Origin of the sequence: Gimesia aquarii (assembly GCF_007748175.1) — a bacterium.
In the GTDB taxonomy this organism is placed as follows: domain Bacteria; phylum Planctomycetota; class Planctomycetia; order Planctomycetales; family Planctomycetaceae; genus Gimesia; species Gimesia aquarii_A.
Genome location: NZ_CP037422.1, coordinates 1288958 through 1346628, shown reverse-complemented (window position 1 = coordinate 1346628; position 57671 = coordinate 1288958). Strand labels below are relative to the sequence as shown.

Sequence of the window (57671 nt, the reverse complement as noted above, 5' to 3'; positions counted from 1 at the left end):
GGCACTCCCCGATTCATCAAAGGCGACGACCCACGGCTTGCCGGCTTTGGCTGACTCGCGAACCCATTTCACTGTTTGAGCATGTGTGGTTTCCAATTCGCTGTTTTGCAGTGACACACCCGTCAGCTTCGACTTTTTTCCAATGAGTGACCGATAGACCTGATCTTGTTGCCCTGGAAAAGTGTGAACGACAATATTGTGATTGTAAGCGTCCAGGTCGGCGATGTAATCAATCATCGCCTGCTGTTGTGCTGTCGTTTGAGTGTTTTCCTCACCAAGGTTCCAATTCAACGCCAGGTTGTGACCAAAACGGGCGATCAACTCGCGACAATAAAGTTTTCGCTGCACGCCGAGATTGCCACCGTCCAGACTTTCGGGTACTCGCTTGTTCCCTTTCGTTTGATGGTCATCGTTTTCGGTTTCCTGCATCTTGAAATGGAGATACATGCCCAGGTTGGTTCCGTGGTCAAATACCATACCCCATTGGTCAAGTTTCGAACAGTCGTAATGCAGCTTGTCGTCGCGATGGATAAAGGGCCAGACATTGTCGCCATCGCCGCCTGCGTTGTACGTCAGAAACGAAAATGCATTGCAACCCTTACCAGACAAGTAATTGATCGCACCAATCAGCCCCTTGCCCTTGTCATTTTTCCAGGTCGGATCGCCATCCTTCCAATCCTTCACATGCGGCCCCCACGTTTTCAACGGGACTCCTTTTGGTTTACCGGCGATTGTATTATCGAAGTCTTTGTAAGCGAGCAATGTTTCGGGTGCATCTGCGCCAACTTTCAAAAAGTACTGTTTCGAGCCGGCGTGTTGCAGGTAGTGCTTGCCAACATACTGCAGCCGTCCATGCGCTCGAAAGTCTTTCCCCTCCTTGTCGCTGGCTGCCACTTCAAATTGCCCGGACACACCGTCATAGGGTGCGAGATTTTTCGTAGCGACCTTCGCGTCCAGCGCTGCGTTCTTGCCAGACGAGAATGAAATCTGATATTTCCACAAACCTGTTTGATCCGGAGCGAAATGGGCTCTCCAAACCGTTCCTGCTTCTGCGGAACTCTCGCCTGCGTTGCCATCTGCAGCGAAATAACCGGGAATTGTGTAGCTGGTTCCGCTGGAGTGCGTCAACAAAACAGTCATTCGATAATCGGTAAATGGATTCGGCGCGTTGTCTTTTTCGTGAGCATAAGGCCCAGCCAAAGATAGTGTGACCTTGTGCCACTGCCTGAGTTCGCCACTGATCGTAGCGTTGCCATCGCCGTTCGGCTGACGCGGCATTTGAAGCGGTTGGGAACTGGTGGATTTTGTGGGACTGGTGCCAGGTTCCTTGTTAATAGTGACACGCTGACTTCGCTTTGCATTCACATACGGAAACGGTTTGGGCAACGTTCCTTGATGGACAACCGAAGAAGGCCCTTTTCCCTGCGGACGTTTCAAGTTTCGGTCGGTTGTCATCAACCACTTATCAAACTCGAAGCCGTCTTCTCGCATCGAAAATTGGATCAGATGCGTACCCGCCTTTTGAATGTCCAGGAATACCTTGTAGGGTTCGCCGCAGTGTTCTGTTTTCGTACGCTGCCTGCTTTCCCACCACCACGATCGTTTTCCCTGACACCACTGCAATCTTTGCCCACTGGCGGGCCACGTTCCGTCGATACCAACGTGCAGGCCGTTATCTTCCGTGCCTGTAGAATAAGCACGCGCCCAGACATAATACCGCCCTGGCGTTTTGAAATGCACTTTGTAATGAAGCACAGCCATTTTACCGGGTTCAGGTGAAAAGTTTTTTTGTTTGATCAATTTGTCGCTATGAGTTCGGCGCGTATCCGGCAAGATTTCCAGATAGGCTCCGCCACTTGCCCCGGCAACGTGCGGCGAATCACCATCTGGAGTGAGGTCGGGTGTCTGCCTGGAGTGTGTCAAATAAAATGCGCGAACGTCGTGTTGCGTCTGCTTGAAATAGTGCTCCGCTTCGACGGAAACAATCCCCTCTTTTTCGCTGAAGACAAGGGAGTCGCGAGCAAGTGGTTCCCTGGAAGAAACAGACGAGGGGGCAAAGAGGCAGACGGTAATTACAGCTACTAGAAACTGAGAAATGAAATGTTGCATGATGTCCTGATTTTTTATTAATTGAATTCAGGGATTTCCATACCCTGTATGGTCATTTTTTTTAAAATGTTCGAGCTACGGGATATGATAAATCAGATTGGTCCGGCAGCCAAATTTAATTAATTCCGTCTTCTTTTATAACCGGTGCAACACTCCCGCCGCAATGTTGTCGGGGAGATAAACGGCGTGAGAACAGAACAAGGATTTTACATTCATAGTTCTGTGCCTCTGTCAGATTCCAGCTCGCTTTGATTGGTCCGAATTGTATTCGGGCTTACCCGTTATTTAAGCTGTTTTCCAGCTTACTTGGCGAGGGGCATGAGCACGTTGGGCTCTGGTTTTGCTTCTGGAGTTTCTTCGGCCAGGACGGTTTCGCAGAAGAATTTCAATAATTGTTTGAAATCTTCGTTGTCAACGCTTTCTGCCAGTTCTTCGGCGCGTGCCCGGGATTTGTCGACAAGTGCTTCCGCTTTTGTGAAGACGTCGCAGTCCTGGTATATTTTGCGTAAGCGACCGATGCGCAGGCCATCGGAGGGATTGCCGAGCAGAATGTCTTTGAGGTCGGTTTTTTGATGGTCGTCTGCGGTTTGCAGAGCCAGCGCCAGTAGTAGTGTGGGTCGCATTGCCAGTGCGTCCTGGCCGGTGATGAGTTTGTTATTGTCATCGCCCTGCCAGTCTTTGAGATCATTCAGAATCTGAAAGCCAACGCCGATATGTCTTGAGAACGAAGAGATTAATTCTTCATACTCTCCCACGGAACCGGTCATCCGAATTCCCGCATACAGGGCGGCCTCGAAGGCGGGGGACGTCTTGAGGGCGTAGATCTGTAAGGCGTCGAGCGGCGCCAGTTCAAAGGACTGGCTGTCCTGCCAGGACATTTCTGCGCCTTGACCTTCACATAGTTTGATGTGAGCGGCTGCCATCTTTTCGACTAAGTCGGAGGCGGCTTCGGCACCGATGTCGGCACGGGCTTCATTTAACAGACGATAGCCGATGCCAATTAAGTAGTCACCAATGTTAATGGCCATGCCGGTGCCATGTTGCCGATGTAATGTTTCCTGGCCGTAGCGGTATTGGTCGTCGTCTTCGATATCATCGTGAATGAGAGAGGCTTTGTGAAAAACTTCGATGGCCATGGCCGCCTTTTGCACGCCGAGCGGGTAACTCTGTTCTGGTTGATCCGTGTCTGTTGTGGATGTCTGGTTTTTGTTCAGAGCATTATAGGCTGCCAGGGTAATGAAGGGGCGGAATCGTTTGCCACCATGTTTCAGCCAGTCGTAGGCGATGGCTTCCGTTTTCCCCAGCGGAGTTTGTGCCGCCTGTTCCGTTTTTGTGCGGCGGGGAGGCAGAATCTCGTCAAAGTTCTCTTCAAAGAGCGCGTTGGAAGCCCGCATCGTCGGCAGATAACTTCTGGTGAGCGGCTCTTCGAGGGGGCGATACTCTTCGAGTACTTCCCAGATCCAGGGTTCGTCCATTTTTGTATTTTTACAGTCGCCGGAATGGAGGGGAATTGCATAGGAGGGCACACCGGCGATCAGAACTTTATCGATCGATTTTTCCAGGACGTTCAGGCAGGCGACTCCTAAAATTCCATCGACATAACCGCCGACGATGATTTTGAGCACTACGGGGGAGCCTTCAGCAACGAGCACCTTGTAGCCCAGCTTTTCAGCTTTGACTTTATAATCGGCAATTGAACAGGCACCACATTTTTCGCAGTCCAAGCCGAACTCGTCGTATTCCGCGGGACAACCTTCGGCATGTTTCAAACAATGTGGCAGCAGCAATAGGCGTCGCTCAAACGGGATCGCCAGAAACTGTCGTTTCCAGAAAAAGTTTCCGATCAAGACCATCATGAAGCCCAGGAACTTTTCAGGCTGTCCCATTTGATCCAGCAGTTCCCGCGACCAGGCTTCCAGTGTCGCTTTGGTAAAGGGGTTGGAACAGTCGAGATGTTCAACGTACTTTTCCGCTTCCGCTTTCATCTCTTCACGCAGGGCGAGTGTTTCCGGAACCGCTTTTAAGTGACTGGTACTCTGACGTTTTCGTTTTCTTTTGACCGGTTTCTTTTCTTCGGAAGCGTCTTGCGTAGGCTTCGCTGAGCCAGGGACGATATTATCTTCAGAATTTTCCTGGTCTAAAGGCGCGATGGACACGGAACACTCCTCTATAGTAAGTAACTCAGCCGAGCGATGATTAAGTTATTGAATAAAAGTTTGCCTGAAAGTGTGCTTGGGGATCAGGTGGGACCTATTGGTTCTCGGTACTCATTATAGGGTAATCCTCTTCCGCAAGCGACAATCTTAAATTGTCATCAGTATATTTTTTTAAAACCATTTCTGCCCGATGCAGGGCGGAAACAGTAAAGATAATTGGATAAAGTTGTTCGAAATACCATAATTTAGCAAAGTAAAAGCCAATCGGCGTGGATTCAGTAAAACCGTTTGTTTCCACCTGTTGCAACAGCCAATTCAGGCCTGAAGTGATGTTCGGATTGTCATGATCGAGGCCCAACGACAGTAAAGTGTCAACTGCTAAGGCGGTTTCTTCGACGCTGGAAGGGGCTCCAGCATCACCGCCCCATCCACCATCGTCATTTTGTACGCTTTTCAAAAATTTGATGGCTTGTTCCGCCTGTGCGGACTCAGACATCTCCTGCGATGCATAAGCGGCTAACACGCGCGCGGTGCCGTAAACCGGATTTTCGTCATTCTTGATGTGCTGATTTCCAAACCAGAGCGGCAGCCAGGAACCATCGGCGCGTTGTACAGATGCCAGATAACGAAACGAATGTTGGATGGCGCGCTCGGCGCGGTTCCGCAATGGAATGTCCGCATCATCTGGCTCTGTTTGCAGCCAGGCTTGCAACGCACGAATGACATGCGCCGAAATGTCGGCCGCACTCTGATCGAAAGGAAGCGTTCCCCAACCACGACAGAAGGTCGGCCAGCCCCCATTACTGTTTTGCAAATCAAGCAGCCATTGGACGCCATTACGTAAGGCGAGTCTGACTTCCGGTGTGTGTTCGTTTTCAGATTCTTCTGGTTTTAGATTCAATAATGCCAGAATGGCCCCGGGAGTATCGTCGGCGTCAGGCACACCCCCCGGTAGATCGGTCCACGCCCAGCCGCCCGGTTCAGCGGAAGTGTAAGGATGCAATTCCTGATATTGCTGTTGTAATAACCATTGACGAATGGGGGTTTTTTCAAATTCGGAGAGAGTTCCCCGAATGGCATTCACGGAAAGAGTGGTCGTCCAGGTCGCCAGATTGGTATCGATGGGCCAACTGCCATCCGGTCTGGCGGAAGCGAGTAAAAATTCCAGTCCCTTCTTAACAACCGGGTGATCGACGAGACCCATTCCCGCCAGACTCATCGTGACAAAACTGGTGAGCGGGGCCGCTTCCAGAAAACCGCCATTCGTGGGTTGAATCGAAATCAGCTTCTTGAGGCTTTTCTGAATCGATAGATTTCGGATGATACGTGTGATCGGATTTTTGGGTTTTTGGAAATGGTGTCTCACCTGACCAATGGCGATGAGCGCCGGCAGCGCATAGCTGACAACGGGCAAACGAACTGTTTTGTAAAAATTGGCAGGCAGACAGGACAATTCAAAGGGCAGGGCAGGGATGGTTTTCCAATCGACGAGTCCTGCGAGTGCACAATGTGTGAGGATGGGCACAGAAAATGTTTTGTCTTTGCCATAGCGGGCAACGACTGCCTCGACACCGCCAATGCGATCGATGTATTGTTTCGCGTTGACGACAACTGTAGCAAACTTCTCTGTATTGCCGGTTGCATGAAATACTGCGTGACAGAGCATACTGGTGGAAATATTGCTGAAGCTTTTAACGGTATCGCCCCAGCCGCCATCTTCATTTTGGTGTGTGGCGATCCAGTGAATACCTTGTTTGATAGAGGAGTCGAGTGAATGATCATCGGCGGGACGGTGACGGCGAATCATTTCAAGTGCCATAACTGCCGTGGCCGTTGAAAGCGCGGAAGTCGAAAGTTCTCCCTCCCAGTGACCGGCGTCAGTGCGAGCAGAAAGTAATTCTGCCCGTGCTCGCTGGTATGCGGCTTGAACTCTCTGATAGGAGATGCTTTCACTCATTCCGATGTCTTGTTTATTCAGAGTTCTGTTTCAAATCATTGAAAGCCTATAAGTCCATGGCATCCAGGCTGTCGATCAGCTCGTCTAACTCATCGCTGGTTTCTTGTGAAACCTTTGAACGATTGGGAATGCCCACTGTCATTCCCACAGCATCCCTTCCCTCGGCGACCAGTTCCACATCACGTTCTCTGGCTGCCATCTCCAATGCATCCGGTGCGCCAAATAATTTGGAGAGATCAATTTTCAAACCGGCGACTTCACCATCGGCACCAGCAATCCCGGGCGTTTTATGTCCGGGGAAGATAATCGCGTTTTCCGGGCAGACGCGGCTACAGGCAGGACAGCCTTTTTTGCAGCTATCCTGTTCTTCCACCAGAATTTGTCCCCCCTGATCAACGCCGTAGACACCGAACAGGCAAAAATCGATGCACTCCATGCAATTCGTACACAGGCTATAGTCAATCACGGGATACCAGCGACGTTTGGTGGGTTCTAACTGGTTTGCTTCGTTTGCACTGCTATTGTCTTTCTGAGCGCTGATCACGTCCAGCGGTTTCAAATACTTTTCCAGCTGTGCCGGTTTGGGGCTTTTCTGAATCATATTCATGAGCTGAAAGGTTTGCACCTGTGCATCCTGAGAGATGCGTTTGATTTCAGAAATGTAGTCATCAGGGTTCGAACTGACCCGCAGATCAATCGAATAAATTTTGCGATCAGGGATTGTGTTTTGACGCTCCGGGTTTTCAAAGGGGGCCGATTTTTCTTCGGCTGCTTCCAGTTCTTCTTCGTCTTCATCAGTCTCTGCTTTTAACAGCACCAGTCCTTCTTGACCGCGTACGTCCAGTCGATCAAGCACCCAGTGAGAGGCGCGAGGATACAGCCATGACAGGACGACCACATCACCGCGGATCGCCTGCAGAAACAGGGTTCCTGTATGGTCGGCAGAAAGATCGTAGAGGTGAGGCACCAGAGAGACTTCTAAATCGGGTTCCATCATGAGTGTTGCTGCCAGCGTTTCTTCCAACTCACGCTTGGCGGGATTTTTCCCCTGAGCCTGAGAGATCACCACTGTCAATTTTTTATCAGCCATTCTGAAAACCTTTTCAACGCGAAACGAAAACGGTAACCCGTTTGTTGTTTTTTAGTTGAGCTGTCCTTTAATCATCCGTTGGGTCTGCTCCCAGCCGTCATCTAATACTTGCATGTACTCGGATGGGGTCAACCACTGTGCCTTCGACTCCATCTCAAATAACCAACCTTTATCGTAGTTATCCGCCTGATTGATGGCGGAGGGATCGTTTAACATTTCCTCATTAAATTCCAGAATCCGGCCCTCTGAGGGGGCATACAGATCGGATAATGCTTTTGAACTTTCAATCTCTCCAATCTTCTGTTTTTCCTGAACACGGGTAAATGGGTCTATAGCCCAGTCCAGAAAATAGACATCCTGTAATAATCGAACCGAATAGGCAGTAAAACCTACCCGCCAATGATCTTGCTCAGGCATGAACCACAGGTGTGATTTACTATAAACACGGTCCTGAGGAATTCGGGCTTCGAAATTCCCCATCATAAAGACAAGATCGTCAGGCATGATTCATTTTGTAGTGAGTCTCGTTCACACTAAACCCAAGTTGAAAAGGGAGTTAAATCCCATAGTACTATCCAGGCAGGAATTTTCGCAATATGCGCTACTTTAATAGTAGAAACAGTTTTTAAGTTGGATGCAAGCAGGATTCCGTCGCGAAAGTAGGGAAGTCAGGATTTTCCCCTTCAACTGCCGGAAGTACTGGAACTTTCAGGCCGATAGACACAATTCCGTGTCTATCTTTGAATACCTCACCATAGACTCTGCAAAGGGAAATACCCACTCGAAATTTTGTGATTCGATTTTTAAAGTGAATGTAAATACATAATAACACTATAGTTGTGTTGATAATGTTCCTACATGTGTTTTACGAATCATTGCCGGTCTAGATTATCAGTGTCGTTCTAAATCCATTTGAATATTGATGATAAGTTATTATTTATGGTTTGTTTTTTGTTTTTTAATTGACAGAGAAAATTGTATCAGTACCATAACAAATATCAAGTTGTATCATGTTGTATGTACCTATCGTTGATTTGTTCAAAATCTCAGGCATGATACCAAAACAAAAAGACCTTTCTAATTGGGATGATCCGACTTTGTTATTCAAAAACGAAACGTTTGATGCTGCCTCGTTTGCTGCGAATGAAAGCACTGATTCCACCCAGGCAAAATACGAGCGCATTCAGGAATATCTCAAAACACAGATCAGAGAAGGGCAACTTCCGCCGGGAACAGCGCTTCCCTCTGAACAACAGTTAGCAAATTTGTTTGAAAGTGCACGCAGTACTGTCAGACAGGCGATGGGAATGTTAGAGCGTGAAGGACTCGTCAGTCGAGTTCAGGGAAAAGGGACTTTCGTGCATGAAAATGCGCGACAAAGACTGGCATCCGGGCTCGACATTTTGGCATTGGTGATTCCCGAAGTGTTATCCGGATTTTATCCTTCCCTGCAACACAGCTTTGAGGAATCAGCCAGACACTCCCAAAACCAGATGATGGTTTGCTGCACGCGCAACAATATTGACAAACAAGGCAACGCCATTCTGCAGTTGATCGATAATCAGGTGGGAGGCGTGGCCATTGTGCCTGCCAGTACGCCTCCGACTCCAGCGTATCAAATTCGTCAGTTACAGAAAGCAGGCATTCCGGTTGTCTTTTGCCATCGTCCCGTTGAGGGGATCATCGCTCCTTTATTGGGGCTCCCTTATAAAGAGATTGGCAGGCTGGCGGGTGAATCGCTGGTGAAGCTGGGGCATCGTCGTTTTGCCTTTTTTGCACCGCACTGTACTCAGACGACAGATATGTATCTGGATGGTTTTCAGAAGTCATTAGCCGAAGAGTGCTGCGAATTACCAGAAGACCATTGCTATTTTGGTGAAGACGGCGTGATCGATATGCAGAAACTCGATGCCGATATTATGGACACATTAAAACGTTTGATGGAAAGTAAAGACCGACCGACTGCCATCTTTACGACCTTTGATTCGATGGCGGAGCGAATCTATTTGCATTTGAACAAAATGGGAATCCGCATGCCCGAAGAGATTTCGTTGATTGGAGTCGGCGACAAAATTCGTCATAGCGTGCTCCAGCAACACATCGCTTCGGTCACAATCGATGAAACACAACTGGGCCATCGCGCGGCTGAGCTACTTAACAAGATGCGTAGTGGAGAAATCCCGATCGAATCTTCTGAATCATATATTATTCCTGCAGAAGTTTATCATGGCACCACACTTGGTGCGCTGAATGAAGTTGAGATGACATAAGCAACTTCCTGCTGATGCAGGAGTTTAAAGCAGATACGTTATTTAATTTATTCATTGTCTATTGCTGCCAGGTTTTAGTACGTCTCACAAAGCGCCATTTTCTGGGCGGGCCTGTGTCGCACTTTCATTTAGCTTGAAAGGGAAGAAAGATGAAAAGTGACATCTCAAAAAATCGTGGATTCACACTCATTGAACTGCTGGTGGTCATTGCCATTATTGCGATCCTGATTGCGTTGTTACTGCCTGCGGTGCAACAGGCGAGAGAGTCCGCGCGACGCAGTCAATGTAAAAACAACCTCAAACAGATGGGGTTGGGCATGCATAATTACCACGATGCGCACAACGTATTCGCCATCAGCCATGGTGATACTGGGAATTCGTTTGGATGGCGGGCGATGATTCTTCCCTATGTCGATCAGGCACCGCTTTATAATCAAATCAACTTCAGCGGTAATATTATCGATCCTGGGAATCTGGATGTTGCGCAAACCCCGATGTCCCTTTATCGTTGTCCCAGCGATCCGACACTACCTCGTGTGAGCGGCGGCTTGCATGTCTGGCCGAACTGGTGTTTCCCGGCTTCTTGTACCACCGCTTCGCGGAATAATATCGCGGTCACAACTTATAAAGGTGTCGATGGCAGAGGCTATGACCAGACTTTAGCGGCATCTCCGATGCCTCATGGTATGTTTGACCGACGCATGGGACTCATTACAAGTGCAGGCGGGAGACTTGTGAGTCCCAACCGCACGATCCGAATGCGCGATGTCGTGGATGGGACTTCGAATGTGCTGTTTGTGGGCGAAAATTCTCCCGGTTTTCATGCCTGGTCTTCCTGGGCCGCCTGGCATTCTCCCATGACGACGGCATTTCCCATCAACCATCCCTGGACCGTCTGGAATAGTGCCCAAGCTCGGATTAGTTCGGGCGCTCATGGCTGGATCCCTGGTTTTGCCTCTTCCAGTTACCACGAAGGGGGGGCGCACTTCATGATGGTCGATGGTAGCGTGCATTTCTTGAGCGAGAACATGGACTTCTTAACGTATCAGCAATTGGGGAATCCTCAAGATGGGTTACCTCTGGGCGGACTTCCCAATTAGTCAGCACGTTGATTCGATTCAGAACTGAACTGACCTGGATGTTGATTTGCGCTTCACTCAATTTGGTATCCGGGATTTTCACAGGAGAGACTCATGAATTGCCTTTACCGTTTCACAAAATTTGGAATGATCCTGCTTGGTCTCACTTTGTGTGTGGGCTGTGGCGGTCAAAAAGATAAAGATTTGCCGGCCACAATTTCCGTCAAGGGAGTGGTGACGTATCAGGGGAAGCCGGTGCCCGATGCGATGATTATGCTCTACCCGGTGCAGGGACGGAAACCGGCCTCTGGTAAAGCAGATGCCTCGGGGAATTTTACCATGACTACGTTCGAGAAGGATGATGGTGTCATCCCGGGAGAGCACAAAGTCACTGTGACCGCTTATGAATCGACATCAGAAGGAGTCTCTATGAAAAGTGCGATTCCTGAGAAATATACGTATCAGAATAGTTCGCCTTTAACGGTGACGGTTTCCGAGTCGGAGAACGAGCTCAAATTAGAACTGGTCGATTAGCTTAGTTGATCTGTTCTGTTGACGATGCATCGTGTGTCAACTCACTTTTCTCTTTGATGATCGTAGGCCGATTGACGAGGGAGACCAGCACAAAGCTGAGCATCATTAATAGATACCAGGCGGTTAACTTCGAGGGCGAGACCATTTGCCACTGAAGTTTCTGTGTGGGATAAATCCAGACATTGGAAAACGTGGCCAGATTTTCTGCAAACCAGATAAACAGCGCTACTAAGAGCCAGCCAACGATGAGCGGCATGTGGCGATGTACGGTGTCCATTTTAAAGTAGATCATGACTTTGCCGAACATCAGCAGGCTGGCCAGAATCAGCAACCAGCGAATATCAACGACATAGTGGTGCGTAAAAAAGTTGGCATAAATTAATATGACCAGTACTATTGTGCTCCAAAGCGGCGGGTAACTGGAATAACGAAAGTCAAAAATGCGCCAGACGCGGGCAATATAACTTCCCACCGCGCTATACATAAATCCGGCGAAGAGTGGCACATTCCCGATGCCAATCACGAATGGTTCCGGGTACTGCCAGGAGCGAATTCCCTCTGAAGTTTTAAACAGTTCCATCACCGTGGCGACGATATGAAAGATGAGAATCACAACGGCTTCCTTTGGTGATTCCAGACGTGTGATTAACAGGAAGATTTGAAACGTAACGGCAGCCAGAAAGAGAAAATCATATCGATACAGGAAATCGATGGGATACCAGAAGCGGGTAATGATCATGAGTGCCAGCAGGAAACCACCAAAGATACAGGCCGAAGCCTGCTTTATTCCAAACAGCCAGAATTCCCACAAAAATGTTTTCAGGAGAGGAACCTCGTGATCGGTTTTCGTCTGAGTGAGTTGTTTTAGCGAGGTGAAATTGTAATGGAACTGACAAGCTTTCGCTATCATAATAAAAATAGGGAGCAGACACATTGCCTGCTCCCTGTTCGGAACTTGGGATGACTCCAAGCCATCCCTCGCACACTTCCGTTACTCTACAACGATGGCAGCGACTTGTGGTGCGAACTGCACATCGATGGGGTTTGAAGCAGCACCGTCTCCGCGAACGACAACCAGGGTTGCTTCTGCTGAGTCCAGCAAAGGCAGTTCGGGCAGCTTGACGCGAACACCCAGGTCGTACCAGCCGTGGATTTCTGCTTCAAAGTTCATTCCATTGAGGGATACCAGAACTTTCCCTGGTTCCGGTCCCAGACCTTCGCCTGCCAGGTTGATCAGCGAGCCACTTAACACAGCTTCCGTGTCTGTTGAAAATAACGCTGGATCAACCGACAAGACATCAACGCGAGCCATAATGGCTCCATTGTTTTCTTCGAACGCTTCAGGAATTTCACGATGGGAGTCGATCAAGACATGCAACTGTTCGAAGGGGACGGCGTTTCCTTCTGCATCCGTTGACATCGTGCTGGCAGCGAACGGCAGACGAATGTCAACAGACTGAATCTGACCGGCGGCGATATTATCGACGCGTGATCCTGCTTCAGGTAAACCTGTTGTTAATTCACGTGAATTCGAAGCGAACAGCATTACGTTGAAGGGGACGTTGATATCGACATTGCTGTTGTTTCTGAACCAGACTCGGAAACGTGGTCCCAGTTCTTCTTCAGAATGTCCTGAGTCGACAAATCGTACTGCCAGCATCTGCAGATCTAATCCAGAGTTGATAATGACAGGATCAACATCAACCCACGTTCCACAAGTGACAACAGGTAGTGGCTGCCAGACAGGACAAGCATACCAGTTCCAGGGAACACAAGGTTCACAGAAAATGGGACGACAGATGATGGGGCGTGGATCGCAAATCGGATGACACCAGTCCCACCAGCACCAGTCTACCCAATCACACCAATGTGGACTCCAGCAGTAGCTGGGGTAGCAACCGGGGCCAGCATACCAGGCACAGAAGTGAGTCGTAGTAAAGGAATTCGCCATCTGACCAAACAGAGTCCGGTTTCTCCAGCCACCATGCTTTAACAGGTTCCGGTTCAAATTCAGTCGACGAGCGACGTCTCCTTTATTGTGGAGTTGAAACTGTTTCTTCAGATTCCACTGCTGCGCCTTCTTGCTATTCATTAACGGCTTCAGTTTCCCGATTTTGAGCTGCTTATCTACACTCATATTGATGGGTTTGATGTTTTTGCCCTTGAACAGGTCCTTACTTAGAGGGACTCCATTTTTACCGAGCCACTTATTGGAATTGGGAAATCTATTGTTCAGTTTGCCTTTTCCTTTGGACGAACCTTTGAGCTTCGAAAGATCGATCTTTCCTGGGACGCGGCTATTATTGCCTGGTCTTTTTCCAGGTTTGCCAATCAGATCGTCTTTGGAAATTCCTTTAACGGGAGGAATACGACTTCCTTTGCCTGGCTTAGGAACGAACGTGCCTTTTCCAGGTTTGAATACATCGTTATTTTTACCAGGGCGGGGTCGTACTACTTTATTGCCGGGCTTGGGGACAAACTTCCCATTGCCCACTTTACGATCTGGTATTTTCAGGTTCGGAATTTTTCGATCCGGAACTTTTCGATTGGGAATTTTGATACTGGGAATCTTCGGTTTGATATCTTTTGTGGTCCCTTTCGAGCCAGGTCGTCTTCCCGTATTCGGAATCTTGAAATTGGGTCGTGTTGTTGGGGGGGCAACTTTAATGCTGGGGACTTTGAAAGTTTTCTGAGGTCGACTGGGTCTCGTCTTGGAAATCTTGGGAGTCGTTTGCTGTGGGACGCGGTTGAAGTTGGGTCGCGTTGTACGAGAGGGACGTTTTGAAGTGGTAGAAGATTGGGATTTTGGTCGGCTGCTACTACTTCGGATAGAACTCGAACGTTGTGGTCGACTTGTCTGAACTCGATTCAATTGGCTCGACGAGCGTTGTGAACTGCTGCGAGCGCTACGACTGGAGCTACTACGACTCGATGATTTTTTGGATGACTGTGCCAGTAACGGTGAACCACAGAGGCTTCCCACCAGTACCAGTGAAAGTAAGACGCGAAACGGCCGCTTGAACAGATAGGCTCTTCTCTGGATCATCATGACTCTTCCCCTTTTGGCTAAATCGTAACTGCCCGCGTTGTGAAGTGAACGATTTAAGAGAAGAGCGCAAATTATGCCAATTATGCCGATTTAGACTTCAGGTGAAAATTTAGAGTCAATAAGTCTTTTTATTAAATGGGTTTATGGAATCTAATGGATCTTGAGCGCAGAGCAGAATCTCATTGTAAGATCAACATCTTTGCAGCGAGCGCCGTCAAATTGATTTCGATACAAAATCAAAATTGCTACACAGAGGCAGAGAGATCAGGACGATTTTGCCGATGCCAGAGAGGGATCATTCTGTTGTTTTTGCCAGGCGTTCAATCTCTGCTGTAATTTCGAAAGGGTTTTTGTGTGCGTTGCGTCTTGAGAGAGGTCATGTAATTCCAGCGGATCCTGTTTCAGGTCAAATAATTGTACGCGTTTTAGATGAGGATAGACGATTAACTTCCAACGGTCCGTGCGAATCATGCGCTGGTAATTGCGGAAGTAGCCGTAAACTTCATTATAGATGGCTGCTTTCTCACCTGTGATGACCGGTTTCAAGCTCTTGCCTTCAACACTGGACGGAATGGCGACGCCTGCTAAATCACAGCTCGTGGGATACAGGTCGCGCAGATAACATTGGGCCGCTTTACGTTGATCAGCGGGAATGCCCGGCCCGACCATAATCAATGGTACGCCGATTGTGTGTTCATACATACTTTGTTTTCCACGCAAACCGTGACTGCCCATTGCCAGACCATGGTCGCTGGAGAAAATGAGAATCGTATTGTCCCACTGACCTGTTTTTTTCAATGCATCCACAACACGGCCTACCTGTGCATCCAAATGCGAAATAACAGAATAATACAGCGAGAGGTCATTTTTCACGATCTTCTTCGTACGAGGAAAGGGAAGTAAGACTTCATCACGCCCGTATTGATTGCCATGCTCGAACGGATGTTCGCTGCGAAAATTCGCGGGGACCGGCATTTTGTCCGCATCATAATAGTTTTCGTATCCGATGGGCATCAAGAGCGGGTCGTGCGGGGCGGTGAAGCAAACGTGGAGGAAAAAGGGTTTCGTATGCTTGCGTTCGATAAATTCGATGGCCGCATCCGCGAAATGTTCGCTGATGTTGGAGGTCAGTCCCACACCTTTTTCCGGAAAAAAGTTTCGTTTGTCATCCTGAAAAATCCAGCCTCGATAACCGGTGACTAAGACCCCGTTGCCATCAAAGGAAGGGACCGCCCAGCGTCCACCGCCACCGGTAAACAGCCCTAATGTTTCATCATAGCCACGAATGACTGGTTTACCGTCGTTATGCCACTTCCCTACATACCAGGAGTTATAACCGGCGTTATGCATGGTTTGCGACCAGGTGGGTAACTCTGGCTTAATCGGTTTACCGAAATCCAGCGAGCCGTTGTGAAATCCGCTGACACCCGACAGGATTTCCGCCCGGCTGGGTGTACAGATCGGGTTGGCGCACACGGCCCGTGTAAAACTGGTGCCCTGTTTGACCAGTTGATCGAGGTGGGGCGTTTTGATTACGGAGTTTCCTAATGCGGCAATGGTATCGGGCCGCTGGTCATCACTCAGGAGGAACACAATATTGGGACGGGTTGTTTTCGATTTCGGTTTCTGATCTGCCGAGACGTGTTGTTGAAGGAAAAACAGGCTGGAAAACAGTAAAAAAGCAGGAATGCTCGCTCTCATGATGGCTCCCGGACAGAATGAGGGTCTCTTCTGAATTCGTCTTTTCCTAAATCCGTAATAGTGATACCTTTTGCACGTCAATCAGGCTCAAATTACACGATTCATTAACTTTATTAATCTATTCTGGACAATGTCGCCATGCAGGGCAAGCGTTTTATCAGTTGGATGCTGGGAATTGTCATTCTTGCGGGAACGGGCTGGTCGTTCTGGAGCAAGAAACAGCAGGAAAAAGCAAATCAAACCCAGAGCAAGCCTGCTGAGTCGACCGTGGCAGCAAAGCCGGTGGCCCCACAGGTGAAAGCACAGCATGCGTCATTGAGTGAAGAAAAAGTCGAAGTCCTGGAACTCAATCTGACCGTCAACCAGCGGTTTCCGATGATCAAAACTGTTGAGCAGACGCTTTCACAGGCTTCCAGTTCAGGAATTACTCACAGCAAATCCAAACTGGAATTGATTCTGGCACTCACAGTGGAAGAGATTAGGGACGATGGCCGCAAGCGGTTTAAAGTGCTTTACACTGGCGTGAAATATTCGCATGACATTGCCGGAGAGCGTGTGCACTATGATTCGAACCGTCCCAGTGGTCCTGTGCCTCCAGACGTGCAAGCTTACCAGAGGTTGGTAAAAAATGGATTCTCTTTCTGGATTGGTCCCGATAACAAGATTGTCGAACTCGTGGGCTTTGATGATTTCCTCAAACGTTGTCTACAGAATACGCCTCCCGAACAGCGGGAAACGGTACTCGCCAAGATCTCTGAGTCTTCGGGCGATGATGGCATTGCGAATTTCATTGACGACAGTATTGGATTGCTGCCTTATAACATTGATGAACATCACAAAGGGGGCGCGATTCGCGTGGGTGAAACCTGGACTAAAATTCGACGGCTCACACAACCTATTCCGATGGTTCTGAAGACCGAATACACGCTCCGCGAGTTCGACGAGAAGACGGCCATCATCAATGTGGCCGGCGATATTGCCGCCTCAAAAATCAGTAGCCCACTGAATCAAAACGGCAAAAACGTCCAGCTTTATATTCGGGGTGGAAAATCGTTTGGGTCCTGTCTGATTGATCGCAAAACAGGACTGCCGCTCAAATCACAAATCGAGCGCTTTCTGGAAACCACCGTCAAACTGGCCAACGGCCGCGAATTCGAACAACAGAAACAGATCGTGACCACGATTCGCGCGTTTCCACATCAGGAATCACGACCACTGGGACCGGCTGCGAATTGAGTTTTTTTGAACCACGAAGTTCACAAAATCTTGTGAGCGAAAATGCGCTAGTAGCACAGATTACAAATGATGTCTCAGCAAGGCGCATTGTTGCCACGACACATCATGTGACGATTGATGCTGGCAAACACAATTTCGATCTGATTCAGCCAGGAACTGTGCTTGGGCAGAGAAACGAAGCGGATCCGATGCGCAGGATCAGACAGAAACTGACGGCGGCTGGTCATTGTTTTCAAGATGTCGCGCCTTTTGACTTTCCCTAAGCTTCCCGGACCAATTCCTAAACGTTGTACTACTATTTGTACCAGCGGAGCTCCACAGTGTGTGTTTAAGTGATCCACAACAAATACTCAACACGTTTGTGGATTGGTGGCAATCGTTTGTTCGATGTGTCGAGCATCTCTATAGGAAACAAGATTACTCGGGTGACTCCGTTGAGATCATGGCCTGCTTGGTTGCTTTTTTCTTAGGCGGATCATTAACAGCCTCTTGAAGCGCTTCAAGCAAGGTTGATTGCGTATACAGGTCACGAATGATAATGGGCTGGTTAGGCCGATTTGCGGGAAAGATAACCGTCAGTGGAATACTGACACTGTCAAATTTGTCCAGCCATTCTTTGATCGTTGGTGAGTAGTCTGTGTAATCGGCATACATGGGAACAATGTTATGTTTTTTGATCAGCTCTAGAGTTTCCTCGGTATTTAAGGCGTACTTTTCATTTGTTTTGCAAGTCAGACACCAATCAGCGGAAAAGTCGATCAGCACCGTTTTGTTTTCTTCTCGCAATTGATTCAGTTCTGTCGCATTGAAGGGAACCCATGGCAGTTGGTTCGTTGATTTCTGGCTCATATCGTAACCAAAGAAACAAATACCAGCCGTTAACAGTAGCGCTGCAACGCGGACGGTCATTTTCTGCTGAGTCGAAGAATTATGAGAGTAAAGGCTGCCGATCATCCACAGACCGGTGGTAATTCCCAACAACATGATGAGAACCGGAACTGTCAATGATTCATCTAAAAATGAGATAATAAAGATGACTGCTCCCATGAGTACGATCCCGGAGAATTCCTTGAAACGCACCATCCACATCCCGGGTTTGGGAAGATAGTTGATCGCTTTGGGAAAAATACTAAAGATCAGATAAGGAGAGGCCATTCCCAGGCCCATCACGAGCCAGACCAGATAGGTAATGTTGGGAGTTTGCTTCACAGACCAGGCAAGAACGGGACCCAGGAAGGGACCACTACAGGGGGTTGCCAGCAGTGTTGCCAGGATTCCAGTCAGAAAGGCCCCTGTCAATCCTTCTCGCTGTTGACCGCCGGCAGCAGAACCAACCATACCTGGTACGGGAATTTCAAATACGCCCAACATACTCAAACCCATGGCGTAAACGATACAGGCCATCACAATGTTGAATTTGGGACTTTGAAACAAACCACCCCAGCCCAATCCGGCAAAAACAGCCAGCGAAGCCAGAGCAAGAAAGACAGTGACAACACCCAGAGAATAGAAAATATTCAACAAAAAGATCCGCATGCGACTTTCACCTGCCTGTTGCACAAAGCTCATGACCTTGATGGCAACCACGGGGAGCACACACGGCATGACATTTAGAATCAGTCCGCCTAAAAATGCAAAAAAGAGGTTTAAGGCCAGGGAACGGTTACTGGCATCGCTTGAAGAAACAATCAGGGCATCATCATCGTCATCCGATCCCTTTAGCTCTTCGATCGAAGACATGACCACCGGTTTTGCATTGGTCAGATTTCCTAATTGGAATTCGACAGGCAGTGGTCGTCGACAACTCCCTTTGTTACAGATCTGATAAGTCAGTTTGCCTTCGACGCCATATTCTTTATCCCCGGGGATGCGTTCAAACTCGCGCGTCCAGACAACTTTGTCGTAGTGTGTTCTCTGGGTGTAAGCGTCATGTGTTTCCACTTTCGGTTCCGGTGAAACAGCAAACTGTTTGGAAACCGGTTTCAAACCTTCCAGCTTGAAAATTTCAATATGAGTGGGTAAACCTGCATTCTTCTTGTCTTGATCTAAAGCAAATGTATGAAACTCCTGATCCAAAGTCATCGTAATGGTAAGTTGTACCAACTTTTCAGGACTGGTTTTCGAGGGGGCTAAGGCAAACGTCAATTCCACCGGATCGGGTACTGAACGGCGTTCGGGGACGACCGTTTGTGTGAGCGGCGCACTTTCTTTCTTGCCAGACAAAGTGGCTGTAAAAGAGTACTGCGAAGGTACACAGTTTTTTGAATCACAAACCTGATAGATCATTTGTCCTTTGATCTGGACTTTTGTGGGATCTTTCACATCTTGATTGACTTTGAAGCGGCGACTCCAAATCACATGTTTTGAATATTTTTCGATTTCCTTACCAAACAGCGGTTCAAAGACTTTCTTCGGCGGATGATCCGCATTGAAATGTTTATCGACGGAGGTCAAACCTTTGGACTCTTCAATCACGAATTTGGTTGCACCGCCGAAGGTGGGACTTGTTGAGTATGTATAAGATCCCTCAGGGATCATCATCGCCACTGAAAGCGTGACGGTATCCCCGGCTTTGGCGTCTTGAGGCGTGAGGCTGACACTCACCTCTGCTTTAGGGGCAGGATTTCCCGCAGAGGCGTTTTTCTGTCCGAATAGATCGGGAAGCGATGGTTTTTGTGCCATTAAGCCGATTGAGGAGCAGACCAGGGCAGCAAAGACTGTTATAATAGCGGTAAGATGGCGGGGAGATTTCAAAGCGAAACCCTTCCAGAAAACTCTGTAATGGAGTGAACCTGTCGGATGACTACGTATTGTATTATATCGGTGTCAGGATGAGGATCTTCTGTGCGATAAGTCACAAATCCTGGTTGATTCATATGGATTTCCAATGAATGAGTCAACACTGACAACAATTTACTGACCCTGTGCAATATTACTATTTTCGCATGATTTTGAAATCTAACCAAGTTGAAAATGCAAATCGTGAAGACCAAATAAGATGAGTTTTCACCAAATTTGATGGAAGTCATGAGTACACCGGATCTTATAATTCTATCCCATCAAAGAATATTGATCAATTGTAAATACGGACTCGCGATGCGACACTTTTTTACTTTCTGTTTGCTACTTGGCGGTTTTGTTTTAGAAGTTCGCGCCCAAAGTCCTTTGATCGCTCCCAAACCAACTGAATCTGTCAAAGAGATTGAGTTTCGGGACCCGATTCCCTTCGGCTTGAAACCAGTGGAATACGGCAAGGGAACGTTATCTGATCCTGTTACCGCAATGAATCAAAGGTTGGAGAACCAGACGCTCAAACTTGAGTACGATGCAGAATGGGGTTATTTACGTGAAGTGTTAAAAGCCCTGAAGATTCCGGAAGCGTCGCAATTGATGGTCTACTCCAAAACAGCTCTCAATCCACGCTTGATCAAACCCACTAATCCACGGGTGATCTATTTCAACGATGATGTTTATGTAGGCTGGGTTCCCGGAGCGAGAGCGATGGAGATCGCGTCAGTTGATCCATTGAGAGGTTCCATCTTTTTTGAAATGGATCAACAACCAGCGGTGCAACCTCGCTTTGTGCGTTCAGAGCGTTGTCTCTCCTGTCATGGAGGTAGCTCAAGTTTGCGTGTCCCTGGTTTGCTGGTTCGTTCTTTTCTGACCGATCAGCATGGTCGTCCGATTTCCGGTTATTCCCAAATCTCACATGACAAACCTCTCGAAAAACGTTGGGGGGGCTGGTATGTCACAGGTACCCACGGCGAGATGGTGCATCTCGGAAATATATTTGGTAAGGCGGCCATTGAAGAATCGAAGGCCGATCCTGCCTATCGCGCGAATTTGAAAAAAATCGATCAATTTGTCGATACCGTTAAATATATGAATCCGCACTCTGATCTCGTCGCGCATTTAATTTTTGATCATCAGGTCCATGGTCATAATTTAATCACCCGTGTAAGTATGGAACAGCAGTTAGGTTTACGGTCGGATGTCGAAGACCGTCTGGTGCGTTACCTGCTGTTTATGGATGAAGCCGAAATTACAAGTCCCCTCAAAGGAACTACCGATTATCAGAGTTGGTTTGAAACGCATGGGAAACGTGATTCTCAAGGGAGATCACTCAAAGAGTTTGACTTGAAAACCAAACTATTCCGCCATCGTTTGAGCTATCTGATTTACACCGACAGTTTCAGCAAGATGCCAGAACCTGCACGTTTACGAATTTTGCGAAAAGTCTATTCGTTTCTGAACGCGACGGACGTGGATTTGGAGCAGATATGGGAAGTCACACCCGATAGGTTTCCTATGGAAGAGCGTGAGGCAATTATTCAAATCGTCGCAGAAACTTTGGATCGGCGGCCTGATTTCTGGAAATGAGACAGAAATGAGGGCAGAAACCTCAGAGTTTTGTACAAAAGATTTCTTAGCCGGTGTGAAAAGAGGGCATTGCCTTAAATAGTCGTCAAGCACTATGATACCATTACTGCGAAGTGAACACTACTGAAGTAGTTTCATAGCCTGACATTGACTCATATTTGGTACAGTGATCGGGATTTTTCACATAGTTCAACACCAAGTATGAGGTACGATGCTTCGTTTCAATATTAAACGCTCTGAAAATCGAGGTTGGTTGCCGTTACTCTGTTTGCTGTTCATGGCAGGAATCACTGTTGTTCCCTGTTCGGCAGCTGAAGAGTTTTCCGGGCTGAAAGTTCCTGAAGGCTTTCGCGCGACGCTCTATGCCGACGACGATCTGGCCCACGACATCTATTCCATGACGATTGATTCTCTGGGGCGGGTTGTGGTTTCTGGGCCCGGCTATGTGCGCATTCTGATCGACGCGGATGAGGATGGCGTGGCCGAGTCTTTTCAGCAATATGCGGATGGCCCCAAGACCGGCGCACAAGGCATGTACTTCATCGGCAGAGATTTACTCTGTACGGGAGATGCCGGCCTGATTCGTTATCGAGATCAAAACGCAGATGACCGGGCAGATGGTAAGCCGGATGTGTTTTTGCAAACGAAAACCGGGGGCGAACATAACACGCATTCGATCCAACGAGGCCCGGATGGGTGGTGGTATTTACTATTGGGAAATACAGCAGGCATCAATGCGAGTTACATCACTCGCAAAACGTCTCCCGTTAAAAAACCTTACGCGGGAACTCTGATGCGGTTGAGCCCCGATCTCACAGCAGGCGAAGTCGTCGCTGATGGATTTCGCAATGCTTACGATTTTTCTTTCTCGCCCAATGGCGATGTTTTCACGTATGACAGTGATGGCGAGCGTGATGTTTCCCTTCCCTGGTATCGACCCACACGCGTGTTTCATGTTTTGCCTGGTTCCAATGCGGGTTGGCGCAGCCGTAGTTGGAAACGTCCTGATACCTTTCTGGACATGCCACCTGCGATTGCCGCCTTTCACCGCGGATCTCCTACAGGAGTCACCTGCTATCAACATTCAAAATTTCCAGACGCCTACCAGGGAGCGCTGTTCGTCGCCGACTGGACCTTTGGTCGAGTCCATGCGATTCCGTTACAGGATTTCCAGGGTACTTATGCGAGTGAACCGGTTGAGTTTATCACAGGGGTCGGGCAGTTTGGGTTTGCGCCGACTGATATTGCAATTGGATCGGATGGCGCGCTTTACGTGAGTGTCGGGGGACGCGGAACACGTGGCAGTGTTTTTCGTATTGAATATACAGGGCCCGTTGTCGCGCACAAACCAGATCTGAAGTCACAGTCATCTGCAGGAAATGAAAACGTACAATCAGACACAGCGACACAAATGCTCGATGCCTGTTTGTCGGCCCCTCAGCCATTAAGCAGTTGGTCACGCGCAAAGTGGCATCCGTTAGTGAAATCGTTGCAGCCTGAAGATTTTTATCGAGCTGCCTTAGATGAGAGTCGCCCGGTCATTCAACGCATCCGTGCGATTGAAATTGTGACGGAGCGGCTTGGTGGGTTTCCCAATCGGATCATTGAACAATTAATTCTGGTCAAATCAGAACGCGTGCGGGCACGACTCGCATGGTCATTGGGCTATCATAGTGATCCTGAGCAGAATGTTGAGTTTTTGAATGCTCTGTTAAAAGATGATGCTCCGCTCGTGGCGCGCTTCGCCTTAGAAGCCTTCCAGCGGTTAGGCGATCAGATTGATCAATCAAAATGTCTCTCAGGTTTACAAAAAAAATTGGGAGCCCCTCAACGTTATGTCAGGCAAGCAGCGGCCCGCGCTGCAGCAACTTTGAATGATGAGGCATTCAAAACGCTTTCGAGTGGTATTGCTGCATCCGAAGGAGCGGCACAAATTTCACTTGCTTATGCCAGTATGATGAAGCAGGGGGGCGTGGTGCCTCTCGCCGTTCGAACGGGAATCCGTGTTTTTGAGGGAGACTATCAAACCGATCTCAGGCTCGAAGCGCTCAGGTTAATTCAATTAGGGCTCGGTGATTTAGGCCCCCCGACGAAGATGGCCGCAGTCTTTGATGGATACGCGAATGGAGCTGATCTCTCCGAGTATGAACGTCATCTTGACCCGATTCGTATCCGTCTGATGCAGGCTTTTCCGAGTAGTCATGAAGTGCTGGATCACGAGTTAGCCCGTGTTCTGGCGATGCTCGCACCTTACAATCCCAAATTACTGGACCAGATACTTGCTAAGATTACCGAGGATTCAAGCCCCGTTTCTGATGTGCACTATTTGATCGTTGCCGCACGGATTCCCAGTGATCGCAGTAGGGCACAGTCCCAAAAAATTGCAAACGCGTTAGTGCAGATTGATGCAAAATTACTGCGCCTCAAACTCCCACAGGATACAAACTGGGACGACCGTTTTTTTGAACTCTATGCGCAACTTGTCAAAATCGATGCCGACCTGCCGCGACAAATCGTCGCGCAGCCCGGATTTGGATTGCCCGGTCATGTTCTGTTTCTGAGTGAGTTACCACCGCAGTTTTTGGAAAAAGCCATTGAAGCCTTTGAACGAAAAATTAAAGCAGATCCTGATTTTCACTGGAACAATGATGTGGTCTTTGTCTTTGGCGAGTCAAAAAAGCCGGAGCATCGGGAAATGATTCGCAAGCTATACGCGGAATTTGCACTTCAGGCAGCCGTGTTAGCAGTGCTTTCGGAAAACCCGGAAGAACAGGACCGCGATAAATTTGTAGCGGGGCTTGAGTCTTCTCAAATCGAACTATTGGAATCTTGTGTCTCCGCATTGGAAAAACTGGAGACAACTCAGAAACCGGAAGAAGTTGTTCGACTCTTTGCCACGTTACGAAGATTGGGCCGTGATCAGCGCGAGCAAAAACTGCAATCTCGAATTGTGCTGCTCTTAGAGAAATGGACGGGTCAACAATTGGGTTCGGCCACAGATGTTGCCGATCTCAAAAAGCAGCGCGCGTTGATACAAGCCTGGGAAAAATGGGTTTCAACAGAGCATCCTGAAGTCTTTGCCACACTCTTGAAACAAGGCGGCCCTGAAGCGGAAAAACTCAACAAGCTGTTGGAAACCATCGATTGGGATCTGGGCGATAAAGCACGCGGAGAAGCATTGTTCCGGAAACGGGCCTGTGTGCAATGCCATGGCAATCGGAGCGCACTGGGACCGGCATTAACGGGAGCCGCGAAACGATTTTCCCGCAAAGATCTGTTTACCGCAATCGTGTCACCGAATCAGGATGTTTCACCCCGCTATCAGACAACTGTTGTCGGTACCGTTGATGGCAAAGTTTATACAGGGTTGGTCGTTTACCGTTCTGTAGATGGACTGACACTGAGAAACTCAAATAATCAAACCACGCGTATCGAAGCGGCGGAAATTGATTTTGAAAGCAAGAAAAATACATCACTGATGCCCTCGGGACTTTTAAAAGATCTTTCCCCCCAAGATCTCGCTGACTTAAACGCCTATTTACAAAGTCTGTAACGAATCTTTTTTGTATGATGCAAATAATAATGTTCAAGCGTTATTCAGGGTTTTCCATCTGAGCAGGAGGCTTTCCAACGCGTGTCGAGTTCTGAAGAATCACCAGTCAGAAAAAAACGAACCCGCACAATGCCCAAGCCCTATAACGCATTGGGAGGGAAGAAGTGGATTCAAAATTCGATCAGTGTCTGGAGTGACATTCGCAAGTCGACGGAAGAAGCGCGGCTGAAACATCCAGCGATCTTTCCGGAGATGCTCGTTGAGCGATTAATCGAAACGTTCCTGCCGCTTGAGGGAGAAGTGATTCTCGACCCCTTTGCCGGTTCGGGCAGTACCATCGTGACAGCGGAAAAAATGGGTAAAACGGGGCTTGGAATCGAACTGTCTGAAGAATTTGCGGCGCTGGCGAATCAGCGTATTCAAGAAGTTGTCCACTCAACTGACGAAGCGGAAGACTCTGGTCCAGATATAGAGAAGTTAGAATTTAAGTCGCGTGTGCATCATGGCTCAGCATTGAATTTGTCTGAGATGGTCTCGCCGGAAAGCGTCGATTTGTGTATTACTTCGCCCCCTTATTGGAACGTTTTGAATCAACGTCGATCAGCCGATCATAAAACGGTTCGGCATTATGGCAATCACGAGCAGGATCTGGGCGTCGTGGAAGATTATGCAGAATTCTTGGACGAACTAAAGGAGGTTTTCGGACAGGTTTTAACGGCCCTGCGTCCGGGGGGATATTGCTGTGTGGTTGTCATGGATTTAAGAAAGAAAAGTCAGTTTTTTCCTTTTCATAGTGATTTAGCAACCAGACTGCAACAGATCGGTTTTATTTATGATGATTTGATTATCTGGAATCGTCAATCGGAATATAATAATTTGAGACCGCTAGGATTTCCTTCTGTCTTTCGTGTCAATAAAGTTCACGAATTTATTTTGTTAATGCAAAAGAGAAAAGGTTAGGTTGGAAATCGAAGGTTACACTCGGTATAACTCACTTTTCAGATTTGGAAATCTTCCAGGATCTGCTAGGAACACGTAATCAATTATGTCATAATAGTAGTATGAAGCCTAAGCATTGCTGATTCACTAATGAGAGAGTAGACCCATGCAACACATCAATTCAATCTTAGTTGGCGTAGACTTGACCCACGCTGATCGACTAGTCGCTTCCGACTTAAACGCACAAACTGCAGAAGCGGTCGAACGTGCCCTTTGGCTGGCTGATCTGGTCAATGCCAAACTGGAATTTATTGCTGCGATTGATTTGTCTGCCCATACCAAACATTTACTGGAAGAAGATCGAAATCATTTTTCCAAAAATGTAGAAGATGAAGCTCTGGAAGTGATGATGGGGCTCATCGAACAAGCAAAAGCTAAAGGGATTGAAAGTTCAGCGAAAGTTGCCTTTGGTTCGCCCTGGCGTGAAATTATTCTTGAAGTCATCGAAGATAAACACGATCTGGTGCTGGTAGGAACCCGTCCCCATGGTTTTAAGGGACGGCTGTTTGGTGGAACAGTGATGAATTTGTTTCGTCAATGTCCCTGTCCGGTATATGCCGTCAAAATCGGGGAAGAGCCAGAAGTACCAGAAATTGCGGTTGCCAGCGATATGAGTGAAGTCAGCAGCGAGATTCTGAATTTCATTGTTTCGATGGCGCAAATTGCCGACATGAAGATTCATCTGGTACATGCGATTGATACGCAGCTCGAAGTTCGACTCAAAGGCCTGGGAGTCGGTGAAGAGACGCTCCAAAAATGTGCTGAAGATATCATGGAAGAGGTCAAGAATGAACTCAACGAACAATTAGCCCAAACCGATTTCCGCACATTGACGTACGGCGTGCAAGTGCATGTCCTCGAAGGCTCTCCCGAGGAAGCGATTCCCGAATTTATCAAAGAACACGATATCAATCTGCTTGCCATGGGCACGTTAGCTCGTTCAGGAATCAGCGGCTTCTTCATCGGCAACACCGCCGAACGCATGCTCGAAAAAGTCGACTGCTCTGTCGTCGCGTTCAAACCAGGAGACTTTGTTTCACCGGTGGTACCTGAATGATATAGAGTTGATTTCTGATTAGGGAGTCGATAGTTTGAAGCAATGAAAGCAGGCACTTTCATTTAGCTTTGAAGGTACTCCATGATCGAATTCAAATGCCCAAAATGTATCGAAATAAAGAAGTCTTCGATTCCATTTTCTAAAGAGGCATACGCATGTCTGATGCACTGGAACCACTTAGAAAATTGATGGGTCAATGCTAGCAGACGGAATCACTTCTGGGCCGATTTTTCCAAAGCGATTTAATCAGGCCGCTTTTGCACGAAGCTCAGAACTGTTAGTCTTATCTGCTTTTGACTTAGCAGACTGCTGAAGCTGCTCTGCTTTTTGCTTCATCTTTTTACGACGTCCGAAGCGATGTGCTAAATCCAATGACCAGGGAGCAAGGCGTTTCAGATAATACAACACATAAGCAACCCAACCCACCAGACATAACCCTTTGTCTTGATAGATGGCCTTGATTGTTTTTTGCGCGACCTGCTCTGGTGAAATACAAGCCCACCTTGGCGGTACTGGGGTTTTCTTGTCTTTACGGCCACAAGGAGCTGATTCAAAAAGCCGTGTAGAGACCGGCCCAGGACAAATTGCAGAAACTCCCAGCCCTTGCCGACTGTATTCTGCGCGCAGCGCTTCACTAAATCCCAATAGCCCAAATTTACTTACCTGATAAGCACTAAATCGTGAACCAGAAACGATTCCACAGATACTGGCGATATTGATGATATGCGCCTCGGGACGATTGATTAATGATGGTAGCAATTCACGCGTGATTTGAATCGGAGCCAAAAGATTGACCGCAAGTAACCAATCCCATTGGTCTGTGCTCATTGTGTGAGTAGGACCGTAAAAGGCAACACCTGCATTATTCACTAAAATGTCAATATAGCCCCATTCGTCAAGGACAGCTCTTATTACATTGGATATTTGTTGGGAGTCGGTCAAATCACAGTACCGGAATATGACCTGCCCCCCCAGGAGTGTGGCTGCACCAGCCGTGTCATTTAGTCCACTTTCATTGACGTCCAGTAAGAACAGATCCGCGCCTTCTGCTGCCAGTTGAAGAGCAAGTTCACGACCAATTCCTGATGCCGCACCTGTAATGAGTACCTTTTTCCCCCGAATATTACGCATCGCCTACTCTCTCGCCACGATAAAGATTAAGCCCGAGCGAGGAGTGTATGCTATCGAGGAAAATGGGTAAAGATGATTTCAAAATGCAAAGTTTATTCACCAGGTCACTCGTTCACGGTAGACCCATCTTCAATGACTTCCAGCAGCTGTTTCAAAACAAAATGCGGTTCCAGCCCCATTTGTCGACAGACATAATCAAGTGATTTTCCCGAACAAGATTGATCAATACCTAACGCTTCTAACACGCCTTGTACTTCGGGATATTCAAGCACCCATTCTACAACACTGGAATCAAGCCCAAGGTTCGCCATCGGAAACCATCCTTTAGAAAAGAAATTTGTCCCATATATGATAGCAGATAGCACATAGAATCAAATCGGAGAATGTTCGTTAGGACAAAAACAGGGGCGATTTATACATTCAATGCATTTCGTTTCTCACGAATAAATTTTATATGATGTGGAATATGATTGGTAATGCGACTTAACAAGTCCGTCAACGAGAGTGCTCCATCACGAGAATGGTTCCCTGTGCGCTGAAAATCATCTGGATCGATTGATTTCAGAATTCTACCCATGTGCTGCCGAACTGCAATCATTAGCTGAAATTCCTCTTCAAGATCACGTTGCTCATAGGCAAGTCGCTCGGCAAAAAGATCTGGATCACCGCCCATCAAGGGAGGATCTTCTTCAGCAATGACTCGTTTCATTCGATCTGCGTAAACCGGCTCAAAGTCAGCAATGTGACAGATAATCTGCCGGGTTGACCACTTCCCCGGAATCGGTGCGGCATCAATATCAGCAGCCGTCATGCCTGCAATCGCCTGACGTAATGTCTCTGGTCCGGCAAGGTATTCTTCGATACGTTCTGAAATACTCATCAGTTTTCCAATCATTTTATGAGGAGACGTGTTTGAATCAACTTTTGACAACATCATTGTATCATCGGCTCCTGATTACTGATATTCAACCATAAGAATCACTTATTAGAGCCTTGCAAACCGACATAAAATGCAAAAGAAAAGGTGGCCTCGTTTGATCCATTGACGAATGATTCTAGAATCTCAGTAAATCATTGGTTACGATGGGAGCATTACGATTACTGGTCCGCTGTGTAAGAATCTGTAAAGACTCTCAACTGGATAATCAAATGCGATATCTTATTCACAATATATTTTCACACAAACTCTTAGTCGTCGTACTGATGATCGTATTCTTGGGAACATCTTATGTTCGAGGCGCAGATCCCTCTTCTCAAAAGATTAACTTCACTGAACGTTATAAGGAACTTCTGCTCGAATCTCAAAAAGCACCAACGAAAGAATATATGAAAGAAGTGGCGTTTGATGCCATGGAGGCTTGTCAAACAGTGATCAAAGCCGGTGATTATGCCACTGCACTCAAGTTTGCCGCACTCGCTGTCAAAATCGCAAAATTATCTGGAAATAATCACGCCATTACCTCAGCGAACAGATTGAAGTTGCGTAGTTCGTTGCTGAATCGAGAATATCGCAAAGTAGAAAAAAATCACAAAAAACTAAAACAAGATGCGAATGACTCGAAATCGGCAACGATATATGGCAAATTTGTTGCACTGTATTTGAATCAGTGGAAAGAGGGGCTTTTCTGGCTCGCAAAAGGTGATGACACAGCATATCGAACTTTGGCTAAAAAAGAACTTTCTAACTTGAATGACGAAGCCACTACTCTGGCAATTGCCAACGGTTGGTTGCAACTGGCTGAAAACGAAAAAGGTCTGGCAAAACGAACATTGGAATTGCACGCATATGACTTATTTAGACGAGCCTGGAGTAGTTCGCTTGGAGCGGATCGAGCTCGAATCGATGCAATGATGAATAAGTTACCAATTCGTTATCTGAATGACATGTTAGAAACGGATGTAATAAAAGGCCCATTTCCCCTAGGAAAGAATGGTAGCCTTGGCGTAGGAAATGAAAAATTTACCGTCAATAACCTGGTGTTTCCCAACGGCCTTGGTTTGCATCCTCCGAGTAACGGTTCCGCAAGGGTGCGCTACAACCTGAATAGTCAATACAAAACCTTTGAGACTGGCGTTGCACTCATGGACGATACATACGTATTTCGTGGTACCATATATTTCTGGGTTGTCGGAGATGGCAAAGTACTCTGGAAATCGGCACCTATTCGCGGTCGTGGGGACGTACAATACTGCCGCGTTTCCGTTAAAAACGTCAAGACGTTGGAGCTACGGACTGAATCACCTGGTAAGGCCTTAGGAGCGCATGCTGTGTGGCTCGATCCACATATTTTGAAATACTAAAACCTCTGGCATCAATGCACCTCGCGAAGTGTTACTTGCTATCAAGCTCATGCCGCGTCTGTCTCAGCATTGTACTCGCCACGGCGTGCATCTCGGTTACATTTCGCGCGATGATATAATGCTTTCTGTGCCGCCTCGTCGTTGGCAGAATCGCCTCCCCAGATTCCCATCGCCGGTTGCTGGATCGCACGGGCAAAGGAAAACGATAACTCCCAGGGGACTTGTGATTTGAATTTGACATTCATGGCATTCAAACGTGCTGAAGCCAGTTCGCTCGATTGCCCACCCGATAAGAATGTCACTCCCGCAACCGCAGCAGGAACGGCTCGTAAGAAACAGGCCACCGTAGCATCGGCCACTTCATCCACCGAATTCTGATGCGAACAGGCTAAGCCTGGTAGCACCATATTTGGTTTCAGAATCATACCTTCTAACATTACGCGTTGTCTGTAAAGCTGCTGAAAAACCGTTCGTAGTGTTTCCTCAGTCACTTCGTAGCAACGTTCGAGAGTGTGGTTGCCGTCCATGAGCACTTCTGGTTCAACGATAGGAACCAGTCCGGCTTCCTGAGATAATGCAGCATATCTTCCTAATGCGTGTGCGTTAGCCTCAATACAACCGCGACTCGGAATGTCATCACCGATCGTAATGACCGCACGCCACTTGGCAAAACGGGCTCCCATCTGAACGTATTCGGCCAGGCGGTCGCGTAATCGATCCAGACCTTCCGTAATCTTCTCTCCCGGATGAGCGGCCATCTCCTTTGCCCCCGCATCGACTTTGATCCCGGGAATGATTCCCACATCGGTCAGGGCTTGCACAAAAGAAGAACCATCATTCCGCTTCTGCCGGATTGTCTCATCATACAGAATGGCTCCGCTGATGCTTTCGTTAAGGCCCGGTGTGTTCACAATCATTTCCCGGTAGATACGCCGGGTCTCTTCGTTCTGGGGGATGTCCAACTTAGCAAATCGTTTATCGCAGGTCGGGGTGCTCTCATCCATCGCCAGGAGTCCCTTGTCATCAGCGACCATCGCTTTTGCCGTGTCAATTAGCTGTTGTCTGTTCATTTCAGTTTGCTCCACTTACAGTTTCAGATAAACCACATTTCAACTTTTGGTCGAAATTTTTAGAACATCCCTCTCAAGTCATCAGCCAGGTAGAATCTAAAACTCCTTGATTAGTAGTAATGAATACCCTCTATTTCTAGAATACCCTACAGCCTTTTGAGCGAACAGGATCAATCAGTTAAAAGCTGATCTCTATCAGAAAGATTAATCTCGTCTGTGATGCGAGGCATATTACCGGACCCGTTCAGCTTGGACCAGATCGCAGAGTAAGTCATTGCCAATCAAATTGATGAGCCTACAATAAGAGAGTTCACACTAGTGGTTAGCTAATGAAGATGACTAACCATATTTTCGTGTAAACAAGTTCTCGCAAGGAATCATTTTAATAATATGGCGCGCACGTTCCTGGCTCTTGTTAGCTTCATTTACATCTTGCTGGCTGTCTGGTGCGCCTTCGCTCCTGATACGACTTCACAATCAGTTGGCTTCATCCTTAAACCAGGATCGGGACAATCAGAATTTCTAACGGTCTATGGAGGGCTGGAACTGGCACTCGGTATCGTCTTCCTGTGGCCACTCTTCCAGAAAGAAGTCACTCACTTTTCACTTTGTCTCTGCGCGATCGTTCACGGCTGTCTGGTTTTGTTTCGCACGCTTGGCTTTTTTGTGTTTACGGGATTCGAGTCGACGACCTATGCTCTGGCCGGGGGTGAATGGCTGATCTTTTTGATCAGTCTGACGCTTTGCACTATCACAAAACGCTCAACCAAGTCGTCGCTTGAGTGACCGTTTGAGCTTCAACACTGCTAGTTCTTTCGCCTTGGCTTCGACTTCGATAGTGAGTTCTTGTTTTTCCCAACAGTGGGGGACGTCTTTGATTGAAATAAAATCATGATGTCGTTGCGGTTTCGGTCCTTTCCAGCCTTCCAATGGACTGGAGATATGAAACAACGGTTCTCGGTTCCAGGTTGTCAGGGCTTCGTTAGTCGCCTCTTCAATAGAAAGCGTATCGGGTAGACAGCGGTGATGGTGCACATCATAGACGAGAGGAATCCCTGTCTCGCGGCATAAGGGTAACAAATCAGACGGAGTATAAGTCGTATCGTCGTTCTCAACAGTCAATCGACTTCGTACCCGCTTCGAGAGACGGCGCAGATTTTTGGCAAACTGTTTTAAGGCGCTTTGTTTATGACCATAGGCACCACCACCATGGATGTTGATCACATCAGCATTGACCCACTCTGCGACGTTCGCCTGATATTCGAGTTCTGCTATGGAACGCTCTACGACATCGGGACGCGGTGAATTGAGCACGACAAACTGATCAGGATGGAACGAGGTACGAAGATTATGTTCACGGGCGTACTTTCCGCACTGCTTGAATAGTGAGACAATCTCTTTCCCTTCGGGAAGGTCATTCGTCTCATAGCCACATTCGGGGTGAGTTTTCAGAGGCAATATCTGACTGTTGATTCGAAAGCAGCCAATATCGTGTGTTACGCAATATTTAAGTGCTGCCTGTAACGCAACTGCATTTTCTCTACACAAACGGGATAGTTTTTCCAGAGCCGCCGGGCGATCCATACTGCTGTTGGCTTTGACCGTTGTGTTACGAAACTGGATCGGTTCTTCAAGAAACTGACAACACAGCCCTAAGCGAAGCGAGTTTTGAGAGGTTGGCTTTTTCTTCAATGTGTCACGATCCCCGGTTCATCCAGAAAATACTGATTTGTAATACGGTCGCAACCGAAACCCACACAAAGTAAGGGACTTGCACTAAAGCAACCCAACGAAAGCCAGGCCAGATTACGATCATTATCCAAAGGATTGTAGACCAGACCAGGAGAATATCCAGTGTGGCCAGCAGCAGATTTTTCAAGCCAAATAACAGTGGAGTAAAACTCAAATTTGTTACCAGATTAATGGCAAACGGGACTGCCATTGATTTGGGCAGTTTTCCTTGCCAGATTTGTACAAACACATATCCAAACGAAATCGCAATGATGGGATAGAGTATCTGCCAGATCAGACTGATTGTGGAGGGAGCAGGAGTCCAGTCGGGCTTCAACAAACTTTGATACCAATCCATCCAGTTCATATGTCTGTACTCCATGATTTCCCGAAACGACCTGTATACTGAAATCGATTACCAGACACTGAGGTAACTCATGTGTTATTCTACCATCAGATTAACCTCTGAGGATCTCTGCAACGGAGGCTTTGATGAATGTTTCGGGCTTAAACTTTTTCTGTTTGGCGCGCGTCCGAATGGCCAGACTATGAAGCACCGCCGCTGCGAGTTGCGCCAGCTTCTTTGATTCACCCGATTTCAACTCGCCCTCATCTTGGGCTTGCTTAAATCGTTTTACAAACATCGTATCAATTTGATCCAGTGCATGGGCAAGGTCGGATTGGATCTCATCATCGTATGCTGCTGCTAACGTTGCCGTACAGATGACAGGGCACCCCCATGCGGTATCGCTGTCGGTAATGTATTCCGACAAAGCGGCTTTGTAGAAGTTGACCAGATCCTCTTCCAGACTCAATCCCGCAAAGAGATTTGCTTCTAGTTCGCCTAAAAAAGTTTGACTAAATTGATCCATGGATTTTCGATAGAGCGATTTCTTATCCCCGAATGCAGCATACAAACTCGGCCGATTCATTCCGGTTGCAGCGCTAAGCTCATCCAGGCTGGTTCCCGCAAACCCATGTTGCCAGAACACAGTGAGCGCTGCATTGAGTGCCGCTTCAGGATCATAGTTGCGGGGCCTTCCCCGTTTTTTATTCATAATTTTGTACCAATTCGCATATAAATATTGACGACTTCATATCCAATTGAATAATATGCGATTCAGTACATAAATGGCAAGGATTGTATAGACACATAAAGCAATCATCTTAAAGGAGAAGCGAAAGATGAACGACGACTCCCGGGAAAAAGAAACCATTCCCCATTGGCACATTGCCGGCGATTGGTTTGACATCTGCTCATGCAATGTGCCCTGCCCTTGCACTTTTGCCCAGCCCCCTACGGGCGGTGCCTGCGATGCCATCTTTGCATACAAAATACGGACAGGACATTTTGGTGAAGTAGATATGGCGGGCTTGAATGTCGTGATCATCGTCGCCTTTACAGGCGACGTGTGGAGTGGAGACAAAGTCGCTGCCGGCATATTCCTTGATGCCGCAGCCAACCTGGAACAGAGACAAGCTCTGGAGTTAATTTTTACAGGTCAGGTTGGAGGCTGGATGGGGCATTTTATCCCTTCAACTCTGGGCACACTCAGAGGTGTAGACTTTGCTGATATCACAGTGGCTGTAGATGATTCACTCGAACACTGGCGGGTTGAAATCCCTGAGGTGGTCTGTGCGAGTGGCGAAGCCCTGACCGGTCCTACTGCAGATCCTTCCCGGCGCGTACAATCATGGAATCCTCCCGGAAGTGAAGTCGGGCCGACTGAAGCTGCTGTCACCTGGGGGAAAAGCATCGACGGACACTGGCAGGCATTCGGGTTTTCCCAGGACATTCCCTCGGGACAGAACAGCAAACATATTCCCTTCGACTGGAGTGGACCCGACGCATGATGCGAACTGCCAGAATCACATTCCGTCGGTTCGTTGAAGCTTTGATTTCTGTTCCCAGGATTGATACGTCAACGGCGTTTTGTACGGGTATCATCGCACTGGGTATCGTCGGCTGGATCACGGCTTTAATAATGATGGGAGGCATGGATCGAGGTCCCGGTACACCACTCCATAATTTTCCGACATTCCTGATGGGCTGGATCATTATGCTCACTGCGATGATGCTGCCTTCGGAAATGATCTATGTCAAAATTTACATGACAATCCTGAAAGGAAAAATCACGCTGCAACAGGGAAAGTCTGGTTTGGCTATTCCCCTGATCTGTTTTCTTGCCGGTTATGGAATTGCCTGGATCCTATACGGAACTCTCGCATTCATTTTGGATGCGCTTATCAGAATGAGTGCATTTGAATTCATCAATTGGAACCAAGAAGGACCACGCATTGCTGGCTCTATCCTATTTCTCGCAGGTCTTTATCAAGTTTCCTCTCTGAAGTACGCCTGTTTGACGCATTGTCGTTCACCATTCAGCTTTTTTGCCCATCACTGGCGAATCGGAATTCTGGGTAGCCTGCAAATGGGAGTTTTGCATGGACTTATTTGCGTCGCTTGTTGTTGGGCTCTGATGGCCGTGATGTTTGCAGTCGGTGCCATGAACCTGGCCTGGATGGGCCTGCTCACATTGTTCATGTTTGCTGAGAAAATCTTCCCGTTTGGACAGAAGCTGACATTACCCATCGCGATTTTTCTGTGGGTGATGGGTGTCTGGATTGCAGTCACTCCTGAATCAGTTCCTTTTTTAAATAAACCCTTACAGCTTGATACTTCGAATCATGCTGATCGGTTCAAACAACATTCTGAGGAGTCATTCGACCATCCACTGCTGGGCCAGCCTGCTCCTGAGTTCATACTTCCGAATGTGGGTCAACAAGAAGTCTCACTCAGTGAACTTAACAAACGCGGACCTGTCGTCATTGTGTTCTACTATGGTTATTATTGCAGTCATTGTGTCTCTCAGCTCTTTGGCTTAAATGAGAGGCTCCAAAAATTCAATGAACTACAAGCAACCGTAGTCGCGATCAGTGCAGATACTCCTCAGCAAACAAAGATAAAGTTTGCCAAGTATGGCGGGTTCGACTTCCCCGTCCTATCTGATAGAGAGAACCGCATCGCAACGAAGTACAAAATTTATCAGCCGGCAACGGCCTCCCGCGTCGAGGATCAGCAACACGGGTTATTTGTGGTTGATCAAAACGGTCAAGTTGTCTGGGCATACCATGGTGAGACCCCTTTCATGGATCATCAAACTTTACTTGAGGTATTAAAATCTCTGGATCAAGCTCAGTAATCAGCAGTGAGAGTCACTCAAAGTCTAATATGGGATCATCTCACGTCGAATCAAATAAGACGTCGACACGAATCCAGGGATCATGTTTGACATAAAAAAATCGGACAACGAAGTGCCATTCTTCGTTGTCCGATCATGCATCAACTAACGATCAGAATGTCAGAACGTGATATCCATCCTGAATGAGCTGACGAAAACTCATGTTTGTACCGTATTCTTCCAGCAAATTAACGCCCGCTGATTGTACGGAATCATCGACACCAAAGGCGCCCGCGCAGAAGCTGCACGCCCCTGTGATCTGATCTTTCAATTCATTGAACACAGAGTGCAACTTGTGTTCTGGCTTAGTAAGCTCACCAACCCATTTGGTACCAGCGCCGGTAAAAGCAACCTTGACATGGTCGCCCCCTTCCTTGAATTCCTTGGCAGCAGTCAGTGCATTCACGACTCGACCGAGGCCTTCACTTCCTTCAGTGTCTGTGAGAATCACAATCGCGATATTTGACATGTTTCAATTCCTTAAAAAAGATTAATTGTGTTGTTTGAATCTATAAGTAAATTTTTCAGCTCAGTCTATTTTGCCACGACTTTCGCCTTAGCAACCCGTAGAACAGGATAGGTATCTGTGAAGACATAGTCTTCTTCGGCCCCCGAATGACAGGAGTTGCATGATTCTGTTTTCATCCGCGCACCGGTCGGGTTGTAGTGAGGTGCTTCACCGAAACGGAAGAAAGCCCAGCCACCCGGTTCCTCTTCAAAGCGTTTCGTATCTTTCACCATCGCTTCCAGACTGACGAAGTCACCTTGAAAGTAACCGTTGCCACTCGGCATTGCCTTACCACCGACAGAAACAAGTTCCTTGAGAATCACAGTACCATTGGGAAACGTACCCGTCTTCTTGTATTCCGCAAAGCTCATGGGATCGATATAAACGTTGTGAAATTCCGGGAAGGCAGCCTTGCCGTTGTTCATGTCATTAGGCGTAACGGGCGCCCCAATAAAGACCCACTCCCTGTGATCTTTAGGGCGAATCAGTGCCCCCTGATCGTTGTACTCAGCTCCTTTATTCATCATCGGTGCTGTTGACTGATTGGCTGCGTGTGCTGTTGTCGTTGGTTCGACAGCAGTTCCACAGCCTGAAAGTAATGTGAGCGATAGTGTGGTCGCTCCCACCAACACCAGGCCCAGGCCGGACTGCTTTAAGTTCTTCATGTGTGACTCCCCTCATGTGGATGACTTTGTTCTGCTTGAACCCCTCTGGTTCAATTGGTATGGAGATCGCAAATGCAATCTCTATGCCACGAAACTGTCAAGTCGACTATTAAACAAGCAAGACATTGATATAAAACAACATACAAACATTTGAACTTGCCATCACAAATAGGAAAGGTATGATATGTCGTACTCAAATACGAAATACCGTGATTCCATGTCTCGTAATCTCAGTCAGGAGAGTCCGTTGAAACAGAATGCAGAAGCAGAGTCTGCTAACACCAGTGAACCCGCCGTTGATGGCACTCTCCTCTCCATCGTGCAGGGAACCGCATCAGAACGAGGCGAGCATTTTTTTGAATCGCTCGTTCAATACCTGGCAGTTTCCTTGAAGGTCAAAGCGGCCTTCGTTGCTGAGTTCAATGCGGAACGCACGGCCGTTCAGACGTTGGCCGTCTGGGTCGGAGGGCACCTCGAAGAAAACTTCCAATTTGAATTGGAAGGGACTCCCTGCCAACATGTGCTCTCAGGAGGGATTCAGCATTTCCCCGATAATATCCGGGAACTGTTTCCCAAAAACAATCTTCTGAAAAGCTTAAACGCACGCAGCTACCTTGCCATTCCTTTAACAGATGATGCAGGTGTGGTGGTCGGTCATCTGGCTGTGATTGATGATCACTCCATGGAAGCGGACGAGCGAGAGCTCTCCATTTTTCATATTTTTGCTGCTCGGGCAACCGCAGAACTGATTCGACGTCAAGCAGAACAACAGCTGGATGACAGCCTGCGTCGGGAACATCGCCTGCGCGACGAGCGACAGCGGATTGAAGCTGAAGTCGCCTATCTTCGGGAAGAACTTCGCTCCCGATCCGACTTTGCCGAAATCGTGGGTGAAAGTGATGGAATCTGGAAAGTATTACGCAACATCGACATGGTGGCTCCCACCGACAGTACAGTCTTGATTCTAGGCGAAACCGGTACTGGAAAGGAACTCGTTGCCAGAGCAATTCATAAAAACAGTAAACGGCACAATGGCGCGTTCGTTCGTGTGAACTGTGCGGCACTCCCGGAATCCCTTCTGGAAAGCGAACTCTTTGGACATGAACATGGTGCTTTCACGGGTGCCACTCAACAACGCACGGGTCGTTTCGAACTCGCTGATGGGGGCACGATCTTTCTGGACGAAATTGGTGAGATGCCATTACCTGCACAATCACGCTTGCTGCGCGTGCTGCAAGAACAGGAACTAGAACGCGTAGGAAGCAGTCAGACGATTCGGATTGATGTCAGAGTCCTGGCTGCCACCAATCGCAACCTGCTGGATATGGTTGAAGAGGGAACGTTTCGAGAAGACCTCTACTACCGACTGAATGTCTTCCCTGTTCCTATCCCGCCGCTTCGTGAGCGATTGGAAGACATTCCCACTCTGGTACGATTTTTCCTGACGAAACTGGGATCGCGGCTGGGTAAGAAAATTGATCAGGTCCCGGAATCGGTCTTTTCCATGCTCCGAGATTACGCATGGCCGGGAAATATTCGAGAGCTGGAGAATATCATCGAACGCGCCATGATTCTGACACCCGGCGATACGCTATTACTGCCTGCGGGCGTGATCCCGGTACGTCGAAAGAAAGAACAACGTTCTACCCAACTTCTGCCGCTCGAAGAAATCGAACGCAACCATATTCAAACCGTTCTGAATCACACACAAGGGACGATTGCCGGCCCCAAAGGTGCTGCCAAGATCCTGGGGCTCAATCCGAATACACTGCGAAGCCGGATGGAAAAACTCGGAATCACCGTGGAGCGATCAAATGGCAACTGAATTCCAAATCAAACGCATTTACGATGAACCAGACGACAACGATGGTTATCGCATTCTCATAGACCGCCTCTGGCCCCGTGGCATCACAAAAGCTAAGGCAAAAATTGACCTGTGGCCAAAAGATTTTACGCCTTCGACTGATTTACGGAAATGGTTCCATGCTAATTCGAGTCTATACGATGAATTCGTCGTCAGATATCTGCAAGAACTGGAAGAGCAGCGAGCTGAAATCGAACAGACTATTGAATCGATCGCTCAGCCCACGATAACACTGGTCACTTCCGTCAAAGAACCGGAACAGAGCCATGCCGTTGTCTTACAGCAATTTTTGATTAATCTAAGTTAGAATGTGTGTTCCTTGTATCGCATTTCTCGCACACATTTTAACAACTGCTTCGCGATGAAGCTGTCCAGTCCGGGGTAACGTAACTGCTGTGCCCCCAGACCGAACCGAATTCCATCCCCCCAGCGATTGCCAGGCATTCTGACATGCGGAAATTTCGCTGGGAGCAATCACGACTTGACCGCCAGTTGTGATCATTCTTTCCAGAACCGACGGCATTGCCTGACAGATGTGGGTTCCGATTTACTTCAGAGTCAAAATGAAACTTCAATGACACAGGCAAATGCAATCCAGAGATTGTTCACAACGGTCAAGCAATTATCATAAGAAAATTGATTTTCAGTGTAATCTTGAAAACAATTACTCAATGGGCAAAGTGTAAACCACCGCGCCAATCGGGGCGCCCTCTTTGACGTTTGCATAATGCGGATGGCACATCACACACTTTTTCAAAACAACGGGTACGGGTGTCATCGCGCGAAGATAAGGCTTGCCGTCTTTATCAACAATTTGTTCAACATAGCCCTTACCCGCTTTTAACTGCTTCGCCCCTTGTTTTTCGAAATCGTCCTGAGCTACGTTGTCTGATTCGTAAGGCTCTCCCGTCAAATCGATCAAACGGGCTTTATGCCAACCCTTTTTCTCGACCGCACCGAAGAGAGCAATGGCTGCACTCCCGGCTGGGAAATCGTCTTCATCATTCACATATTTGTCAGTAATCAATACGACGGCCGTTTTATAAATGTCATCGAGCATCTTCACTTGCTTTCGAGTGCGCTCAACAGCCGCCTTTGGTGGCCCGGCTTGTTTTTTATCCTTTGGTGCCTCTGCCGAAACAAAAACACTAGTTGCCACTACAGAAAGAATCACTACAGTGCTGAGCGCTATTCCAACTTTTAACATCGATTTTTTTCCTTTCAGGAGATAGTACGGTTCTCAATTCCATACAAACAAAATTAGATAATATTATCCAATTTTGATAAGACTATAATATATCCATAAAATAGATGTCAATATCCAATAAGGAGACTTAAAAAAATTTTTAAACCTTAATTGCAGGAGAAACTACCACGCTGGAATAGAATGTTATCACTTAGAACTGAATCTGCTTGCACAACCAGAAAAGAGGGTACAAAACCAATCGAGATAAGAACTTAAGTAAGGAGACACTATCATATTCGTGATTCATAAAGCAGCAGACCGAAGCTGAAGTTTCATGTTGGAACCGATTCCAGTTCATTGCTAGTTTTAAACAGATAAATGCCATAACCGAGTGTATCTCGACCCCACTCAAGATAAGCGTCCATCCACTTTCGCCTCTGGTTTCGCTTTTGGACAACACCGGCGTTCTCCGGATCTGCAAGGGCTTTTCGTTCGATAACCCGTTGGTAAGTCCATTCGAAATCATCCCATTCTTCTTTGCTGCTGGTCCAGGCTGCAAACGGAATCAATCCCAGCATTTTGCCCGTGGCAACATTTGCAGCATGAGTCATCTCGTCAGGAGTACTGTCCCCCAAATATTTTCGATACTCCTGCGAAGCCGGTTGCCGCATGTATCCTTCAGCAATCAATAGAAAGCCTCCGGGGACGACCATGGGAAGCATCTGAGAAAGCGCGTTTTGATAAGCATCTTTTCCCAGTCCGAAAGCGTGTGAGGCTCCCATACAGATCACGAGATCATATAACTCCGGCGCAATTTGAAATGATTGTGCGTCAGATACTGTAAATGTAAGGCTTGATGGGCGAACTCGCCCTTTGGCACGTTTGTTTGCCTCTGCGATATGATCCGACGATGTGTCGATCCCAACTCCCGTGATCTGATACCGTTCGGCAAGCCGAATCAAGATCTCACCTGCCCCGCAGCCTACATCGAGTACTCTTTGGTGGGGTTCGAGTTGCAAAGAATTGATGTACTTCCCCATTTTATTTTCGCTGATGGGGTCGTTCCAGAGTAGTTCGATCATTGAATCGTTCCTGTGATAGCGGGACAAATTCGAGTGTCATACGTTAGCTCATGTTGCGAATCACTATGGCATATTTCTCTGACAGTTCTGCGAGTTTTAAGTTCGTAATGTTTGTTAGAACACTGCAGTCCAACAAAGGATTAAGAATCCCTTATCGAGTTACTAGTAAATAAATTAGTTGACATATAAATTATTTATATATAATATAATTGCATGCCTGGAAATGATGACTCAATTTTGTTCCAGAGTGAACCTAAAAAAGGAACCTACGATGATCAAAGTTCGCAAAGCGGCAGAACGAGGCCACGCCAATCATGGCTGGCTCAAGACATATCACACGTTTTCGTTTTCTACCTATCGAGATCCAGAGCACATGGGATTTCGTTCGCTCCGCGTCATGAATGAAGACTGGGTGCAGCAAGGGCAAGGTTTTGGAACGCACCCGCATCATGATATGGAAATTGTAACTTACGTGCTGGAAGGGGCATTAGAACATAAGGATTCGATGGGAAACGGCGAGATATTGCGGGCGGGCGAATTCCAGCGGATGTCTGCTGGTACCGGTATCACGCATAGTGAATTCAATCCGTCTGAAACGGATCCCGTGCACCTGTATCAGATCTGGATCCTACCACAGAGTAAAGGCATCGAACCCAGCTACGAACAGAAACGATTTCCAGACAATGAAATGCACAACCAATTGCGACTTGTCGCTTCACCAGAAGCAGCCGAGGGATCGTTACACATTCATCAGGATACACGAATCTTTCTCTCACAAATCGATGAGCAAGCAAAAGTAATTCACGAACTGGAGCAAGGCCGCCATGCCTGGTTACAGGTCTTACGAGGCACAGTCTTACTCAATGGTGAGAACCTCGAAACAAGCGACGGTGCTGCCGTGAGTGAAGAAAGTATACTCATAATTCAAGCGACCAAAGATGCTGAGATCATGCTGTTTGATCTGGCATAAGCCAACTTTCAAGTTTTACATTTGAATCTCAAATGCTTTGCTTTATGATTGAATTACATTTTCTATGTTCCCAGCAAGAAGGTTTGCTCTCATACTTTATCTGTGCTCTTTTTAAGAGATGTAATGGCAGAACAAACAGCAAACAAACAAAGATGGTTTGCCTGGTTCCGGTGGATCTGGAGAGCAGGTGTGCTGATGATGCTCATTTTGTTCGTCGGCATCGTTGTGCCTGTTATACAAAATGGCCGAGCGATTCAAAAAGTGCAATCACTTAATCCATCTTATTTTGGGACGAAACCCGGATTACTTTTGGAATCCCTTCCAGCAAATTGGCAGTCATGGCTTTACAATAACTTAGGGGATCGACTACTTCCCTTTGAAACGGTCATAGATGTTGGGTGTGAGTTCAATCAAGGTCTTGACGTATTAAGTGACTTTAAAGATTTAGAAGAACTTTCTATCCACGAAGAATCAAAAATCAGTGATGCAGATCTGATTCACATCAAAGAACTGATCAAATTAAAATCTCTTGATCTCTGGGGTGTCCACGTGGGCGATGCCGGTTTGATTTACTTGAGAGAACTCACAAACTTAAAAGAACTTGATCTCAGCGAAACTCAAGTGAGCGATGCCGGTTTAGTTCACTTACAAGGGCTCACAAACCTACAAGAACTCCATCTCAGCTATACTCAAGTCAGTGGGATCGGATTACAACATTTGAGCAGACTGAAGAAGCTGGAATGGCTTGACTTAACCGGTACACAGGCGATTAACGACGCCGGTTTAGTACACCTGAAAGGACTTACTAATCTGAAGGAACTCACATTTTATGAGCTTGAAGTGAGCGATTCAGGTTTGAGTCATCTGACGGGGCTCACAAGTCTCGAACATATCGATCTTGATTTCAAAAATGTAACTGATGTCGGGGTCTCTAATTTAAAAGAACTTTCGAATCTCAGCTCTCTTTATCTCCATAGCAGCCAGATAACTGATGCCGGGTTGATTCATCTCTCGGGTTTAACAAATCTGACATCACTCGATTTAAGCAATACACAAGTAAGTGATGTAGGCCTGGTCCACCTGAAAGAGCTCACGAATCTCGTAGAGCTTGAGCTCAATGAAACACATGTGAGTGACACAGGGGTTAGTCACTTAAAAAGATTTACAAAACTTGTAAAACTCGATCTAGGGAAAACACAAGTAAGCGACACAGGCTTGATCGTTCTGAAAGAATTCACGAATCTCGCAAGACTCAATCTTAGTGAAACACAAATAAGCAATGCGGGACTGATTCACTTGAAAGGGCTCACTAATTTAAAGATTCTCGAACTCGATGGAATCCAGATAAGCGATACAGGTCTGAGTCATCTCAAAGAATTAACAAAACTCGAGGAGCTGGAATCCGATTTTACTAACGTGACTGACGCCGGGTTAGCTTCTCTGAAAAGACTGACCAAGCTGAGGTGGCTTAAACTATACAACTCCCAGATTAAGGGGCCTGGATTGATCTATCTAAAAGAGCACCCGGAACTGCACGGGCTTTATCTGGGGGGTAGTCAGGTTGACGATGCTGGTTTGGTCTATCTGAAGGAACATGTGAATCTTTGGACTCTCAGCCTCGCAGGTACCAAAGTGAGCGATGCGGGATTAATTCATCTGCGAGGGCTCAAAAAATTGCATCGTCTTGATCTGAGAGACACACAAGTGACCGCTGCAGGGGTAGAATATCTCAAGAAGTCATTACCAAAATGTCGGATTGAATACAATCATGTTGCCCCATCACCTTGAAAAGATAGAGTGGCATCATTATCTGGCGGTGTATGACTACTGCTTCAATAGGTCTCACACAAGCTTTGCCAAGGTCCTTTGCCACGGAAACCCACCGTGGCAAAGGACAACCTATAACTAATTCAAATCGATCAAACGTTCAAACCTTCAGCCTGATGTTGTTCCTGTGCCATTGCCAGATACCGTGCATAAGCGACCTCATCACGCTGGCAGGAAACTCCTTTGAAAACCATGGCAAACGAACGGCGATGTCGTGTTTCAGACATATTTGCATCGGCACGGTGAATGGTCATTCCGTGATGGGCAATCGCATCTCCCGGTTGCAGGCGCGTGACGGCTTCGTTTGAGAAGTCATCGGGAGAGTAATCAACGATTCCCTGTGAAAATCCCAAGATCTTCGATTTGGCATGCTTTCGATATCCGTGCAGATGCGAGCCTTTGACGTATCGCAGGCAACCGTTCTCGGCATCGACTTCGTCCAGTGCCAACCAGATGGTTACCACATTCGATGGCACCAGACAAAAATAGTAATTATCCTGGTGCGGTGGCGTGACATGGTTCGTATTGGGTGGTTTATTAAACCACTCCGGCTGTTCGCAGCTTGCGGGTTCCCCGACAAGGGCTTCCGCCAACTCACACCATTTTTGATGTTTTGTATAATTGCTAAAGAACGAGTCCCCTCCCATATGCTGCATCTGCTTGAGTGTCTCGGGGCGACTGCGATCCACATAGAAGGCATCGGCATCGGGAAGCTGAGGAACCACATCACTAATATAACGGTCCAGATTCTCAGTCAACTCACTGAGTTCAGATTCGGAAAGAAACTGTCGCACGACTGCAAAACCATGCTGGTCATAACTTTGTTTTTCGGTTTCAAAAGCCATTATCATTCCTCAGACAAGTTGGTGTTTCAGAGAACCATTACCAATTTCACAATGCGGAAAATGGTAATCGAAATCCTCTGAAGTTTCCAACATTTTTTCTCACCTTTGACCGGAAATTTCACTCAGTGACTCACAAGACATTGTCGCTTGTCTTGTGTATCGCTTATAAAAAAGACTCAAAACTGTATCACAACTTTACGACAGATTATCTTTTTTACTTGATGAGCATCTGAATTTCCGTCAAATATTGTTTTGGATTACCTTTGAGAATCATACCTGGCCCCTTGAGGTAAATTTCACGCGTAGGAACTTCAATTTCATATCCTTTTTCCTTCACGTAGCGCAGGATTTTTCCATACGAATCGCCCAGATCATCATACGGGCCCTTATGGAGTAGAGAGACACAGCGACCGCCCGTTAATTCTCTGACGGAGATGTTATCTGTACTGGCACCTTTCCGAATGGGCATGCAGGCCTCGAAATCTGCGTCATCTTCTTTAAACTCAGTATCGTAATGCAACAGGAATGGTTCGCCGCAGATATGCCGATTGAATTTTCTGCCGAGCGTTCCGAATCCTGACGCACAGTCGCTGTATTTGCCGCGCATCCGAATTCCAGCGATGAGAATGGAATCGACTGATTTTTCCTCAACTTCGTATGTTGCGTTGTTCATAGCCTCTCTTGCCTCCCTTTCTTTGATAATGATTTGATCAAGAAAACCGCTGATGGCCCGGTATTCCCGCATTTTCTCTGATATTCTCTGCTTCTGCTGTTTGAGGTAGTCAAGAATATCAGCTTCGTCTTCATAATTGCCTAAAATCCCAGAAATATCAGCCAGTGTGAAATCAAGTTTTCGTAATTGTGTGATGACACGGGCGGTTTCGATTTTACTCTCTGCGTAATAACGATAGCCCGTTTGCTCATCAACATACGATGGTTCCAAGACTCCCTGTTCATGGTAAAAACGTAGTGTTTTCACTGTCAGACCGGTAATCTTCGAGAACTCTCCAATGCTAAACATAGTGGCTTTCTATCTGGAAATATTCAGTGGCAAACAAAGTTGACGGTAATATACGGCCTCCAGTAAGGGGAGAGTCAACCATAAAAGCAAAAGAAATTGAAAGAGAGGTTTCGGCTTCATATTCTAAGGAAACAGAGCCAAAATGTGATATTCAGTTTGCACTTAAAAGAGGGACGGCTGCATTTGTCCGTTCATTTCCTGCCATCGTGCTTTCAACGCATCAAGCTTTTCCGGATGCTGGGCGGCAAGGTTGTGTTCCTCAGCCAGATCGTTGGCAATATTATACAATTCCCAAGACGCTTTTTTTCTTTTGCCCTGCATGTTGACGAGCTTCCAATCACCAGACCTCAATGCGGTTCGATTCCCCTGCCGCCAGAAAAATTCTTCATGAGGTGTCCCTGTCTTCTCCCCGGTGAGATACGGCATTAAATCGCGTCCGTCGATCCCCCGGGGCAGACTCGCTCCCGCAAGCACTGCAGAAGTACTGAAGAGATCCATGCTGCTAACAGGACGCTGAAACGTCTGACGTGGCTTTAATGTGCCCGTCCAGCGCATCATAAACGGAACCCGCAATCCCCCTTCGTACATCGTCCCTTTACCGCCGCGAAGCGGAAGATTGCTGGAAGTGAGTTCGCGTGTCGGGCCGCCATTGTCACTGAGAAAAACAACGAGTGTCTTTTGATCGAGTTGTGCTTCATGCACTTGTTTAAGGATTTTGCCAACACTGTCATCCATTGACGCCAGCATGGCGGCAAAGATCCGCCGATGAATGTCTTCAATGTGCTGGAAACGCTGCATGTCTTTCAGCTTCCCTTGCAACGGACTGTGAACGGCATTATATGCGAGATAGAGAAAAAAGGGTTTGTCGCGGTGACGATCAATGAAACTGACCGCTTCGCGTGTGAAGGCATCGGTTAAGTACTCCCTTTCAATCACCGGTTGCCCACCGCGAATGATGGGGTTATTGGCGTCGTAGTCAGGTTCATTGTGCCCCATATGCGTTGAGTAGATTAGATTCTTACCGATCCAGCGTCCCTTGCCTCCGCCGGGGATGGTCTTACGACGCAACATCGTAGTCACACCTTCATAAGGAGGCGGAACGAAATAATGTCCCTCATGGACGAAACCAAAGAATTCATCAAAGCCATGACGAAACGGATGGTAGTCAGCCGCGCCTCCCAGATGCCACTTCCCAATCAAACCCGTTGTATAGCCTTGATCGTGCAGAAGTTCCGCTATGGTTTGCTCCTTTGGAGGCAGACCGGTTCCGGGATCTTCGTTACGAGCACCGATCGGATTGAATTCATATCCAAAGCGGGTTGGGATCTTACCCGTCAGCATTCCGGCACGAGAGGGACTGCAATTCGGTGCCGTGACGTAGGCCCGCGTAAATCGAATTCCCTCATTAGCAATGGAATCGATGTGGGGAGTCGGAATCTGCGGATTTCCCTGACAGCCCAGCTCACCATAACCAAGATCATCGGCCAATAGGATAATGATATTGGGCTGGTCAGCCGCCTGAATTGAATTCATAGTACAGAGTGAAATGAGCAATAGTAAGAGTGATTTGATGGAACTTGTAATTCTACTAGAGTCAATCATTGAATAAAAAGGAATAAACATGGCAAGCCTGATCTTTGGTCTTTGGAATAGTTGAGATGATATTGGAGAACTAACAGAAACGAATGATAAGAATATTGTAACCAGAGCTTTAAATACTGCACACGTTATTCACATAGTTTTGTTCAATTTCGCCTCTCGTTATTTCATATTTATTCAAACCTCGCCACTTAAAACAAGTTGTTTTGCTTGATAGATCAATACAATAAATCTGTATCATGATTTAGAATTTTCATTCTTTAACTAGTCCTGTTTTCAAAACCTTTGTAAGTAAAGCTGTGTACTTAAATGAACAATCAAGGTGTGATGCAAAATAGAATTATTTCTTCGAAATCAAACAAACTATTTTTCTGCCGGCTTCCCGTTCGACTCGTCTGATTTCAGAAAAACCCGCAGTTTGCAAACGTTGTTTGGCCTGTTCAATGTGCTGCTCAGTGAAGCCGGGAGCAGAAAACAGCCGCTTTTGTGGTAGAGCGGTACGCAAACCAATTAATAGTTGTCCGTTCATTTTCAAAACGCGGTGGACTTCGTTGAGTCCCCCTATTGGATCTGACCAGTGGTGAAAACTATTCACAGCAAACACTTTGTCGAATGTTTCCTCATCAAATGGTATTTGTGAGGCTGATCCCAACTGAAGATCGACCTGACCTGTTTGAATCCCACGTCGATTGCGGCGGGATGCCTGTGATAACATCAGTACGGAAGGATCAACGCCCGCAATCCGTGTGGCCTTCGTTGTCTTAATAAGCTCTTGAATGGCTGTACCGGGGCCAAATCCGATCTCCAGTACGGTTTCATTCGGTTGAACATCAAGTAATTCAACGACTGCCTGATTCATGGATCGATTCTTAGTCGCCATGAGCCGACCAACTAACGATCCCAGAAATCCTGTAGGATGTCCAAACTGTCGTGCCAGACCGTGAGACTTGCAGACACTGATGAGATGCGATTCAGATGAACTTGCCGTCATGATGTGTTTCCCTGATTCATTCCTTTTCAAAGCACTCTCGAACCGACCGCAGTGTGCGTGTGGCCTGTGTGAGCCTGGATTCTGAAAACTTTGCGGACAGAGTTTGAAAGACTTCAGCTTCTCTCAACTGCATCTTTTCGACAAAGACGCGTCCGGTGCCAGTCAGTTGAACAAGTTTGGAGCGCCTGTGATGCGGGTTGTCGATGAATTCAACATATCCTTCCTCCACGAGTGGGTTCACGAGGCTCTGAATGTGTTGGCGCGAGACCGGACGCGCACGCGCCATCTGGGGAACTGTTTGTGGACCATTTTCATACAGCCCTTTTAATACCCCCCGCTTTCCGGCAGCGAGTTCGCCTCCCCCGTGAAGCTCATTGGCAACCACTCGTAAACGGTGAAACAGCAGGACGGTCTCGTCGATCAAATTTTCAATGGATGGTTTTTTCTGATTCATGACAACTATATTGTCATGTTGACAATATAGTTGTCAATATGAACGATTAAAAAATTAACGTTTTATCCTTATCTTGAAATCGACAATCATTTGAAGATCTTCGGATACAGTACTTGACACACATTTGTTTGTATATACAATAAAATACGGTCGAGGAAAGAGATGAAAAACAACAAGCTAGACAATTTGACCGACCTGATTGCCAGTGAGTGCATTGCCGTCCGGATGAGAATCCTGAATCGAGTGATCTCAAAGATCTATGATGATGCGCTGCGCCAGACGGGTGCTAAAGTCAGCCAGATGAATATCCTGGTTGCGGTTGGCAAGCTGGGCACGGCTCGACCTGCCGATGTGTGCGCGGCTTTGCATCTCGATGTTTCCACGCTCAGCCGCAATGTCGAACGCATGAAGGCTCGAGGTTGGCTGGAGGTCATTCCTGATGAAGATGGAAGGGCACAACCTTTTCGTCTGACAAGCGAAGGTAGAAAACTCTTAGAGCAAGCAGCCCCCGCGTGGAAAGAGGCGCAAGAACAAGCGAAGCAACTCTTAGGAGCAAATATTACTGGGCAATTAAATCAAGCTGTAAAACGAGTGAATAAAATCAATTCCTGATTTTCACTTTCTCTTTTTTTTACCATTTAATTGTATATACAAATAAAAAGGATGTAATAATGAACCTGGAAGAACACCCTACAGTGAGGAGCATCCGTCAACAGGAAACAGACAGAATCGAGAAAGTGGCTCAGCCACTCGATGCCAACTGGCTACGTCAACTCGTCCTTGATACGGGGGCCGACGATGTCGGTTTCGTCGAAATAGAAAGGCCGGCATTGGATGATCAACGGGAAGACATCCTGAATGCTTTTCCTCGTACCAAAACGCTGATCAGTTATGTTGTGCGGATGAACCGGGAACCGATTCGTTCGCCTGCGCGTTCGGTGGCAAATCTCGAATTTCATCACACAGGTGATGAGGTCAATGAGATAGGCCGTGATCTCGTAAGGACATTGGAGGACGAAGGTATCAAAGCGCTCAATCCGTCCATGGGTTTTCCCATGGAGATGGACAATTTTCCGGGAAAGATTTGGGTCGTGTCACACAAACCGGTTGCTGTGGCTGCAGGCTTGGGAATGATGGGTATACACCGTAATGTCATTCATCAGAAGTTCGGTAACTTTATATTACTGGGGACGATTCTGGTTGATGCCGAAGTTTCCAAGTATGGCCGACCCATCGACTTTAATCCTTGTCTGGAATGCAAACTCTGTGTGGCCGCCTGCCCTGTGGGAGCGATTTCTCCAGAAGGGGACTTTAACTTTTCAGCCTGTTACACGCACAATTATAAAGAGTTCATGGGAGGCTTCACCGATTGGACCGAACAAGTGGCCGACAGCAAAGATGCTGTCGATTATCGCCATCGCGTCAACGATTCCGAATCCGCTTCGATGTGGCAGAGCCTTTCCTTCGGTGCGAATTATAAAGCTGCCTATTGTCTATCAGTCTGCCCTGCAGGTGAAGATGTGATTGCACCGTACCTTGCTGATAAGAAAGCACATCTCAAAGAAAATGTACGTCCGCTGCAGCAAAAGGAAGAAACAATTTATGTTCTCAAGAATTCCGATGCCGAGCAGCACGTTGCCAAACGGTTTCCTCACAAACAGACGAAGCATGTGGGCAATAGTTTGCGTCCCAGTAACATTGACGGATTCCTCCGAGGAGTACCACTGGTCTTTCAACCTGGTAAGTCAAAGGCTTTGAACGCGACATATCACTTTACTTTTATCGGTGATGAAGTAAAAGAAGCCACGATTGTGATCCAGAATCAGAAAGTCAATGTTGAAGAAGGACATCATGGCGTACCCGATTTACGCGTGACCGCGGATACAAAAACGTGGCTCGGCTTTTTAAAGAATGAAAAAAACATCGTCTGGGCATTGCTGCGGCGGAAGATTCGTCTGAAAGGCTCCCCCAAACTCTTGCTTGCTTTTGGGAAATGCTTTCCCCAATAAGTCTTCAAGAAAAGACATCGTTTAAAGATCGGGAACTAATTCTTTATGGTCTCCTCTGGCATAGCGAATGACATCAATGATATCCATGATCAGAGACAACGAATTCACGACTATCACTCCCCTAACCCAGAGTCCAAAAGAATCATCAGGGGGAATCTGATTAAGACGCATTGCGAGCCAACCGACGAGCGGAATCCATAGAATATGCCCCAGACCAAGAATGCGTGTGAATCCAAAGCGAGCCGTCAGGAATGACATGAGCAGAGCTGCCCCAAAGATTGCAGCCAGAGTTGCCTGTGCTTCAGTGTGATGCAGAAATAAAATCGGAGTAAAGCCATTAAAAAAGATGAGCACGAATAGCCAAGCTTTAATGGGCTTCGGCATACTCATGACACCTTTATTAAATTTGACAAATCCTTGCATCGTCTCTCCTTCAGTTTGTGAGTTGATCCCCTGCCGTCACAGACTGGTACGATAGCCTGTTGTGATTTCTGTTTCAATGTCGTTATGAAATTAGACATGTGAACCGGTTCATCGACATCACTTCTGCAACTTGTGTGGATTATGGTTCGGACACTCTTTGTCACTACAGCGTTCAGGAATTGTCTTTGTTCCTTCCATCATCAAAGCACCACAAGTCTTGCGATTTCGCTTATGTTTGCAATGTTTTCCTGTAGGACGGGTCTTCAACCAAAACTTGCACTTGCGACGTGCCGAACAGGCCCACATCAGACCAAACCGCCCTCGGGTCGGCACAATTTCTCCTTCTGTGCATTCAGGACAGGCAATTCCTGTGGAAGACAGGTCAGTATGTTCGCAACAGGCAGCCTTCTTTTTCATGAGAACTTCTCAGAGAAGAAATGAAATTCTGGATTGAATTTTAGAAACCAATCAAATTCTATCGAATGATTTGTCCTCAAACTGTGAATTACTTCACGATTGAGAGAATCGAGCCTTGATTTGATCTACTCTTCAAACTATCTAACCAGAAGCTCACTGGAGATCTCTGACAGAACTGATACAGCGAAAGCCGAGGCAGCGACCTCTTGCCAGTGGAGTGCGGCCGCGGCGATAGGAGCTGCGACACAATTGGGCGGGGCCCACCCAGCTTCCGCCCCGTTCGCTGCGCACACGGGTGTTCGTCTGGTTGAAGGGATTCCGATGCATGGCTCCTAGTCTTTGATAGAATTCAGCGTCGTACCAGTCTCGGCACCACTGCCAGACATTCCCCGCCATATGATGCAGGCCAAACAGCGACATCCCTAACCTGGCATTGACATCAGCTAAAGGAAGTTCGCTGACGTCATAACGGATAGACTTCCGATGGAAGCCAAATCGCATTCTATCTTGGGATGGTGATTCAGATCCCCACGGATAAGGCTGCGAAGTCTGTCCTCTGGCCGCGTATTCCCATTGTGCTTCAGTGGGCAGATAACTGCCTGCGTCTGTGTGAGATTCATCCTGATAGCGCAGCCAAAGTTTGTCATTCGCCCAGAGTGAATAGGCATTCGCTCCATACCAGGAAACCAGAATCATCGGCCATTTCTCACAGCCAGGTAGTGGCTGCCATTCTGATCCTTCCTTTCTGATTAACATGTGAATGTTTCGATCATCATCGGCGTCGAGTACAAACCAGTCTGTCAAATAGGAATCCGGTACTTCACCAATCGAATTCAAAAACCGGCAATAGGCGGTGGTCGAAACAGGTTCAGCGTCAATCAGGAATGCGTCCAGTTCGACGATGTGCTTCGGCTTTTCATCAGCAATTGCATCGGGACGATCGCTCCCGATTTCGACTTCATCAGCAGTGGGAATCTGAATGCACCGCATACCGTCAGAGCGTCTGCGAAACTGAGGGTATGAACTCTTTGTCTCAACAGATTCGAATAAGTTTGATTTAGTCGAACCGTTTCTTTCCCAGCGTCCATCTAACTGGGTGAATGAAAACGATTCTGTCGATGTCATTGCGACTTTTGGTTGACGAAAATGGCGACTCCGATCAGGTGTTCCCGTTCCCTGATTGAGGTAGACCAGTTCTGTCAAGTCTGCCAGACGAAAGGGCTGTCGAGTGAAAATAGTCTTATACACGGGATCAGAAGACTCAGATGGTTCGGGGAGACTGGTATTAAATGCGTCTTCCAGCTCCATTAATAACTCAACTGCATCCAAGCTATCACAACGCAGGTCTTCGATCAGTCTATCACTGAGAGAAATCTGATTACGAGGAAAACCTAATTGTTCCGACGCGACATCTAAAACTTTCTGTTCGATCTCGCTAAGTCGCAACTGTGGTTTAGTGGTCATAAAATGTTCCTCTAAATGAAACGTCGACTTCATTCATCTTAAGCTTCGTATTTTAACTAATCGTCACGTCGGTCACTTTGTTCTTATTCGTGAATACTATACCTCCAGAGAAAATGAAGCAAATCCCTCCATACTGTCGAAGTAGCTCATGAGGGCCTGCATGTAAAACAAGTCGATTGTATTTAAAACGATTTTAGAAACAAACAAGATTTTCATGCTAGCGCGAATTCCTCACTTTCAATTTGTTTTGAGCCTCTTTACGTCCCTTGCGCTAGTCCTCCTTGCCCCATCCCAGACTTCCGGCCAGGATCCCACCTGGCTGGAAGAGGATGATTACCTGTATCGTGCCTACTTCGACTTTACGGGAATGGCAGGTGGAGTCAACGATACCGGACAGGGGTTATTGTTTATTCCATTGTCACAAGATGAAGAAAGTCTGTTCTTTGCCGATTTGCGGGGCAATATCTTCGATGACTCCTCAGCAGAGGGGAATTTTGGACTCGGCTATCGTCAAATGATGAATGACCAGTGGATTGCTGGCGCGTATGGCTTCTTCGATGTCCGCCGTAGTGAGTATGGCAATATCTTTCGTCAGGGAAGTTTCGGTGTGGAACTGCTGAGTATTGAATGGGATTTCCGGGCCAATGGTTATGTCCCTACACTAAAACAAAAGCGGGTTGATTCGCTGTCTACCGCATACTTGAGTGGAAATAACATTGTTGTACAGGGCGGCGAAGAACGCGCGTACTGGGGAACCGATTTTGAAGTGGGTCGTCTCTTGAAAACCTTTGATGAGATGAATGTGGATGTTGAACTGCGCGGGTATGTCGGCGGATATTACTTTGATAATTCGGCCCCCGGCTTTAAAGAAATGGCGGGACCGCGGACGCGCGTGGAATTTCGGATGTTCGATTTGCCTTTTCTGGGGAATGGATCGCGTGTAGTCCTGGCTGGTCAGTATCAATACGACGAATTGCGCGGTTCGCAAGGTACCGGCATGTTGACAATTCGTGTCCCTCTACCGGGAAATGGGGACAGTCAAAAACTGACTCGGTTCCAACGCCGTATGGTCAACCCGATTGTACGTGATATCGATATCGTATTGAACCAGGCACGGGGGCCTGTGGAACAGGCTAAGCTTCAACAGACGGGTCAGGTATTAAATAATATTACCATTATCGATGCCAATACTGTCGGTGCTGAAACGGTCTTTAATGGTGCCGGAACCGACAGCGTGGTCCTCTTCGATGGTAGTGCCGGTACGATTGATACCAGCACTGGGTTTGTCTTTAACAATGGTCAGCTCGCACTAGCTGGTGGAAAGAGCGTAAACGTCGTCGGTTGTAATTCAGGTGCCGTTGCCAGCTTCAATTATGGTTCTCGACCGACGGTCAATGGAACGGTCAATACGATTGATGTCTTTACCATGGCCGATAACTCCAGCATCGTGGGTATGAATATTACTGGCGGCCAGAATGGAATTTACGGGAACAACATCAGCGGCTTTACAATGGCTTGCAACACGATCAGTGGCGCTTTGGAAGACGGAGCGCATTTAGACGGTACGATCAACGGAACGATCATTGACAATACATTCAGCACAAATGGTACGACGACAGACAACGATGGTCTCGAAATAGAAAACTTTGTCGGCGGCAGTATCACAGGTAATACATTTAGAAACAACGATTATGGTTTCTACAGTTCCAATGAGATCAGCGGGGGAACCATCGCCCATAATACGGCCCACGACAATACCTATGATGGATTTACTTTTACTAATATCAGCGGAGGAACCATTTCAAATAATACCTCACGAGATAATGGCGAAGATGGATTTTTTTTCTTTGGTACCATGTCTAACGGAGTTTTCTCAAATAACATAGCCAGTAATAATCACAACTTCGGATTCAACTTTTTTCAGATGACCGGAGGAACTATCAGCGGCAATCAGGCGATTGACAATGATTTCGCAGGTTTTGCTTTCTTCGGTGCGATCTCTGGTGGAACGTTCTCTAGTAACATCGCTGATAAGAACGATGACGGATTTTACTTCGATCAGGACATTACAGGGGGCACATTCTCTGGAAACACGGCAAGTAACAACAGGTTCAATGGGTTTTATTTTGCTGATGACGTATCGAACATGACATTCACAGGAAACGTCGCGAGTGAAAATGTAACGAATGGAATCAAATTTGGGGATACCGTCGGCGTGGGAACGATCATCAGCAATAATTCGGCGATTGATAACAAAGATGATGGATTTGATTTCGATGATGTCGCAGGCGGTACTATCAGTAATAACTTTGCCTCAGGAAACCTGGAAGATGGTTTTGATTTTGATGATGTCTTCCTTGGTGGTACATTCAGTAATAACGTATCAGTCAGTAATACTTTCAATGGATACGATTTCATTGCACCGATTGTCGACGGAACAATTACAAATAACAGTGCCCAGAGCAACTCAGCCGATGGTTTCTTCGTGAATATTTTCAGTGGTGCTAACACAGCCACTTTCTCAAACAACACGGCGACCCAAAACACAGCAAAAGGCTATAACGTCTTATCCGGTACACCACAAAACGGAGTGGGGACGAACACCGGTTCCGGAAATGCAAGCGACAATAATTACTGATCAACAGAAAGCAGTTTACAAGGGTGACTGCTTTCTTCAACGGCCAGACTCTAAGGCACTTTGGAGTCTGGTCACTTTTTCTTTGAGTAACTCGTTCTCAGCCTTCAGCTTTTCAATGACCGGTAAGATATCTTCTCGGGAAAACCGTCTGTGAATGTGTTGATGGCAGTTCATGTCCCAGGCTTCAATCGAAAACAGAATCGCTCGTTCAGGTTTGGCTGGATACTCCGGATCGTGTAAGCGATTGATTAATTCCTCATCATCCTCAACGACTTTCGCCGTTCCCCAGAGTTTAATGCGGCGGCTGTTGACATAATCCATCAGAAACAGAAACGCTTTGGGATTTTCAGACAGATTCCCGAGCGTAATATATTGCCGATTACCGCCAAAGTCAGCGAAACCCAATGTCTTCTGGTCGATTACTTTGAGAAAGCCGCGGCTTCCCCCACGGTATTGAATATAAGGTTGTCCTGCTCCATTGGTTGTGCCCAGATAAAACATATCCAGGCTTCCTATGAATTCTTCGAGTATCGGAGTCACTTCTGTGAGCCAGCCATGCCCGCGCTCTACTTTTGAATAAGTGGAGCGTGAACCTTTTTGTGTTTGAATGGTTTTGACGGCCGGTGTAAAGGCGATATCACTCGGGTACTCGTACATCACTCGGCTTCCCCAAAAATGCTGAAAGGAAATCAAAAATCACCGGGCCTTGCAAATGGCTTCGCAAGACCCGGCGCTAGGACCAGTGCCAGGTACTTAATTTGATGTGGCCACATTTCTGTGCAGGAAACTCCGCATTGTTTGAGCGATCTTATCGCCATCTTCTTCCAGCGCGAAGTGTCCCGTATCTAATAAATGAAATTCCAGGTTTTTCAAGTCGCGTTTGTAAGGGTATGCCCCTGCATCGGGGAAGATTTGATCGTTCTTTCCCCAGACAATCAAGGTAGGAGGTTGGTATTTACGTAAATACTTCTGCCATTTCGGATAGAGTGGCGGGTTACTGCCATAACTGTAGAACAATGCTAATTGAATTTCCTGATTTCCAGGTCGATCCAACAAAGGCTGC

At 47.2% G+C, this 57671-nt stretch carries 51 protein-coding genes (2 of these 51 running past the window's edge); 19 read left to right on the top strand and 32 right to left on the bottom strand.

Annotated elements, in window-relative coordinates:
- The 5 genes from V202x_RS05500 to V202x_RS05480 all read right to left on the bottom strand — a co-directional run.
- Positions 1-2109, bottom strand: the 5' portion of a protein-coding gene (locus tag V202x_RS05500) for a DUF5060 domain-containing protein (RefSeq protein ID WP_145171963.1). It extends 561 nt beyond the left edge of the window; the window shows 2109 of its 2670 coding nt (coding positions 1-2109); it begins with the start codon at positions 2107-2109; its stop codon lies beyond the left edge, outside the window.
- Positions 2110-2411: 302 nt separating this feature from the next.
- Positions 2412-4265, bottom strand: coding sequence for a polyprenyl synthetase family protein (locus V202x_RS05495; protein WP_145171961.1), 1854 nt, complete (start codon positions 4263-4265; stop codon positions 2412-2414).
- A 94-nt stretch (positions 4266-4359) separates the two neighbouring features.
- Positions 4360-6222, bottom strand: a complete 1863-nt coding sequence (locus V202x_RS05490; protein WP_145171959.1) for a prenyltransferase/squalene oxidase repeat-containing protein — start codon at positions 6220-6222, stop codon at positions 4360-4362.
- 46 nt (positions 6223-6268) lie between these two features.
- The gene (locus V202x_RS05485) at positions 6269-7312 is read right to left on the bottom strand and encodes an ATP-binding protein (RefSeq protein WP_145171956.1); all 1044 of its coding nucleotides are present in this window, start codon (positions 7310-7312) and stop codon (positions 6269-6271) included.
- A 51-nt stretch (positions 7313-7363) separates the two neighbouring features.
- Positions 7364-7816 (bottom strand): glycine cleavage system protein H, encoded by a 453-nt coding sequence (locus tag V202x_RS05480; RefSeq protein WP_145171954.1) that lies wholly within the window; start codon positions 7814-7816, stop codon positions 7364-7366.
- A gap of 548 nt (positions 7817-8364) precedes the next feature.
- On the opposite strand from V202x_RS05480, the gene V202x_RS05475 reads away from it, so the two are divergent.
- The 3 genes from V202x_RS05475 to V202x_RS05465 all read left to right on the top strand — a co-directional run bounded on the left by V202x_RS05475 (position 8365) and on the right by V202x_RS05465 (position 11195).
- On the top strand, positions 8365-9582 hold the full coding sequence (locus V202x_RS05475; RefSeq protein ID WP_197993244.1) for a GntR family transcriptional regulator: 1218 nt from the start codon (positions 8365-8367) through the stop codon (positions 9580-9582).
- Between the two features lie 149 nt (positions 9583-9731).
- Positions 9732-10682, top strand: coding sequence for a DUF1559 domain-containing protein (locus V202x_RS05470; RefSeq protein ID WP_145171950.1), 951 nt, complete (start codon positions 9732-9734; stop codon positions 10680-10682).
- Between the two features lie 93 nt (positions 10683-10775).
- A complete protein-coding gene (locus tag V202x_RS05465) occupies positions 10776-11195 on the top strand; it encodes a carboxypeptidase-like regulatory domain-containing protein (RefSeq protein ID WP_145171948.1) in 420 nt (139 codons plus the stop codon).
- 1 nt (position 11196) lies between these two features.
- Here the strand turns inward: V202x_RS05465 and V202x_RS05460 are convergent, their stop codons facing one another.
- From V202x_RS05460 to V202x_RS05450, 3 genes are all read right to left on the bottom strand, one after another.
- Positions 11197-12129: a DUF817 domain-containing protein gene (locus tag V202x_RS05460; RefSeq protein ID WP_232098861.1), complete on the bottom strand. Its 933-nt coding sequence runs from the start codon at positions 12127-12129 to the stop codon at positions 11197-11199.
- A gap of 57 nt (positions 12130-12186) precedes the next feature.
- A complete protein-coding gene (locus V202x_RS05455; protein WP_145171946.1) occupies positions 12187-14244 on the bottom strand; it encodes a hypothetical protein in 2058 nt (685 codons plus the stop codon).
- Positions 14245-14508: 264 nt separating this feature from the next.
- The gene (locus tag V202x_RS05450) at positions 14509-15945 is read right to left on the bottom strand and encodes a sulfatase-like hydrolase/transferase (protein WP_145171944.1); all 1437 of its coding nucleotides are present in this window, start codon (positions 15943-15945) and stop codon (positions 14509-14511) included.
- A 138-nt stretch (positions 15946-16083) separates the two neighbouring features.
- Here V202x_RS05450 and V202x_RS05445 point away from each other — a divergent pair, with 138 nt between their 5' ends.
- A complete protein-coding gene (locus V202x_RS05445; protein WP_145171943.1) occupies positions 16084-17181 on the top strand; it encodes a DUF6263 family protein in 1098 nt (365 codons plus the stop codon).
- A gap of 74 nt (positions 17182-17255) precedes the next feature.
- Here V202x_RS05445 and V202x_RS28095 read toward each other — a convergent pair whose 3' ends face one another.
- A complete protein-coding gene (locus V202x_RS28095) occupies positions 17256-17522 on the bottom strand; it encodes a transposase (RefSeq protein WP_145171941.1) in 267 nt (88 codons plus the stop codon).
- Between the two features lie 76 nt (positions 17523-17598).
- Entirely contained in the window at positions 17599-19935 is a 2337-nt protein-coding gene (locus V202x_RS05435) for a protein-disulfide reductase DsbD family protein (protein WP_145171939.1), read from the bottom strand.
- 342 nt (positions 19936-20277) lie between these two features.
- Here V202x_RS05435 and V202x_RS05430 point away from each other — a divergent pair, with 342 nt between their 5' ends.
- The 4 genes from V202x_RS05430 to V202x_RS05415 all read left to right on the top strand — a co-directional run bounded on the left by V202x_RS05430 (position 20278) and on the right by V202x_RS05415 (position 27170).
- Positions 20278-21561 carry a hypothetical protein gene (locus tag V202x_RS05430; protein WP_145171937.1) on the top strand — a complete coding sequence of 428 codons (1284 nt, stop codon included), beginning with the start codon at positions 20278-20280 and terminating at the stop codon, positions 21559-21561.
- Positions 21562-21772: 211 nt separating this feature from the next.
- Positions 21773-25114 (top strand): c-type cytochrome, encoded by a 3342-nt coding sequence (locus V202x_RS05425; RefSeq protein WP_145171935.1) that lies wholly within the window; start codon positions 21773-21775, stop codon positions 25112-25114.
- An 81-nt stretch (positions 25115-25195) separates the two neighbouring features.
- A complete protein-coding gene (locus tag V202x_RS05420) occupies positions 25196-26074 on the top strand; it encodes a site-specific DNA-methyltransferase (protein ID WP_232098857.1) in 879 nt (292 codons plus the stop codon).
- A gap of 145 nt (positions 26075-26219) precedes the next feature.
- Positions 26220-27170, top strand: a complete 951-nt coding sequence (locus tag V202x_RS05415) for a universal stress protein (RefSeq protein WP_145171933.1) — start codon at positions 26220-26222, stop codon at positions 27168-27170.
- Positions 27171-27416: 246 nt separating this feature from the next.
- Here the strand turns inward: V202x_RS05415 and V202x_RS05410 are convergent, their stop codons facing one another.
- The 3 genes from V202x_RS05410 to V202x_RS05400 form a co-directional block, all read right to left on the bottom strand.
- Positions 27417-28301 (bottom strand): SDR family NAD(P)-dependent oxidoreductase, encoded by an 885-nt coding sequence (locus tag V202x_RS05410; protein ID WP_145171931.1) that lies wholly within the window; start codon positions 28299-28301, stop codon positions 27417-27419.
- A 104-nt stretch (positions 28302-28405) separates the two neighbouring features.
- Positions 28406-28612 carry a hypothetical protein gene (locus tag V202x_RS05405; RefSeq protein ID WP_144984783.1) on the bottom strand — a complete coding sequence of 69 codons (207 nt, stop codon included), beginning with the start codon at positions 28610-28612 and terminating at the stop codon, positions 28406-28408.
- Between the two features lie 101 nt (positions 28613-28713).
- The gene (locus V202x_RS05400) at positions 28714-29238 is read right to left on the bottom strand and encodes a DinB family protein (RefSeq protein WP_232098856.1); all 525 of its coding nucleotides are present in this window, start codon (positions 29236-29238) and stop codon (positions 28714-28716) included.
- Positions 29239-29450: 212 nt separating this feature from the next.
- Between V202x_RS05400 and V202x_RS05395 the strand changes: the two genes are divergently transcribed.
- Positions 29451-30602 carry an NPCBM/NEW2 domain-containing protein gene (locus V202x_RS05395; protein ID WP_145171929.1) on the top strand — a complete coding sequence of 384 codons (1152 nt, stop codon included), beginning with the start codon at positions 29451-29453 and terminating at the stop codon, positions 30600-30602.
- Positions 30603-30649: 47 nt separating this feature from the next.
- Here the strand turns inward: V202x_RS05395 and V202x_RS05390 are convergent, their stop codons facing one another.
- A complete protein-coding gene (locus V202x_RS05390; RefSeq protein WP_145171927.1) occupies positions 30650-31672 on the bottom strand; it encodes a class I fructose-bisphosphate aldolase in 1023 nt (340 codons plus the stop codon).
- 390 nt (positions 31673-32062) lie between these two features.
- On the opposite strand from V202x_RS05390, the gene V202x_RS05385 reads away from it, so the two are divergent.
- Entirely contained in the window at positions 32063-32458 is a 396-nt protein-coding gene (locus V202x_RS05385; protein ID WP_145171925.1) for a DUF4345 family protein, read from the top strand.
- Here V202x_RS05385 and uvsE read toward each other — a convergent pair.
- The 3 genes from uvsE to V202x_RS05370 all read right to left on the bottom strand — a co-directional run bounded on the left by uvsE (position 32435) and on the right by V202x_RS05370 (position 34461).
- Positions 32435-33364 (bottom strand): UV DNA damage repair endonuclease UvsE, encoded by a 930-nt coding sequence (gene uvsE / locus V202x_RS05380; RefSeq protein WP_145171923.1) that lies wholly within the window; start codon positions 33362-33364, stop codon positions 32435-32437. The genes V202x_RS05385 and uvsE overlap by 24 nt on opposite strands.
- 4 nt (positions 33365-33368) lie before the next feature.
- On the bottom strand, positions 33369-33770 hold the full coding sequence (locus V202x_RS05375; RefSeq protein WP_145171921.1) for a TspO/MBR family protein: 402 nt from the start codon (positions 33768-33770) through the stop codon (positions 33369-33371).
- Positions 33771-33861: 91 nt separating this feature from the next.
- A complete protein-coding gene (locus V202x_RS05370; protein ID WP_145171919.1) occupies positions 33862-34461 on the bottom strand; it encodes a TetR/AcrR family transcriptional regulator in 600 nt (199 codons plus the stop codon).
- A gap of 127 nt (positions 34462-34588) precedes the next feature.
- Between V202x_RS05370 and V202x_RS05365 the strand changes: the two genes are divergently transcribed.
- Together V202x_RS05365 and V202x_RS05360 are read left to right on the top strand one after the other, a co-directional pair.
- Positions 34589-35257 carry a DUF1326 domain-containing protein gene (locus V202x_RS05365; RefSeq protein WP_145171917.1) on the top strand — a complete coding sequence of 223 codons (669 nt, stop codon included), beginning with the start codon at positions 34589-34591 and terminating at the stop codon, positions 35255-35257.
- Positions 35254-36606 carry a DUF2182 domain-containing protein gene (locus V202x_RS05360; protein ID WP_145171915.1) on the top strand — a complete coding sequence of 451 codons (1353 nt, stop codon included), beginning with the start codon at positions 35254-35256 and terminating at the stop codon, positions 36604-36606. Before V202x_RS05365 ends, V202x_RS05360 begins: the two co-directional genes overlap by 4 nt.
- 151 nt (positions 36607-36757) lie before the next feature.
- Here the strand turns inward: V202x_RS05360 and V202x_RS05355 are convergent, their stop codons facing one another.
- Both V202x_RS05355 and V202x_RS05350 read right to left on the bottom strand, forming a co-directional pair.
- Entirely contained in the window at positions 36758-37114 is a 357-nt protein-coding gene (locus V202x_RS05355; RefSeq protein ID WP_145171913.1) for a DsrE family protein, read from the bottom strand.
- A 65-nt stretch (positions 37115-37179) separates the two neighbouring features.
- The gene (locus V202x_RS05350) at positions 37180-37818 is read right to left on the bottom strand and encodes a cytochrome P460 family protein (protein ID WP_197993243.1); all 639 of its coding nucleotides are present in this window, start codon (positions 37816-37818) and stop codon (positions 37180-37182) included.
- Between the two features lie 184 nt (positions 37819-38002).
- On the opposite strand from V202x_RS05350, the gene V202x_RS27970 reads away from it, so the two are divergent.
- Together V202x_RS27970 and V202x_RS05340 are read left to right on the top strand one after the other, a co-directional pair.
- Positions 38003-39643: a sigma 54-interacting transcriptional regulator gene (locus V202x_RS27970; RefSeq protein ID WP_197993242.1), complete on the top strand. Its 1641-nt coding sequence runs from the start codon at positions 38003-38005 to the stop codon at positions 39641-39643.
- Positions 39633-39989 (top strand): DUF488 domain-containing protein, encoded by a 357-nt coding sequence (locus V202x_RS05340; RefSeq protein WP_145171911.1) that lies wholly within the window; start codon positions 39633-39635, stop codon positions 39987-39989. The genes V202x_RS27970 and V202x_RS05340 overlap by 11 nt, the downstream gene beginning before the upstream one ends.
- 37 nt (positions 39990-40026) lie before the next feature.
- On the opposite strand, the gene V202x_RS28090 is transcribed toward V202x_RS05340, so the two are convergent.
- The 3 genes from V202x_RS28090 to V202x_RS05325 form a co-directional block, all read right to left on the bottom strand.
- Positions 40027-40104, bottom strand: coding sequence for a hypothetical protein (locus tag V202x_RS28090; RefSeq protein WP_409996678.1), 78 nt, complete (start codon positions 40102-40104; stop codon positions 40027-40029).
- A gap of 242 nt (positions 40105-40346) precedes the next feature.
- Positions 40347-40742, bottom strand: a complete 396-nt coding sequence (locus V202x_RS05330; RefSeq protein WP_409996673.1) for a DUF3365 domain-containing protein — start codon at positions 40740-40742, stop codon at positions 40347-40349.
- Positions 40743-41200: 458 nt separating this feature from the next.
- Positions 41201-41950, bottom strand: coding sequence for an SAM-dependent methyltransferase (locus V202x_RS05325; RefSeq protein ID WP_145171905.1), 750 nt, complete (start codon positions 41948-41950; stop codon positions 41201-41203).
- Between the two features lie 271 nt (positions 41951-42221).
- On the opposite strand from V202x_RS05325, the gene V202x_RS05320 reads away from it, so the two are divergent.
- The gene (locus V202x_RS05320; protein ID WP_145171903.1) at positions 42222-42920 is read left to right on the top strand and encodes a pirin family protein; all 699 of its coding nucleotides are present in this window, start codon (positions 42222-42224) and stop codon (positions 42918-42920) included.
- Between the two features lie 123 nt (positions 42921-43043).
- Positions 43044-44708, top strand: a complete 1665-nt coding sequence (locus V202x_RS05315) for a leucine-rich repeat domain-containing protein (protein ID WP_145171901.1) — start codon at positions 43044-43046, stop codon at positions 44706-44708.
- A gap of 131 nt (positions 44709-44839) precedes the next feature.
- Here V202x_RS05315 and V202x_RS05310 read toward each other — a convergent pair whose 3' ends face one another.
- The 5 genes from V202x_RS05310 to V202x_RS05290 all read right to left on the bottom strand — a co-directional run bounded on the left by V202x_RS05310 (position 44840) and on the right by V202x_RS05290 (position 49657).
- A complete protein-coding gene (locus tag V202x_RS05310; RefSeq protein ID WP_197993241.1) occupies positions 44840-45592 on the bottom strand; it encodes a phytanoyl-CoA dioxygenase family protein in 753 nt (250 codons plus the stop codon).
- Between the two features lie 214 nt (positions 45593-45806).
- Positions 45807-46613 carry a MerR family transcriptional regulator gene (locus V202x_RS05305; RefSeq protein ID WP_145171896.1) on the bottom strand — a complete coding sequence of 269 codons (807 nt, stop codon included), beginning with the start codon at positions 46611-46613 and terminating at the stop codon, positions 45807-45809.
- A 162-nt stretch (positions 46614-46775) separates the two neighbouring features.
- Positions 46776-48236 (bottom strand): sulfatase, encoded by a 1461-nt coding sequence (locus V202x_RS05300; RefSeq protein ID WP_145171894.1) that lies wholly within the window; start codon positions 48234-48236, stop codon positions 46776-46778.
- A 316-nt stretch (positions 48237-48552) separates the two neighbouring features.
- The gene (locus V202x_RS05295) at positions 48553-49203 is read right to left on the bottom strand and encodes a class I SAM-dependent methyltransferase (RefSeq protein ID WP_145171892.1); all 651 of its coding nucleotides are present in this window, start codon (positions 49201-49203) and stop codon (positions 48553-48555) included.
- A gap of 16 nt (positions 49204-49219) precedes the next feature.
- Positions 49220-49657 carry a MarR family winged helix-turn-helix transcriptional regulator gene (locus V202x_RS05290; RefSeq protein ID WP_145171890.1) on the bottom strand — a complete coding sequence of 146 codons (438 nt, stop codon included), beginning with the start codon at positions 49655-49657 and terminating at the stop codon, positions 49220-49222.
- 162 nt (positions 49658-49819) lie between these two features.
- Here V202x_RS05290 and V202x_RS05285 point away from each other — a divergent pair, with 162 nt between their 5' ends.
- Together V202x_RS05285 and V202x_RS05280 are read left to right on the top strand one after the other, a co-directional pair.
- The gene (locus tag V202x_RS05285) at positions 49820-50269 is read left to right on the top strand and encodes a MarR family winged helix-turn-helix transcriptional regulator (RefSeq protein WP_145171888.1); all 450 of its coding nucleotides are present in this window, start codon (positions 49820-49822) and stop codon (positions 50267-50269) included.
- A gap of 59 nt (positions 50270-50328) precedes the next feature.
- Complete coding sequence (locus V202x_RS05280) at positions 50329-51666, top strand: SCP2 sterol-binding domain-containing protein (RefSeq protein WP_145171886.1); 1338 nt, start codon at positions 50329-50331, stop codon at positions 51664-51666.
- A gap of 21 nt (positions 51667-51687) precedes the next feature.
- Here V202x_RS05280 and V202x_RS05275 read toward each other — a convergent pair whose 3' ends face one another.
- The 3 genes from V202x_RS05275 to V202x_RS05265 form a co-directional block, all read right to left on the bottom strand.
- Positions 51688-52089 carry a hypothetical protein gene (locus V202x_RS05275; RefSeq protein ID WP_145171883.1) on the bottom strand — a complete coding sequence of 134 codons (402 nt, stop codon included), beginning with the start codon at positions 52087-52089 and terminating at the stop codon, positions 51688-51690.
- 117 nt (positions 52090-52206) lie between these two features.
- Complete coding sequence (locus V202x_RS05270) at positions 52207-52506, bottom strand: hypothetical protein (protein WP_145171881.1); 300 nt, start codon at positions 52504-52506, stop codon at positions 52207-52209.
- 153 nt (positions 52507-52659) lie between these two features.
- Entirely contained in the window at positions 52660-53970 is a 1311-nt protein-coding gene (locus V202x_RS05265) for an SUMF1/EgtB/PvdO family nonheme iron enzyme (RefSeq protein ID WP_197993240.1), read from the bottom strand.
- Positions 53971-54184: 214 nt separating this feature from the next.
- Between V202x_RS05265 and V202x_RS05260 the strand changes: the two genes are divergently transcribed.
- On the top strand, positions 54185-56608 hold the full coding sequence (locus V202x_RS05260) for a right-handed parallel beta-helix repeat-containing protein (protein ID WP_145171877.1): 2424 nt from the start codon (positions 54185-54187) through the stop codon (positions 56606-56608).
- A 36-nt stretch (positions 56609-56644) separates the two neighbouring features.
- Here V202x_RS05260 and V202x_RS05255 read toward each other — a convergent pair whose 3' ends face one another.
- The gene (locus V202x_RS05255) at positions 56645-57265 is read right to left on the bottom strand and encodes a pyridoxamine 5'-phosphate oxidase family protein (RefSeq protein WP_145171875.1); all 621 of its coding nucleotides are present in this window, start codon (positions 57263-57265) and stop codon (positions 56645-56647) included.
- A 96-nt stretch (positions 57266-57361) separates the two neighbouring features.
- Positions 57362-57671 carry the end of an alpha/beta fold hydrolase gene (locus V202x_RS05250; RefSeq protein ID WP_197993239.1) on the bottom strand. 656 nt of this gene lie beyond the right edge of the window, so 310 of the gene's 966 nt are visible here — the last part of the coding sequence; its start codon lies beyond the right edge, outside the window; its stop codon occupies positions 57362-57364.

What these genes read in the sequence shown, in the direction of transcription:
- V202x_RS05450 (WP_145171944.1), bottom strand. Translation starts at nt 15,945, where the DNA reads ATGAGAGCGAGCATTCCTGCTTTTTTACTGTTTTCCAGCCTGTTTTTC.
- V202x_RS05255 (WP_145171875.1), bottom strand. Translation starts at nt 57,265, where the DNA reads ATGTACGAGTACCCGAGTGATATCGCCTTTACACCGGCCGTCAAAACC.
- V202x_RS05305 (WP_145171896.1), bottom strand. Translation starts at nt 46,613, where the DNA reads ATGTTTAGCATTGGAGAGTTCTCGAAGATTACCGGTCTGACAGTGAAA.
- V202x_RS05360 (WP_145171915.1), top strand. Translation starts at nt 35,254, where the DNA reads ATGATGCGAACTGCCAGAATCACATTCCGTCGGTTCGTTGAAGCTTTG.
- V202x_RS05285 (WP_145171888.1), top strand. Translation starts at nt 49,820, where the DNA reads ATGAAAAACAACAAGCTAGACAATTTGACCGACCTGATTGCCAGTGAG.
- V202x_RS05410 (WP_145171931.1), bottom strand. Translation starts at nt 28,301, where the DNA reads ATGCGTAATATTCGGGGGAAAAAGGTACTCATTACAGGTGCGGCATCA.
- V202x_RS05275 (WP_145171883.1), bottom strand. Translation starts at nt 52,089, where the DNA reads ATGCAAGGATTTGTCAAATTTAATAAAGGTGTCATGAGTATGCCGAAG.
- V202x_RS05300 (WP_145171894.1), bottom strand. Translation starts at nt 48,236, where the DNA reads ATGTTTATTCCTTTTTATTCAATGATTGACTCTAGTAGAATTACAAGT.
- V202x_RS05460 (WP_232098861.1), bottom strand. Translation starts at nt 12,129, where the DNA reads ATGTGTCTGCTCCCTATTTTTATTATGATAGCGAAAGCTTGTCAGTTC.
- V202x_RS05485 (WP_145171956.1), bottom strand. Translation starts at nt 7,312, where the DNA reads ATGGCTGATAAAAAATTGACAGTGGTGATCTCTCAGGCTCAGGGGAAA.
- V202x_RS05425 (WP_145171935.1), top strand. Translation starts at nt 21,773, where the DNA reads ATGCTTCGTTTCAATATTAAACGCTCTGAAAATCGAGGTTGGTTGCCG.
- V202x_RS05390 (WP_145171927.1), bottom strand. Translation starts at nt 31,672, where the DNA reads ATGAACAGACAACAGCTAATTGACACGGCAAAAGCGATGGTCGCTGAT.
- V202x_RS05465 (WP_145171948.1), top strand. Translation starts at nt 10,776, where the DNA reads ATGAATTGCCTTTACCGTTTCACAAAATTTGGAATGATCCTGCTTGGT.
- V202x_RS05445 (WP_145171943.1), top strand. Translation starts at nt 16,084, where the DNA reads ATGCAGGGCAAGCGTTTTATCAGTTGGATGCTGGGAATTGTCATTCTT.
- V202x_RS05490 (WP_145171959.1), bottom strand. Translation starts at nt 6,222, where the DNA reads ATGAGTGAAAGCATCTCCTATCAGAGAGTTCAAGCCGCATACCAGCGA.
- V202x_RS05430 (WP_145171937.1), top strand. Translation starts at nt 20,278, where the DNA reads ATGCGACACTTTTTTACTTTCTGTTTGCTACTTGGCGGTTTTGTTTTA.
- V202x_RS05340 (WP_145171911.1), top strand. Translation starts at nt 39,633, where the DNA reads ATGGCAACTGAATTCCAAATCAAACGCATTTACGATGAACCAGACGAC.
- V202x_RS05355 (WP_145171913.1), bottom strand. Translation starts at nt 37,114, where the DNA reads ATGTCAAATATCGCGATTGTGATTCTCACAGACACTGAAGGAAGTGAA.
- V202x_RS05325 (WP_145171905.1), bottom strand. Translation starts at nt 41,950, where the DNA reads ATGATCGAACTACTCTGGAACGACCCCATCAGCGAAAATAAAATGGGG.
- V202x_RS05395 (WP_145171929.1), top strand. Translation starts at nt 29,451, where the DNA reads ATGCGATATCTTATTCACAATATATTTTCACACAAACTCTTAGTCGTC.
- V202x_RS05405 (WP_144984783.1), bottom strand. Translation starts at nt 28,612, where the DNA reads ATGGCGAACCTTGGGCTTGATTCCAGTGTTGTAGAATGGGTGCTTGAA.
- V202x_RS05265 (WP_197993240.1), bottom strand. Translation starts at nt 53,970, where the DNA reads ATGACCACTAAACCACAGTTGCGACTTAGCGAGATCGAACAGAAAGTT.
- V202x_RS05290 (WP_145171890.1), bottom strand. Translation starts at nt 49,657, where the DNA reads ATGAATCAGAAAAAACCATCCATTGAAAATTTGATCGACGAGACCGTC.
- V202x_RS05470 (WP_145171950.1), top strand. Translation starts at nt 9,732, where the DNA reads ATGAAAAGTGACATCTCAAAAAATCGTGGATTCACACTCATTGAACTG.
- V202x_RS05280 (WP_145171886.1), top strand. Translation starts at nt 50,329, where the DNA reads ATGAACCTGGAAGAACACCCTACAGTGAGGAGCATCCGTCAACAGGAA.
- V202x_RS05375 (WP_145171921.1), bottom strand. Translation starts at nt 33,770, where the DNA reads ATGAACTGGATGGATTGGTATCAAAGTTTGTTGAAGCCCGACTGGACT.
- V202x_RS05350 (WP_197993243.1), bottom strand. Translation starts at nt 37,818, where the DNA reads ATGAAGAACTTAAAGCAGTCCGGCCTGGGCCTGGTGTTGGTGGGAGCG.
- V202x_RS27970 (WP_197993242.1), top strand. Translation starts at nt 38,003, where the DNA reads ATGTCGTACTCAAATACGAAATACCGTGATTCCATGTCTCGTAATCTC.
- V202x_RS05415 (WP_145171933.1), top strand. Translation starts at nt 26,220, where the DNA reads ATGCAACACATCAATTCAATCTTAGTTGGCGTAGACTTGACCCACGCT.
- V202x_RS28090 (WP_409996678.1), bottom strand. Translation starts at nt 40,104, where the DNA reads ATGGAATTCGGTTCGGTCTGGGGGCACAGCAGTTACGTTACCCCGGAC.
- V202x_RS05455 (WP_145171946.1), bottom strand. Translation starts at nt 14,244, where the DNA reads ATGATGATCCAGAGAAGAGCCTATCTGTTCAAGCGGCCGTTTCGCGTC.
- V202x_RS05400 (WP_232098856.1), bottom strand. Translation starts at nt 29,238, where the DNA reads ATGATGTTGTCAAAAGTTGATTCAAACACGTCTCCTCATAAAATGATT.
- V202x_RS05475 (WP_197993244.1), top strand. Translation starts at nt 8,365, where the DNA reads ATGATACCAAAACAAAAAGACCTTTCTAATTGGGATGATCCGACTTTG.
- V202x_RS05295 (WP_145171892.1), bottom strand. Translation starts at nt 49,203, where the DNA reads ATGACGGCAAGTTCATCTGAATCGCATCTCATCAGTGTCTGCAAGTCT.
- V202x_RS05270 (WP_145171881.1), bottom strand. Translation starts at nt 52,506, where the DNA reads ATGAAAAAGAAGGCTGCCTGTTGCGAACATACTGACCTGTCTTCCACA.
- V202x_RS05370 (WP_145171919.1), bottom strand. Translation starts at nt 34,461, where the DNA reads ATGAATAAAAAACGGGGAAGGCCCCGCAACTATGATCCTGAAGCGGCA.
- V202x_RS05310 (WP_197993241.1), bottom strand. Translation starts at nt 45,592, where the DNA reads ATGGCTTTTGAAACCGAAAAACAAAGTTATGACCAGCATGGTTTTGCA.
- V202x_RS05330 (WP_409996673.1), bottom strand. Translation starts at nt 40,742, where the DNA reads ATGCTCGATGACATTTATAAAACGGCCGTCGTATTGATTACTGACAAA.
- V202x_RS05260 (WP_145171877.1), top strand. Translation starts at nt 54,185, where the DNA reads ATGCTAGCGCGAATTCCTCACTTTCAATTTGTTTTGAGCCTCTTTACG.
- V202x_RS05480 (WP_145171954.1), bottom strand. Translation starts at nt 7,816, where the DNA reads ATGCCTGACGATCTTGTCTTTATGATGGGGAATTTCGAAGCCCGAATT.
- V202x_RS05320 (WP_145171903.1), top strand. Translation starts at nt 42,222, where the DNA reads ATGATCAAAGTTCGCAAAGCGGCAGAACGAGGCCACGCCAATCATGGC.
- V202x_RS05315 (WP_145171901.1), top strand. Translation starts at nt 43,044, where the DNA reads ATGGCAGAACAAACAGCAAACAAACAAAGATGGTTTGCCTGGTTCCGG.
- V202x_RS05365 (WP_145171917.1), top strand. Translation starts at nt 34,589, where the DNA reads ATGAACGACGACTCCCGGGAAAAAGAAACCATTCCCCATTGGCACATT.
- V202x_RS05385 (WP_145171925.1), top strand. Translation starts at nt 32,063, where the DNA reads ATGGCGCGCACGTTCCTGGCTCTTGTTAGCTTCATTTACATCTTGCTG.